Raw genomic sequence first — 57,671 nt, 5'->3', positions numbered from 1 at the left:
CCAACCAGCGTTATTGAGTCCCGAACATCGCGGTCCAATAGATCCCCGCATCACTTTTCGGGTCCAGCGCATACCCAGCCCCCAATTCGCGAAATTGCGGATTCATCAGGTTGGCGCAGTGCCCGGGACTGGCGAGCCAGCCGTCCACCACCTTCAACGCTGTGTCCTGCCCAGCGGCGATGTTCTCGCCGATGGCCAGGCCCAGGTAGCCGGCCAGCTCGGCGCGGTCGCCAGGCATGCGTCCATCACGGTCGCGGTGATCGAAGAAGTTGTTATTGGCCATGGCGCGGGTGTGATTCACGGCGGCCAGGGCCAGCGTTGCGTTCCAGGCCAGCGGCGTTGTGGCGGCGAAGGCTTCGGTGCCGCAACGGCGCGGTTGTGCGCGAGCGCTGTTGATGAGTTTGAGCAACTTCTGGCCTTCGGCCTGCCAGTCTCCCAAACGCGCCGACAACAACGGACGAGCCAGCACGATGCGCCATTCACGGTCCAGGCGGCTCACGCCGATGTCGATGAATTGTGGGTCGAGCACGACTTGGCAGAAGCTTTCCTGTACGGCTTTCATCGCGGCCTGCGCATCGCGGGGCCCGGACAGGCTGATGGCTTGGACATTGACCATTGGATAGGCCGCCCGGGCCAGCGCTTGTTGCAAATCGCCAATGCCATTGGCCGAGAGGATCAACCGTGAATCCATCGCCAGCGGCGGCAGCTCCAGGGATGCCTGGCCGGCGCAGCTCTGGGACTGGCTGCGGTAGAGGTTGATGGACTCGACCAGTTTCGTCTCTTCGGTGGCTACCGCACTGACGGAAAACGCCAGCCCCAGCGACAGTACGGCAAGACGCATGGCGGAAAAAATGGCACGCATGTAAATCTCCCTTGAGCGGACGGCGCCTATGATGCGCAATTTTTGCCCCGCTGGGGCAACGGTATTCACGCTCTCTTGATATCCCTTGGAACTGTACCGTTTGGTACCGTTCGGGACAGTCCTCAAGTAGTGGGATCAATTTTCACGCGAATAGGTCCATTTTCATCGTCTCAAGGGCGTAAAAGTCGCGGCGCGTCAGCTCATCCAGTTGCCGCCGTCGACGTTGTAGGTCTGTGCCACGATGTATTCGCTTTCCGCCGATGCCAGGAAAACAGCCATGCCGACGAGGTCCTGCGCGGTACCCATGCGGCCGTAAGGCACCTGCTGTCCGACCTGACGCTTCTTTTCCCCCAGGGGCAGGTCCTCATGGTGCGCGAACAGCGCGTCGACGCCGTCCCAATGTTCACCGTCCACCACGCCGGGGGCGATGGCGTTGACGTTGATCCGGTGCTTGATCAAGTCCAGCCCGGCGGACTGGGTCAGGCTGATCACCGCGGCCTTTGAGGCGCAATACACCGCCACCAGGGCCTCGCCACGCCGACCGGCCTGGCTCGCCATGTTGATGATCTTGCCGCCGTGACCCTGGCGGATCATCTGTCGGGCCGCGGCCTGCAGCGTGAACAGGGCGCCGGCGACATTGATGGAGAACAGGCGCTCGTAGCTCTGGCGGGTGATCTCCACGATGGGCGCCAGGTCGAACAGCGCCGCATTATTGATCAGGATATCCAGCTTGCCCGCCCGGGCCACGACGGCGTCGATGGCCTGGTCGATCGAGCGCTGGTCAGTGACGTCCATCCTCACCGCGTAAGCATTGGCGCCCAGTTCGATGGCGGTGCGTTGAGCCCGTTCCAGATCGATGTCGGCAATGGCGACGGTAGCGCCTTCGTCGATATAGGCCTGGGCAAACGTCCGGCCGATGCCACGGGCGGCACCGGTTATCAATGCGCTTTTTCCTTGCAGTCGTTTCATGGGGTGTCCTGTCCTGAAGAATAAGAAAAGAATGTCGATGAACTCTCGCCACGGATATTGGTTAAACCGTCATTGCGTGGGCCACTGGACTGATCCGCGGGCGTCGATTGCAAGGCAATTACACCCGTGCAACGGGAAGTCGACAAACGCCCGGAGGATCGCTGCGTGATACTTTTTTAACCGTCCAACATAGCGGTTAAAAAAGTATCAATAGACCGTCAGTACGAAACTGGCGGACCGCCGGGCAGTCGGCGTAAGGTGCGGTCCATAACGATAAAAGAGGCGCGACATGCCTGATCACCTAACGCTCCTTTATGACCAGCGACCCGCCGAGCTTGAAGTCATCCTGCCCGAACCCGAGCACAGCTTTCGCTGGTACGAACACGACTACCCTTATCCGATGGCGCGCTGGAATCATCATCCTGAATTTGAAATACACCTGATCCGCCAGGGCAGCGGCAGGTTACTGGCGGGCGACTATATCGGCCCGTTCGGGCCTGGCCATGTAGCGATGATCGGCCCTGACCTGCCCCATGACTGGATGGGTGACCTGGCGCCGGGCGAATATCTGGCCGGACGCGATGTGGTGCTGCAATTCGACGGTGCCACGCTGATGACCCTGCGCCAGACACTGCCGGAACTGGGGGACTTGCAGCGACTGTTCGAACAGGCCCGACGCGGCCTGGCCTTCAGCGGCGACACCGCGCGGCAGGCCGCGCACCTGCTCGAAGCAATCGGGCCAGCCCGGGGGTTGGCGCGACTGGCGCTGTTTTTCGAGCTGCTCGATACCCTTGGCCGCGCTGGCGAGAGCGAGGTCTTGTGCCTGGCCAGCCCTTGTTATGCGCCACCCCTTGATGCCCGCAGCTCGGAGCGCATCCAGAAAGCCTTCGAATACCTGCAAGCCGAACTCACCGGTGACGTGCGCTTGTCCGTGATCGCCCGCCGACTCGGCATGAGCGAGCCCGGTTTCTCGCGCTTCTTCAAACGCATCACCGGCCACGGATTCATCGACCTGATGCGCAAGCTTCGGGTGCAGCGCGCCTGCCGGCTGCTGTCACAGAGTGAGATGGCGGTGACCGATATCTGTTTTGAAGTGGGCTACAACAACCTGTCCAACTTCAATCGGCATTTCCGCATCGAAATGAACCAGACGCCGAGCGAGTATCGTGGAGGCGTTATTTCAGGCTCGCCACATCCCGTCACGCAATCAGGTTCGACAGAACGCCCGTGAATCTGCGTTCATGCCCGGTGTCGAAACATTAAGCCGGCACCAAGCCGGCCCCCTACAGAACAGCCATCAGAACAGCCGTCATGCACGAGAAAACCTACGATCTGCTGGAAGTTGCCAATGGCAAGCCCATCAAGCTCTGGACCCAAGGCGTACCGGTGGAGCCCGAAGCCCGCCAGCAGTTGATGAACACCGCGAAAATGCCGTTTATCTTCAAGCATCTGGCAGTGATGCCCGATGTGCACCTGGGCAAGGGCTCGACCATCGGCAGTGTGATTCCGACCGTCGGGGCGATCATTCCTGCGGCGGTGGGGGTGGATATCGGTTGCGGCATGATTGCCGCCCGTACTTCATTGGACGCCGCTGACTTGCCAGACAATCTCCAGGCATTGCGCAGCGTCATCGAAAAGACCGTGCCCCATGGACGCACCCTCAGCCACGGCGGACGCGACAAGGGCGCCTGGAACAGCGTTCCACGGGAGGCTGACCAGGCTTGGGCGGCACTGGCAGCGAGGTTCAAGACGATCACCGACAAATACCCGAAGCTGGCCCGGACCAACAACCGCCAGCACCTCGGCACCCTAGGCAGCGGCAATCATTTCATTGAAGTCTGCCTGGATGAAGCGAACCGGGTCTGGTTCATGTTGCACAGCGGTTCGCGGGGAGTGGGCAATGCCATTGGCAACCTGTTCATCCAACTGGCCCAGGCCGACATGCGCCAGCACCTCGCCAATCTGCCGGACCGTGACCTGGCTTACTTCGAGGAGGGCAGCCGGCATTTCGATGACTATGTCGAAGCCGTGGGCTGGGCCCAGGATTTTGCCCGGCAGAACCGGGCATTGATGATGGACGCAGTGATACGCGCCACGCGCCAGGTCATCAGTAAACCGTTTGAAGTGGCGCTGGAAGCGGTGAACTGTCATCACAACTATGTGCAGAAAGAGCAACACTTCGGGCACGATGTGCTGGTGACGCGCAAAGGGGCGGTGTCCGCCAGGAAAGGCGAGTTGGGCATAATCCCCGGATCGATGGGGGCCAGGAGCTTCATCGTGCGTGGCTTGGGCAATGAACAGTCGTTTTGCTCGTGCAGCCACGGTGCCGGCCGGGTCATGAGCCGGACCGAGGCGAAGAAGCGCTTCACTGTCGAGGATCAAGTCCGCGCCACCGCCCATGTGGAATGCCGCAAGGACGCCGCTGTCATCGATGAAATTCCGATGGCATACAAAGACATAGACAAGGTAATGCATGCACAACGTGAACTCGTGGAAGTGCTGCATACCTTGCGTCAGGTGGTGTGCGTCAAGGGTTAACGGAGCCCGCCACAAAAGTGGCAGGAGCACAGGCCTTTTGTTCATTCGCCGACGCGTTGATGCTTCTTCAACCGATAGGCGAACTGCGCCCGACTCAGCCCCAGCGCCCTGGATGCGGCCGCCAGGTTGCCGCTGTTCAGTTGCAAGGCTTCGTTGATCAAGCGTGACTCCAGGCCGTCAATGGAAAAATCTGCGTCCAACTGACTAAGGGACTTCAGCAAGGGTGTCTTTGCCGCGCCTTCGCTCGTCGTGGCGCCCAATGGTGACAAGCCGCCGTGGTCGTCGACCGAGTACGCGTCCACCGGCAATCGCTCGTCGCGAAACAGATGCATCAGGTCGATGGCCTGGCCTTCTTCGCTGGCAATCAAGCCCCGTTCGATGAGGTTTTGCAGCTCCCGAACATTGCCCGGAAAGTCATAGCGCAGCAGGACCTTCAAGGCGCGCATGGTCAGGCCCACCGGCTTACGACCGTATTCCAGGCAAAACCGCTTAAGGAACGCGTTGATCAGCAAGGGGATGTCATCGCGACGATCGCGCAAGGGCGGCAGGGCGATGGGATAGACATTGAGTCGATAGAACAGGTCTTCCCGGAACTCGCCTTGCTCCACCGCTTTGCGCAGGTCGATATTGGTCGCGGTCACTACCCGTACGTCGACCTTGATGCCATGTCCGCCACCGACCCGTTCGATTTCCCGTTCCTGTAATGCACGCAACAGCTTGCCTTGGCCGGCCAGGCTCAAGCAGGTGATTTCGTCAAGGAACAGTGTGCCGCCGTGGGCGCGTTCGAAACGGCCGGGGCGTGAATGGGTTGCGCCGGTGTAGGCGCCGCGCTCCACACCGAACAGCTCGGCCTCGATCAGGTTGTCGGGGATGGCTGCACAGTTGAGCGCGATGAAGGGGCCTTGGCGGCGACGGCTGAGTTGATGCAACTGGCGGGCGAACATTTCCTTGCCCACGCCGGACTCGCCGGTAACCAGCACCGTGGCGGGTGTCAGGGCGACTCGCTGCAAGGCCAGCGTCGCCGCGTTGAACGCCGAACTGGCACCGATCAAGGGCTGTTCGCTGTCAGGCAGCGGTTCGCTGGCGGCCAAACGGTCGGTACGTGCATCGGGCGGCGGGGCCGACGCCGGTTGTGACGCATTGAGGTAGCTCAGGTCGCGCTCGACGTCTCCCCACTGCTCGGCGGTCTTGCCGACGACACGGCAGCGCTCGTGCCCCATGCCCCGGCATTCCACTTCGCGAAAGATCACCAATTGCCCGAACAACCCACTGACGAAACCGATGGCATAGCCCAGCTCGGTCCAGCACACCGGATCCTGCCCGGTGCCATAGGCGGCGATATGTTCGTCGGCTTCGCAGGAGTGATGCCAGAGAAATTCCCCCTCGTAGAATCCCGATTGCGCATCGAACTTGAAGTGCAGGGGTTCGACCTTGGTCATGCCTTCAAGGGTATGCAGGTGCGTGCCCGCGCGAAACACCGCCGCGGCATCCGCGTGAGGCCAGCGTTCACGAATCAGCCGGGCGTCCCGTGCGCCGGAGCAATAGCCGGTGCGGGTGAGCATGCCCCGGGCCTGTTCCAGCCCCTGGCGCTCGATGATCTCGCGGCGCAAGGCGCCGAAAGACGAGCTGTGCAGCAGCAACATGCGCTGGTCGTTGAGCCAGATACGTCCGTCGTCAGGGGAGAAAAACAGGCAGTTGGTCAGTTCCGCCGGTGTCGGCGAGCTGCTGTCGGACAGTTCTTTGCTGTCGCCCCGTGGGCGAAAAGGCTCAGTAGCAATCCGTTCCGGCAGCGGACAGTGGGGATTGTTCATTGTTATGCCCCTGATGGCGGTAGTCGAAATGAGCACCTGGCGAGATAGTTATTAAGCATAACTTTATCAAATGAACAAGTGGCGATCGGCCAGTGGTGGGTTCAGCGGATGCGGTGCGCTCGTCGGGTCAGTCGAAAAGCATTGATCCAGAGCCTTGCGCCATGTTTGTGCGGGTCCAGGAGCGAAACCGGCACACGGCTTGCTCAAGCACTTGCACGGCGTTTGCCCGAGCGCTGGCAAGGCGCGGCAAACGATGACAACAACAAGAGCCGGGAGCTTCAAATGTCTGCATCCGAAAACCACCTGCTAGCCCAGGTGATTGCGTCCGAATCTATCTTCAACGGGGACTGGGTGCGTGCCTCGGGCCCGCTGCTGTCAATCATCGAGCCGGCCACTGGCGAGGCGCTGATGCGCAGTGCCACCGCCGATGCCGCCGATATCGCCAAGGCCTGCCGCGACGCCGCCCTGGCGCAGCCGGCCTGGGCCGCGCTGGGACCACGGGAACGCGCGGCAATCTTCCGCAAGGCGGCCGATGTGGCCGAACAGTCCTTCGCGGAGCTGGCACTCTACGTCGCCCGGGAAACCGGCGCGGCGCTGTTCAAGGGCCAGCACGAAGTGCGTGAAGCGATCGTCCTGTTGCATCAGGCAGCGGGCATGTTGTCCCAGGCGCATGGTGTGGTGTTGCCCAGCGAAGCAGGACGCCTGTCCTATGCGCGACGCTTGCCCCACGGCGTGATTGGCGTGATCTCGCCGTTCAATTTCCCGCTGGTGTTGTCGATGCGCTCCGTGGCGCCTGCGCTCGCGGCGGGCAACGCGGTGGTGCTCAAGCCCGATCCGCAGACACCGGTCAGTGGCGGTTTTCTCATTGCCCGGCTGTTCGAGGCCGCGGGCTTGCCCAAGGGGTTGCTTCAAGTGTTGCCCGGCGCGGCGGATGCCGGAGAGGCGCTGTGCCGTGACCCGAATGTTCAAATGATCGCCTTCACCGGCTCGACCGGTGCGGGGCGAAAAGTGGCCGAAGTGGCCGGGCGCAACCTGAAGAAAGTTGCCTTGGAACTGGGCGGCAAGAACCCATTGATCGTCCTTGAAGACGCCGACCTGGACCTCGCCGCCCGGAACGCTGCCTGGGGCGCCTGGCTGCATCAGGGGCAGATCTGCATGGCGACCGGATTGATTCTCGCCCATCAATCCATTGCCCAGGCGCTGACCAGCAAGTTGGTGGAAAAGGCCCGGGCGTTGACCGTGGGTAACGCAGCCCGTGAAGAAGCGGCGTTGGGGCCATTGATCAATCAGCGGCAGTTGCAACGCGTGCATGACATCGTCCGCGACAGCGTAGACGCCGGCGCAACGTTGGAAACGGGCGGCGAGTACGACCAATTGTTCTATCAGCCTACTGTGCTCAGTGGCGTCAAGCCGGGCATGCGTGCCTTTGAGGAAGAACTTTTCGGACCTGTGGCGACGGTGGTCAGTTTCACCACCGACGAGGAAGCCATCGAGTTGGCCAACCGCACCGAGTACGGGCTCTCGGCGGCAGTTATTTCGCCGTCGGTGGGCCGGGCCATGGCCATCGGCGAGCGGTTGCAGTGCGGCATGTTGCACATCAATGACCAGACCGTCGCCGATGAATGCATCAACCCGTTTGGCGGGCGCGGTGCCTCGGGGAATGGCGGCAGCGTCGGCGGCCCGGCGGACTGGGACGAATACACCCAATGGCAGTGGGTGACCGTCAAGGACAAGGCGCCGCTTTACCCATTCTGACGGGCCGGTTCCCTGCAGGGGCCAATGAGCTGAGGCCCCTGCAAGCAGACAAAAACAATAAGAGGACTCAACATGAAACTCGACAACAAGATTGTGCTGGTGACCGGTGTCTCGTCGGGTATTGGAGCTGCCACGGCGAGCCTGCTGCGCGCCCATGGCGCCCAGGTGATTGGCGTCGACCTCAAGGCCCCGCACATGACCCTCGACGGTTTTGTGCAGGGCGATTTGAGCAGCGCCGAGAACATCGAACGGCTGCTGCCGCAGTTACCCACGCGGTTTGACAGTCTCTGCAACATAGCCGGAGTGCCGGGCACCGCCGATCCGCAATTGCTGGCGCGGGTCAATTACCTTGGGTTGCGTCACTTGAGCCACGCATTGCTGCCACGGATCAACACTGGCGGCAGCATCGTCAACGTCGCCTCAATCCTCGGCGCCGAATGGCCGTTACGTCTGGAGCAGCACAAGGCGCTGGCGCGCACTGACGGTTTCGCCGCCGGCCAATCCTGGTTGGCCGACCACCCGGTGCCGGACCAGACCTGCTACCAGTACTTCAAGGAAGCCTTGATCGTCTGGAACTACCTGCAGGCCCAGCCCTGGTTTCTTGAACATTCGGTGCGCATGAACAGTGTCGCGCCAGGTCCGGTGTTCACACCCATCCTCGACGACTTCGTGAGCATGCTCGGGGAGGCGCGGACCCAGGCCGATGCCCATCGCATGAAGCGTCCGGCGTATGCCGATGAGGTGGCGGCGGTGATCGCTTTCCTGTGTGCCGACGAGTCGCGCTGGATCAACGGCGTCAACTTGCCGGTCGATGGTGGGTTGGCCTCCACCTACATCTGAAATGAGCCCCAACGCGAGCTGCTACCTAAGCGTGTTGGCAGCAAAGCCATGCCAAAAAATAACAATAATGAGAGCGCCCCATGGATAACTTCAAAGATTGCTTTCGCTTCAAGCACTGCGCCCTGTTCCTGGCGTTATGCAGCACCGGTGTGATGGTCGAAAGGACCGAGGCCATGCAAATGGACCTGGGTGACTCCGACTGGAAACTGCGCTGGGACAACACCATCAAGTACAGCCAGGCCTGGCGCCTGCAAGGGCAGGACAGCCGCTTGGTCAACGCGCCAACCGCCAACGGCCTGTACCCGTCGATCCAGAGCCAGGGCGACAAGAATTTCAGCAGTGGCTTGGTCTCCAACCGCCTGGACCTGTTTTCCGAAATGGACCTCAGCCGGCAAAACTATGGGCTGCGGGTCAGCGGCGCGGCCTGGTACGACGATATCTACAACCAGGACACCGACAGCAGCGAACAACCGCATTTCCTCAGCAAAACCCGCGAACTCCACGGTCGCGACGCGGAGATTCTCGACGCCTTCGTGTTCGTGCGCGGGGATCTCGGTGAAGACTCCCAGGGCGTGGCGCGCCTGGGCCGGCACAGCCTGATCTACGGCGAAAGCCTGTTCTATGGTGGCAACGGCATCGCCAATGCCCAGGGGCCGACCGACGTCGTCAAGTTGCTCAGCGTGCCGGGCACTCAGTTCAAGGAAATCCTGCGCCCGGTCAATCAGATCTCCGGGCAATTGCAGATCAACCCGCAGCTGTCGGTGGGCGCTTACTATCAGTTCGAGTGGGAACGTTCCAACCTGCCCGGCGCCGGTAGCTACTTGAGCGATGCCGATGCCATCGGTTACGGCAGTGGTCCACTGCGCCAAGTGTTCGGCAACGACACGGTGAATGGCGGCGACCTGAAACCACGCAATTCGGGGCAGGGCGGCATGCAAATCCGCTACAAGCCGAGCGGCACCGAGCTGGAGCTGGGTTTCTACGCGGCTCAGTACCACGATAAAGCGCCAATCGGGCTGTACGCCTACCTGGACGGTCCGGCGGCAGCCGCCACAGGGTTGCCGATCCTGGGTTCCTATCGCCAGGTCTACGCCGAAGACATCAAGACCGCCGGCGTCAGTTTTTCCACCGCCTATGGCCCGTTCAACTTTGCCGGTGAAACCTCGTTGCGCTGGAACGCGCCGCTGGTGAGCAACCTGCAAGTGGTGACGCCTGGCATGCAGGCCGATGGCGGCGACGATGCGTTGTTTGCCCGGGGCAAGACCGCCCACGCCAACCTGTCGGCGATTTACCTGCTGTCGCCCACCGCGTTCTGGGACGGCGGCTCGGCCCTGGCCGAACTGGCCTGGAACCGCACCCTGAGCGTGACCAAGAACGCGACCGCCCTGGACTCCAACACCACTCGCGATGCCACGGCGCTTCGGGTGCTGCTGGAGCCGGCGTATTTCCAGATTATCGATGGGATCGACCTGACCGTGCCGATCGGCATGGGAATCGTGCTCGATGGGCGCTCATCGGCGGTCAACAAATCCGGCTTCGGCAACACCCACTCCGGTGACTGGAGTGTCGGGCTCAAAGCCACCTATCTGCAACGCTGGGACGTCGGGCTCAACTACGTGAACTTCTTCGGCGCCCCGAAAGCCGGGCTGCGCGAGGACGGCAATTTCAGTTACGGACAGTCGTTGGCCGACCGCGACTTCGTCTCGCTCTATGTGAAAACCTCATTCTAATAAGGTGGATTCGCCATGCAGAACACAGCTTTCCTGAACACCTGCGTCCTGACCCTGGCCCTCGCCGGCATGGGGCTGGCGCAGGCAGCGGTGTCGCCCGAACAGGCCGCCCGTTTGAAAACCGATCTGACCCCGCTGGGCGGTGAGCGTGCCGGCAATGCCGATGGCAGCATCCCGGCGTGGCAGGGCGGTTACACCCAGGTCGCGCCCGGCTACAAACCGGGGGACAAGCGCCCCGATCCATTCTCGGGCGAGAAACCGTTGTATTCGATCAAGGCCTCGAATATGGAGCAGTACGCCAGCCAGTTGGCCGAAGGCACCAAGCTGTTGTTGAAGAAGTACCCGGACTATCGCCTGGACGTCTATCCGACTCATCGTTCGGCTGCCGCCCCGCAATGGGTCTATGACAACACCAGCAAGAACGCCACCCGCGCCACGCTGGACGTGGACAGCGAAAAAGTCTCCAACGCCTATGGCGGCATTCCGTTCCCGATCCCGGAAAACGGTGCACAGGTGTTGTGGAATTATCGATTGTCCTGGCAGGGCGGCGACACCATCAGCTCGCCTTTCGATACCTGGCTGATGACCGCCGGTGGCAAGAAAGTCCAGGCGACTCGGGCTCAATACACCTACCAGTTTCCCTACTACGTCGAAGGCGGCAGCCTGGAAAACTATTCGGGCAAGTACTTGCTGGGCAAGCTGTTCACCGAATTGCCGTCGTCCAAGGCCGGCGAAGGCCTGATGACCCATTGGGACCTGGACCCGTCCAATCGAGCGGCCTGGCAGTACCTGGTCGGCCAGCGCCGGGTTCGCCGCGCCCCAAACATCGCCTATGACACGCCAGACTTCGTGACCTCCGGCGTCGGCCTGTTCGACGAAGCGTTCATGCTGTTCGGGCCTACCGACCGTTATGACCTGAAGCTGACCGGCAAAAAAGAGCTGATGGTCCCCTACAACAATAATCGCGCTGCGTTGGCCAAGAGCGACGACCTGATCAAGGTGAACTTCCTCAACCCCGACCTGGTGCGTTGGGAGAAGCACCGGGTCTGGGTGGTCGAGGCCACGCTCAAGGCCGGCAAGCGCCATGTCGTACCGCGTCGGACCTACTACGTCGACGAAGACTCCTGGCAGATCCTGATGGCCGACGGTTATGACGCCCAAGGCAAGCTCGGTCGGCAGATGTATTCGCTGACGCTGCTGGCACCGGACCTGCCGGCCCTTACCGCACAGGTCATGTGGGGCAGCTACAACCTCGACACCGGTGCTTATTTCCTCAACTCATCGAGCAACGACCTGGCGGTCCAGTACCAGAAAGTCGCGAAGCCTTCGGCGTCCTATTTCACCCCGGATGCCATGGCCAACGAAAACATGCGCTGAACCTGTGGCGACTGTGGCGAGGTGAGGCTCACTGCGGTCGCTTACGATTTTCCAGGCGGGATGAAGACATGAGAGCTGAAAGAATCTTTATGAGTCGCGGTCCGCTTTGGGGGGCTTGCGCCCTGGCGTTGTGCCTTTGGGCAAGCGTGTCCGTCGCCGCGCAGCCGACGACATTCGCAGTGCTCCAACAACCGGCACTGCCCACCGCCAAGGCCCAGCGTGCGGTATTGCTTGGGCTGGCCCGGGCCGGCGAGCGCTTGGTGGCGGTCGGTGAGCGCGGGATCGTGCTGCTCTCCGATGATGCTGGCGTGACTTGGCGCCAGGCCAAGGTGCCGGTCAGCGTCAGCCTGACGGCGGTGCAGTTCGTCGATGCCGAGCAGGGCTGGGCGGTCGGCCATCTTGGCGTGGTCCTGCATACCACGGACGGCGGCGAGACCTGGCAGAAGCAACTCGACGGTGAACGCGCCATCGCCCTGGCGGCGCAGGTCGCCGGGCGCGATGCCGGCAGGCCGGGCGGCGCCGCCAATGTCGCGCAGGCACGGCAGATGCTCGATGACGGACCGGATAAGCCGTTTCTCGACCTGTATTTCAGCGACCGCCTGAACGGCTACGTCGTGGGCGCCTACAACCAGATCTACCGGACCGACGACGGTGGCCGAAGCTGGCAGCCGTGGATGGGACACGTGGACAACCCGCAAGGCTTGAACCTGTATGGCATCCGCGCTGTAGGCAACGCTCTGCTGCTGGTGGGCGAGCGCGGCCTGCTGTTGCGTTCGACCGATGCCGGGCAGTCTTTCCAGGCGTTGAAGACACCTTACGAGGGCAGTTTTTTCGGCCTGCTCGGCACCCGCGATGGAGGCTTGGTTGCCTACGGTCTACGGGGCAATGCCTGGTGGTCCGACGACCGTGGCGACAGTTGGCGGCGCCTGGAAACCGCCATCGAATCGACGCTGTCGACGGCGCTTCAATTGCGCGACGGCAGCCTGCTGTTGGCCAGCCAGGGCGGAGAGCTTTTATTCAGTCACGACCAGGGTCGCAGCTTTGACAGGCGACAAAGCCGCAGCGGCGGGACGGTCGCCGCCGTGCAACAGGCGGTCGACGGCAGTCTGGCCAGTGTCGGTTTGAGCGGCGTGGCCGCCGACCAGGATCCGCGGGCCTCCGGTAAACCTTGAAACTTCACGGTGTAGCGCTATCGGGCTACGGCTTGTGCAACAGGAGTCAAACTTGAAAGACGACAGAATCCAAACCGTGATCGGCCGCCAGGAAGACTTCGACCGGGCCTCGGGCAACTTCGCCGAGCGGGCGATCTTCAACCATCGACCGCTGGTGGTCCTGCTGTGCCTGTTGGTGACGCTGGTGCTTGGCTGGCAAGCCACGCGCATCGGCATCAATGCCAGCTACGAGAAGACCATTCCCACCGGGCATCCCTACGTCGCCAATTTCCTTGAGAACCGCAGTGAGTTGAGCGGCCTGGGCAACTCGCTGCGCGTCGCGGTGGAGGTCAACCAGGGGAGCATTTTCACCAAGGATTACCTCGACACCCTGGCCAAGCTCAACGATGAGCTTTACCTGCTGCCGGGTGTCGATCGACCCTACATGAAGTCGTTATGGACGCCGACTACGCGCTGGACCGCCGTGACTGAGGAAGGGCTCGATGGCGGCACCGTCATTCCTGATGACTACGATGGCTCGGCGACCAGCATCGAACAGGTGCGGACCAATGTGGCCCGTTCCGGTGAAGTCGGTCAGTTGGTGGCCGGCAACTTCAAGTCCAGCGTGATCTTCGTTCCTTTGTTGGAAATCAATCCGCAGACGGGCAAGGCGCTGGACTATGGCGATTTCTCGCGGCAGTTGGAGGCGTTGCGCGACAAGTACCAGACTGACGACCTGCGGATTCACATCACCGGCTTTACCAAGATCGTCGGCGACCTGATCGAGGGGATGACCCAAGTCCTGCTGTTCTTCGTGGTGGCGGTGCTGGTCACGGTCCTGGTGCTGTTTGGCTACACCCGTTGCGTGCGCAGCACCCTGGTGGTGGTGACGTGCTCACTGGCTGCGGTGCTCTGGCAACTGGGGCTGCTCGCCGTCCTCGGTTACGAGCTCGACCCGTACTCGGCCTTGGTGCCGTTCCTGGTGTTCGCCATCGGCATGAGCCACGGCGCGCAGAAGATGAACGGCATCATGCAGGACATCGGTCGCGGCACTCACCGGGTGGTCGCCGCGCGCTATACCTTCCGCCGGCTGTTCGCCGCTGGCATCACCGCGTTGCTTTGCGATGCGGTGGGCTTCGCCGTGTTGCTGCTGATCGATATCCGGGTGATCCAGGACCTGGCAATCACCGCGAGCCTGGGTGTCGCGGTGCTGATCTTCACCAACCTGATCCTGCTGCCGATTCTGCTCAGCTACATCGGTGTCAGCCCGGCGGCGGCGCAACGCAGCCTGAGTGCGGAAACCAGCGAGCAGCAGGCGCAGATCAAGCATCCACTATGGCGTGCACTCGATTTGTTCACCCAACGGCGCTGGGCTATTGGCGCCATGTTGGTGGGCTTGTTGTTGGCCGCATTTGGCTTCGCCGTGAGCCTGCACCTGAAGATCGGCGACCTGGACCCCGGTGCTCCGGAGCTGCGGGCCGACTCGCGCTACAACCGCGATGCGTTGTTCATGACCCAAAATTATGCGGCCAGCTCGGATATTTTCGTGGTCATGATCAAGACCCCGGAGGATCAATGCACCCGTTACGCCAGCCTGTCGGCGGTGGATGCGCTGGCCTGGCAATTGGAGCAATTGCCAGGCGTGGAATCGACCACGTCGATGGCCGCGCTGAGCAAAATCGCCACGGCCGGTTACAACGAAGGCAATTTCAAATGGTACGAACTGATCCCCAATGACGGCGCGTTGGGCGCGGTGCAAACCCGTGCACCGCGAGAACTGTTCAACCAGGGTTGCTCGATGCTCTCGCTGTACGTCTACCTGTCCGATCACAAGGCTGACACCTTGAACCGCGTGGTGGAAACCAGTGAGCAATTCATCGCTGGGCACTCGTTGCCAGAGGTCAAGTTCATGCTGGCAGCGGGCAGTGCGGGGATCGAAGCGGCGACGAACATCGTGGTGAAGAAGTCCATGCGCGAGATGCTGTTCTGGGTCTACGGTGCGGTCAGCCTGCTGTGTCTGCTGACGTTCCGTAGCTGGCGCGCCACCCTGTGCGCGATGCTGCCGCTGATGCTCACTTCGATCCTGTGTGAAGCGCTGATGGTGGGGTTGGGCATGGGCGTGAAAGTCGCGACATTGCCGGTCATTGCATTGGGCGTGGGGATCGGCGTGGATTATGCGCTGTACGTGTTGAGCGTGATCCTGGCTCGGATGCGTGCCGGCGACACCTTGGCCCAGGCGTATTACCAGGCGCTCTTGTTCACTGGGAAAGTGGTGTTGCTCACGGGGATGACGTTGGCTGTGGCGGTGTCGACCTGGGCGTTTTCGCCGATCAAGTTTCAGGCTGATATGGGGATTTTGCTGGCCTTCATGTTTTTGGTGAACATGCTGGGGGCTCTGATTCTGCTGCCGGCCTTGGCTTGGTGGTTGCTGCCTCGGAAGGTGTTTTTAAAAAAGCCTGCGTTGAGTCCACAGGAGCGGTGGGTTAGGGGGTGATAGGGGACAGGGCATTTGATCGTTCCCACGCTCTGCGTGGGAATGCATCCCGTGACGCTCTGCGTCACCTTCCAGAAGCGGAACGCGGAGCGTCCCGGGCGACATTCCCACGCAGGAGCGTGGGGAACGATCGGTATGTATTTTCAGCCTTGAAAATCAGAATCAGGAGCTCCCAGCAACAGCCCCAGAACCCGCCAACCGCGACCCAGCCGAACGCCGAATCACGCCAAGAATAGCCAACGTCGCAACCACCAACCCAGGTGAAGTCGCGAGCAACACGGCGGTAGTACCACCCCCGGCCGCAAGGATCTGCCCTGCCGCCAAAGGCCCGGCTACCGAGCCCAGGCGTCCGATGGCCACTGCGGCACCGACACCTGTCGCGCGGACGACTGTCGGGTAGGAGGGCGGTGCCAAGGCGTAAAGGACCAGCTGCGCCGCCATGACGAACAACCCGGCGGCAAACCCGGCAATAACCATCGGCACGATGCCGACTGACACCCCGACCCCGGCCAGGGCGCTCAGCAGCCCGGCGTAGACGAACAGCACCACCTTGCTGCCATTGCAACGGTCCAGCAACACGCCACCCAGTAACGAGCCGAGGGCTCCGCCGATGTTGAACAGCATCTGCACCAGGCCGGCCTGGGGTTTGCTGAAGCCCTGTTCCAACAGCAGGGACGGCAGCCAGTTGAGCAACATGTACATGACCGTCAGGGTGAAGAAATAGCTCAGCCAGAGGCCCAGGGTAGTGAGGCCTCGCCCTTCGCCGAACAGCGCCTGGCCAACAGAACCGCGAACTTCGCCGCCAGCGTCGCGGACCTGCTTGAATGCGCTGGACTCCGGTAGCCACAGCACCATCAACGGCACCACCAGCAAGGGCGCCAGGCCGCCGATGAAGAAGGTCATCTGCCAATGCTCGCCGAACGTCATCGCGACCACTGCCGCCAATGCGCCGCCAAGCGGAACGCCGGCGTACATCACGCTGATGGCCGTGCCGCGTCGTTGTTCGCCCACCGCCTCGGCGCACAAGGCGATGAGGTTAGGCAGGGCGGCTCCGAGGCCGAGGCCGGTCATGAAGCGCACCAACAGCAGAGTCGAATACTGTTCGACATAAGCGGTGCCGAGGGAGAACACACCGAACAGCAGGACCGCGGCGACGAGGATTTTCTTGCGTCCGATGCGATCGGCGATCCAGCCGCCGAAGAACGCACCCGGTAGCAGGCCGATGATGCCGGCGCTAAAGACCCAGCCCATCATTTTCGGGTCCAGGGTAAACGTCTGGCGCAAGCCGGCAGCGGCGGTGCCGGCAGACTGAAGATCAAACCCTTCGATCAACGCGACGATGAAACACAAAGCGATGGTCAACGTCGCACGACGCGGCGGACGATTCATGGCAAATCCTCTTATTGTTGTTGTCGGGACTGCGGCTTGACAGGAAACCGGCAGCGCAGGATTAGATTAACAAAGCTAACTAAAAAATGAATCGCACGACACCGACAGGTAAAAACGCCGGTTTTCTATTTCAAATCAATAAATTGACGTAGGTGGGACGGCCAGCGGGGATTTTAGTTAACTATATTAATGTTCGATTATCGGTCACTTCGGATTGACGAAGCACCCGTGCCGTTTCCATTCTCTGTCCGCGCCGCCCCATCATCCGGGGCTGCCTCGATCGAAAACAACAACAAGAAGCGGACATCGAACATGCCAGATCTCATTCGGGACGCCCATGGGGCGGGCTCAGTTTCACCCCTCATTCAGTGGTTGGCCGGCGCCGGGCTGGGCCTGTTCTGCAGCGTAGCGCTGGCCGAAGGCTTCATCGACGATAGCCACGGCACGCTGACGCTGCGCAATTACTACATGGATCGCGACTACAAGGACGACGGCGCGAAGACTGCTGCGCGGGAATGGGCCCAGGGTGTCTTCATGAACGTGGAGTCGGGGTTCACTCCGGGGACGGTCGGGTTTGGCCTGGACGTGAGAGGGTTGCTGGGGGTCAAGCTCGACTCGTCACCGGATCGCAGCGGCACCGAACTGTTGCCCGTGTCCAGCAGCGACAAGCGCGCGGCGGATGAATATTCCCGCTTGGGCCTGACCGGAAAGCTACGTTTCGGCCAAACCACGGTGAAGACCGGCGACGTGTCGATTTTCCTGCCGTTTGCCTTCGCCAGCCCGTCGCGGCTGCTGCCCCAGACGTTTCGTGGGACGACACTCAGCTCCAAGGACATTGACGGTTTGACGCTGAATACCGGCTACATCGATCGCATCGCCCGGCGCGATTCCACCGATTACCAGCCGATGACCATCGCCTCGCCCAATCGCCGTTTCAACGGCTCGGCGACGTCGTCTCACATGGCTTATGTCGGTGGCGATTACCAGGTCAACAAAGACCTCAGCCTGCGCGCCTACCACGCCGAAGTGGCGGACTTGTACCAACAGCACACCCTCGCGTTGCTGCATAACCTGCCCCTCGGCGATGGCGTGTTGACCACTGATTTGCGCAGTTTCTTCAGCGACGAAGACGGCGCCGCCAAGGCCGGCAAGGTGGATAACCGCAACGTTTCGGCACTGGTCGGCTATCGCCTCGGCGGGCATCGTGTCAGCCTGGGTTATATGCACTCCAGCGGCGACACGGCAACGCCTTACGTGTCTGGCACCGAGTTGATGGGCTTGAGCGAAATGACCATGAGTTCGGACTTTCTCAACGCCAAGGAGCGTACCTGGCAGGCGATTCACGACTACGATTTCGCCGCCGTCGGCGTGCCTGGCCTGCGAACCCGGTTGCGCTACGTGCGCGGCGATCATATCGAGCTGGCGGCCCTCAATGCCGAGGATCGCAAGGAGCGCGAATTCCAGATGGAACTGGGCTATGTGATCCAAAGTGGTCCGCTGAAAAATGTCGGATTGCTGGCGCGCAAGTCGATCTATCGCAACGACTTTCCGGGCACGGCGGCGTTTCGCGACGAGAACCAGACCCGTTTCCTGGTAACGTACAGCGTGCCGATCTGGTGACTTGGGGAAGACTTCGGTGAACGAGCTTTTGTGGCGAGGGAGCTTGCTCCCGCTGGACTGCGGAGCAGTCCCAAGCTATTGAACGCAGGGCTGCAGGCTGACCGAGTGGACTGCATTGGGGTCGCTGCGCAACCCAGCGGGAGCAAGCTCCCTCGCCACAGGGGGAGCGGTGTTCTTTTACTGGTAAACCTTCTTCAACAACCGCAGCAGCTCTTCCCGCTCGCTACCGTTGAGCGCAGCGGTGGAATCGAGGTCGCTCTGGGCGGCGATCTGCTTGAGCTCCTTGAGCAGCGTTTCGCCGGTCTTGCTCAGGAAAATCCCGTAGGAGCGCTTGTCCGGCTTGCAGCGCACCCGCACGGCCAAGGCGCGGCTTTCGAGTTTATTCAACAGCGGCACCACTTGCGGCGGCTCGATGGCCAATGCCTTGGCCAGGTCCGCCTGCATCAAGCCCGGGTTCTGGTCGATGATCGCCAGGGCCGAGAACTGCGCGGGCCGCAGGTCGTGGACGGCGAGTCGGCCGATCAGGTTCTGGAACAGTTTCAACTGGGCGCGGCGCAGGGCATAACCAATCAGGTCATCCAGCGCGGAGTCCATCGGCGCCTGCGTGTCGGCACTGTCGGCCAGGGGCTCGGCAGCGGGTTCGGCAAGCTTGGAAGACTTGGCCATCGAAAGGTGCATCCTCAAGGTCAGTGATTAACAAGGCTATCCAGTTTGCCGAGGTTGCCGTGCGGTGGCTACGGGCGTCTGGATTTTTTCTGATTCGCGGGTTCATTCAATCGGACCAAAATTACAGGTAAATCGATTAATAGTTAATTGACATAACTAATATTCAAGGTTAGTTTTTGTTCATCTTCAGCCAAGAACAAGAGAGCACGCGCCATGAGCAATTACGAAGGACGCTGGACAACCGTCAAGGTCGAGATCGAGGAAGGCATCGCCTGGGTCATCCTCAACCGCCCGGAAAAACGCAATGCCATGAGCCCGACCCTCAACCGCGAGATGATCGATGTGCTGGAGACCCTGGAACAGGACCCGGCCGCTGGCGTGCTGGTGTTGACTGGCGCTGGTGAAGCGTGGACCGCCGGCATGGACCTCAAGGAATATTTCCGCGAAGTGGACGCCGGGCCGGAAATCCTTCAGGAGAAGATCCGTCGCGAAGCCTCGCAATGGCAGTGGAAACTCCTGCGCATGTACGCCAAGCCCACCATCGCGATGGTCAACGGTTGGTGCTTCGGCGGCGGTTTCAGTCCACTGGTGGCGTGCGACCTGGCGATCTGCGCCGACGAGGCGACGTTCGGCCTGTCGGAAATCAACTGGGGCATTCCGCCCGGCAACCTGGTCAGCAAGGCGATGGCCGACACCGTGGGGCATCGCCAGTCGCTGTACTACATCATGACCGGCAAGACTTTTGGCGGGCAGAAAGCCGCCGAAATGGGCCTGGTCAACGAAAGCGTGCCGTTGGCGCAGTTGCGTGAAGTCACCATTGAGCTGGCGCGCAACCTCTTGGAGAAAAACCCCGTGGTGCTGCGTGCGGCCAAGCATGGCTTCAAGCGCTGCCGCGAACTGACCTGGGAGCAAAACGAGGATTACCTCTACGCCAAGCTGGACCAGTCGCGCTTGCTCGACACCGAAGGTGGTCGTGAGCAGGGCATGAAACAGTTCCTCGACGACAAAAGCATCAAGCCTGGCCTGCAAGCCTATAAGCGATAGCGGCAGCTACAAGCTTCAAGCTTCAAGCTTCAAGCAGAAGCAGTTCGAGTTGTGCTTGCAGCTTGCAGCTTGCAGCTTAAAACTCCGCTCTCATAACAATCATAACGAGGAGTCATCTACATGCTGGACGTGCCCCTGTTGATTGGCGGCCAGTCGTGTCCCGCCCGTGACGGCCGGACCTTCGAGCGCTGCAACCCGGTGACCGGTGAAGTGGTGTCTCGCGTGGCCGCCGCCACGTTGGAAGACGCCGATGCCGCCGTGGCGGCTGCGCAAGCGGCGTTTCCCGCTTGGGCGGCGCTGGCGCCCAACGAACGTCGCACCCGCTTGCTCCGCGCGGCCGAGCAGTTGCAGGCCCGCAGCGGCGAATTCGTTGCCGCCGCCGGCGAGACCGGTGCCATGGCCAATTGGTACGGTTTCAACGTGCACCTGGCGGCAAACATGCTGCGCGAAGCAGCTTCCATGACCACCCAGATCAATGGCGAAATCATTCCTTCGGACGTGCCCGGCAGTTTCGCCATGGCCTTGCGTCAGCCCTGCGGCGTGGTGCTGGGCATTGCGCCATGGAACGCCCCGGTGATTCTCGCCACCCGCGCCATCGCCATGCCCTTGGCTTGCGGCAACACCGTGGTGCTCAAGGCCTCGGAAATCAGCCCGGCGGTGCATCGGCTGATCGGCCAGGTGCTGCAAGACGCAGGTTTGGGTGACGGTGTGGTCAATGTCATCTGCAACGCGCCGGAGGATGCGCCAGTCATCGTCGAGCGCCTGATCGCCAACCCGGCGGTGCGCCGGGTCAACTTCACCGGCTCGACCCATGTCGGGCGCATCGTTGGCGAGCTGTCGGCGCGCCACCTCAAGCCGGCACTGCTGGAACTGGGCGGCAAGGCGCCGTTGCTGGTGCTGGACGACGCCGATCTGGACGCAGCGGTGGAAGCGGCCGCCTTCGGCGCCTACTTCAACCAGGGCCAGATTTGCATGTCCACCGAGCGGCTGATCGTCGATGCCCGCGTGGCCGATGCCTTTATCAGCCGACTGACCGCAAAGATCGCCACCTTGCGCGCCGGCGACCCTGCGGCGAGCGACTCGGTGCTGGGTTCGCTGGTGGACGCCAGCGCGGGGCAGCGCATCAAGGGACTGATCGACGATGCCCTGGCGAAAGGCGCGAAGCTGCTGGCGGGCGGTCAGTTGGAAGGCAGCATTTTGCAACCGACCTTGCTCGATGGCGTCACCGCCGAAATGCGCCTGTACCGCGAAGAGTCCTTCGGACCGGTGGCGGTGTTGCTGCGCGGCGAGGGTGATGAAGAGCTGCTGCGCCTGGCCAACGACTCCGAGTTCGGTTTGTCGGCGGCGATCTTTAGCCGCGACACCAGTCGCGCCTTGGCCTTGGCCCAGCGGATCGAGTCAGGTATCTGCCACATCAACGGCCCGACCGTGCACGACGAGGCGCAAATGCCTTTCGGCGGGGTCAAGTCCAGCGGTTACGGCAGCTTCGGCGGCAAGGCGTCTATCGAGCATTTCACTCAGTTGCGCTGGGTGACGATGCAGAACGGCCCTCGCCATTATCCGATCTGAAAACCACGGCATTACGCGCGGCTGAGCCCTGAAAGCCGCCGCCCGCCGCAGGCCAGACCTAACAAAAATTCCAAGGCCGCAGCCACACGCTGCCACGTTCCGCTCGTTTTGCGCGACCCGAGCGTGCCTTGATGGAGGAGATGCACCGTGAGTTCCGAGTTCAAATCATCCTCCCGGCCCGAGCCTGTGCGTTATCGCCAGGTATCGATTGGCCATCCAGCCGTTGAAGTGCGCGAAGAGCAGGGGATTGTGCACATGCGTTCCCTGGAACCGCTGGCTCCGTTGCCTGCACGTTTGCTTGATCGCCTGGTGCACTGGGCGCAGGTACGGCCACACCAGACGTTCATTGCCGCCCGCGAAGACAAGGGTGAGTGGCGTCACGTCAGCTATGCACAAATGCTCGACAGCGTGCGAGCCATCGCCCAAGGCCTGCTGGCGTATGGGTTGTCGGCGGAAAAACCCTTGGCGTTGCTGTCGGGCAACGACATCGAGCACCTGCAGATGGCGTTTGGAGCCATGTACGCCGGCATTCCTTACTGCCCGGTGTCGCCAGCCTACTCGCTGTTGTCCCAGGATTTCGCCAAGCTGCGGCATGTCTGCAACGTGCTGCAACCGGGGCTGGTGTTCGTCAGCGACGCGGCGCCGTTTGAGCGAGCGGTCAACGCCGTGTTGCCGGCGGAGATCCCATTGATCACCGTACGCGGCGAGATGGCGGGGCGCGGGCGGACAAGCTTCGCCAGCCTGCTGGCAGAGCCGGGCGGCATCGAAGCCGAGCGTGCCTTCGTCGCCACCGGCCCGGACAGTATCGCCAAGTTCCTGTTCACGTCGGGTTCCACCAAACTGCCCAAAGCGGTAATCACCACTCAGCGCATGCTTTGCGCCAACCAGCAGATGCTCTTGCAGACCTTCCCGGTGTTCGGCGAAGAACCACCGGTGCTGGTGGACTGGCTACCGTGGAATCACACGTTCGGCGGCAGCCATAACGTCGGGATCGTGTTGTACAACGGTGGCACGTTCTATCTCGACGATGGCAAGCCCACCGTCCAGGGCTTCGCTGAAACCTTGCGCAACCTCAAGGAAGTTTCCCCGACCGCCTACCTGACCGTGCCCAAGGGCTGGGAAGAGTTGGTCAGCGCCTTGGAACAGGATGCCGAGTTGCGCGAGCGCTTCTTCAAACGCATCAGCCTGTTTTTCTTCGCTGCGGCGGGCCTTTCGCAAAGCACCTGGGATCGACTCGACAAAGTGGCCGAACAGCATTGCGGCGAACGAATCCGCATGATGGCCGGCCTGGGGATGACCGAAGCATCGCCGTCCTGCACCTTCACCACCGGACCACTGTCGATGGCCGGCTACATCGGCTTGCCGGCGCCGGGCTGCGAAGTGCGGTTGGTGCCGGTGGACGGCAAGTTCGAAGGACGCTTTCGCGGGCCGCACATCATGCCCGGCTACTGGCGATCGCCCGAGCAGACCGCCGAGGTGTTCGATCAGGACGGCTTCTATTGCTCGGGTGACGCCATCAAGCTCGCCGACCCCACCAATCCACAGCTGGGGCTGATGTTCGATGGGCGGATTGCCGAGGACTTCAAACTCTCCTCCGGGGTGTTCGTCAGTGTCGGGCCGCTGCGCAACAGGGCGGTGCTGGAAGGCACGCCTTATGTGCAAGACCTGGTGGTGACGGCACCGGATCGTCCGTGCCTGGGCGCATTGGTACTGCCACGCCTGCACGAATGCCGGCGCCTGTCGGGCCTGGGGCCGAAGGCCAGTGATGCCGAGGTCCTCGCCAGCGCGCCGGTGCGCCAATGGTTCGCCGATTGGCTGCGCCGCCTGAATCGCGAAGCCAACGGCAACGCCAGTCGCGTCGAATGGATCGCGCTGCTGGATGAACCCGCGTCCATCGACCGAGGGGAAATCACCGACAAGGGCTCGATCAATCAGCGGGCGGTGCTGCAATGGCGCGCGGCGAAGGTCGAGGCGCTGTACCGTGGCGAGGATCCGACGATCCTGCGCGCCGGACCGGTCGGCTGACACTGCCGCCTTGTGGGCGCGAGTGCGCTCGCTCCCACAATTGATTGCAATTACTATGGCGGCTTTCTCTTCTCTGGAATCACCTGGATGAGCAAGCCCGGCCAAACGGTCCTGGTCGCATTGCGTCGCATGATCGCCTCCGGCGAGCTGGCGGCGGGCGAGCGGCTGATGGAAATTCCCACCGCGCAATTGTTCGGCGTCTCACGGATGCCGGTGCGCATGGCGTTTCGCACCCTGGAGCAGGAAGGGCTGCTGGTGCGTTTTGGCGGGCGCGGTTTCCAGGTCCGTTCGGTCAGTGCCGAGGAAATCGCCGGGGCGGTGGAAGTGCGTGGCGTGCTCGAAGGGCTCGCCGCCCGACAAGCGGCCGAGCGCGGACTGTCCGACGAGGCCCGTCGCACGCTTGAGCGGTGCCTGGTACAGGGCGACGAACTGTTCGCAAAAGGCTACGTGACCGAAGAAGACCTGGAGGTCTACCACGATCTCAACATGCGTTTTCATCAAGTAATCGTCGCAGGCAGCCACAACCCGGCCATCGCCGATGCCCTGGCGCGCAACGACCACCTGCCATTCGCCTCAGTGACCGCCCTGGCGGTGGATCGCCAGAACATGGCCGGCGAGTTTCGCCGCTTCAATTACGCCCACATGCAGCATCACTCGGTGTTCGACGCGCTCGTCAGCCGCCAGGGTGCCCGCGCCGAAGCGATCATGCGCGAGCATGCCAACGCGACTTTGCGTTACGCCGAGGTATTCGGCTCGGCGTTGGCGGATGAGCGGATGAAGGTGATTCTTCGATCTGAATGATCTGTCCATTGTGGTGCCTAGAGATCCAGCACCAACAACGGCGTCCGCGACCTCGAACAGCACGGCGTGAATTGATCATTGAGCGCTTGCTCGGCCTCGGTCAGGAACATGTCACGGTGTTCCGGCACGCCTTCCAGCACGCGGGTCAGGCAGGTGCCGCAGACGCCTTGCTCGCATGAGATCGGCACCTCGACGCCATGGCTTTCCAATACCTGCACCACGCTGCGGTCCGCCGGCACCTCGAACACGAGGCCGCTGCGAGCCAGTTTCACCGAGAAGCTGCCATCGGCCGTGGTGTCCGTCGGCGCGGCGGCGAAGTATTCCCGGTGCAGGTTGGGCTCTTGCCAGCCTTGGGCCTTGGCGGTGTCGAGGACGTGCTGCATGAAACCACCGGGGCCACATACGTAGAGGTGCAGATCGTCGCAGGGGGAAGCCAATACTCGCGCGGCATCCAATGCCGTGGCGGGCTGTTCGTCGAAGTGCAGGAACACCCGGTCGGCATAAGGCGACTGCTGCAAGCGCTCGACAAAAGCCGCGCGCTCCCTGGACCGCGCGCAGTAATGCAACGCGAACGCAGCGCCGCTTTGGGCCAGGTGCTCGGCCATGCACAGGATCGGCGTGATGCCGATGCCTCCAGCAAACAGCAGGCTGCGTCGGGCCTGCGGGGCCAGGGCGAACAGGTTGCGCGGTTCGCTGATCAGCAATCGGGTGCCCGGCTGGATCTGTTCATGCAAACTGCGTGAGCCTCCACGTGACGAGGGATCCTTGAGCACGCCGATGAGGTAGCGATGCCGTTCCTCCGGGTGGTTGCACAGCGAATATTGGCGAATCAGCCCGTCGGGCAAATGCACATCGATATGGGCGCCGGCAGCGAAAGGCGGAAGTGGCTGACCATCGATACTCGTCAGCTCGTAGCTGCAAATGTCGAGGGCTTCATCGCGCCGTGCGGCGACTTGGACTTCGATCATGGCCGCTGCTCCGCGTGTTGCGGCTGCTGGGTGGTGGCGATCAACGCCGCCTGCTGCTCACGCTCCCTGGCGATCCAGCGTTCCAGGACCCGACGCGATTGCACGCCGCCGGCGTCGATGTTGAGCTTGAGCAAGTTGCGTTGCGGATGGTCCAGCAGGTTGCGTTGCTGGCGCTCGAGCATCTCCAGGTCTTCGCTGAAAATCTTGCCCTGGCCTTCGCGAATGCTCGCGGTCAATGCTTCGTCCTGGGGCTGGAAGTGCCGGGCCATGCCCCAGAAATACCAGATGGAGGTCTCGGTTTCCGGCGTGATGAAGTCCACCACAATGCTCGATGCCTTGAACTGTGGCGCGGCGTGATAACCGCCATGGCCCGCGTGGGCCACGCCGACTTCGATCAGTACATGGCTGGGCGGGGTGAAGCGACAGATCTGCCAGCGGTCCACCGGCACATCGTCGGCCAGGTTGTTGCCACGCAGCGCCATGCGCCAGAACGGCGGGGCCATGATGTTTTCCATGTGGCGGGCGGTGACCACTTCATCACCTTCGACGGTGGTCACGGGCGGTGCCTCGTCGATTTCCTTCTGGCCGATGCTCGAGGCGTGGACGTAGGTCTCGTGAGTCAGGTCCATCAGGTTGTCGATCATCAGGCGATAATCGCAGTGGATATGGAACAGGCCGCCGCCGTACGCCCACTCAGCGCTCTGCGCCCATTCCAGATAAGGAATCAGCGACGGGTCCGCCAGCGCCTGTTCACCGGGCCAGACCCAGATAAACCCATGGCGTTGCTCAACGGCAAAGGTCTTGTTGCAGGGAAATCCACGTACCCGCTGGCCAGGCATTTCGACGGTCTTGCCATCGCACCCCATGACCAGGCCATGGTAGCCGCAGACTAGATTGCCGTTTTCGACATAACCCAGCGAGAGCGGGGCGCCACGGTGAGGGCAAAAATCCTCGACGGCGGCGACTTTCCCTTCATGTCCGCGGTAGAAGACGATTTTCTCGCCACAGATCTGCCGACCCAGCGGCTTTTCGGCGATTTCATCGGGGGTGCAGGCAACGTACCAGGTGTTTTTTGGGTACATGAGTGGGATCTCCAGGCTGGTTTTATTTTTATCTGTGGATCCATTAACTCTCTTAACTAATTTGATTGTCAACGTATTGAAGGGAAAAGTAGACGGGCAGCACACATCAATGGATCCATTGGCGTCCTAGAACCGGTACTGCTTCGGTACCTGCGCCTCGATGAATCGCTGGGTGTGCTCAAGAAAGCTCGCTTGCAGTTTCGACAGCGGTCCGTGGATCGGCAGCAGCATGCTGAAGTCCATCTCAATCGCCGGTTCGAAGGCGCGGAAGACGATGCCGTTGCCTTGGTATTCAACGGCGCTGATGGCGTCCACCAGGGCCACGCCCAAGCCCTGTTCAACGAACATGCACATCGGCAGGGACAGCTGGGTTTCCAGGCGCAGCTCACGCTCCACGCCATGGGCGGCGAAGATTGCGTCGATGTGCTGGCGCGAGCCGATGGATTGCGGGTAGGAAATGAACCGCTCGCCTTGCAGGTCTTCCGGTCTGATCGTCTGGCGGTCCTGCAAGCGATGGCCGGCGGGCAAGGCACAGAGCATGCGTGTCGCCAGCAGCTTTTCGGCGCGGGGGCTTGGGTAGGTGTTCGGCAAGACGATCAGGCCCAGGTCGCAGCGCTGGCCCACCACCAGATCCACGACTTCTCGCGAGGACTGCACGACCAGTGAAATTTGCACCTGGTCATGCTCGGCCATGAACGCGGCGATCGCCCTCGGCAGGAACGACAAGCCCATGGCCGGCGCGCAAGCGATGTGCAGCGAACCCCGCTTGAGGTTGCGAATGTCCTGGGCGGTGCGCGCGATACGTTCCACGCCCAGCAGCGAACGTTGCACCTCCTGATACAGCGTCATGGCCTCGGCGGTGGGCTGCAATCGGCCCTTGATGCGGTCGAACAAGCGAAAGCCGATGTCTTCCTCCAGGCTGGCGATCAGCCGGGTCGCGGCGGGCTGGGAGATGTGCAGCATTTCAGCGGCACGGGTCACCGTCTGGCCAAGGATCACGGCGCGGAAGGCTTCCAGTTGACGAAGGTTCATAGCGCTTTCAATCCCATAACAAAAAGACATGAGCCTACCAAAATAAAGCATTTCTCAAGCGCAAGTCATCGTCCTAGGATCGACGGCATTACCTAAAACGTGCTGCATTGCAGCCGCTTGGCGAACAATCCTGCTGGCGAAACGATAAAAGAGTGCTCATGCAAAAAGCTGATGTGATCATTGTCGGCGGTGGCCTGGTGGGCATGTCCATCGCTTATGGCCTGGCCTTGCTAGGACGCCAAGTGAGCGTGCTCGACGAGGGCGACGACGCAATTCGCGCCGCCCGGGGCAACTTCGGCTTGCTCTGGGTCCAAGGCAAGGGCTACCGCATGAGTCCGTATGCAACATGGACGCGCGAGTCGGTGACGCTCTGGCCGCGGTTCGCCACAGCGTTGCAGGCCGATACGGGCATCGATATTCATCTGCGCCAGCCGGGCGGTTTCCAGCTGTGCCTGAGCGAGGCGGAGATGGCCGAGGAAGCTGCGCGCCTAGCCTGGCTGCGCGAAGCCCTGGACGGTGATTACCCCTACGATCTGCTGGACGCGGCGCAACTGCGCAGTCGTCTGCCGGGCGTCGGTCCAGAAGTGGTGGGTGGATGTTTTTCGCCCATGGACGGTCACGTCAATCCGCTCAAGTTGTTGCGGTCTCTCTACGCGGCGTGTCGGGCGCGTGGTGTCAGTTTGATCAACGGTTATCACGTCGACGCGATCGAACCTCGCGCCGAGGGTTTCCAGGTGCGCGCCGCGGACCAGCGCTGGCTTGGCCGGCAGGTCATTCTTGCCGCCGGCCTCGGCAACCGCGCGCTCGGTGCCATGGTCGGCCTGGACGTGCCCGTGCAGCCGAACCGTGGGCAAATCCTGGTGACCGAGCGGCTCAAGCCCTTTTTGCATTACCCCACCACTTACGTGCGCCAGACCGACGAAGGCACGGTGCAGTTGGGCGACTCCCATGAATCCGCCGGTTTCGACGACGGCACCGGCAGCCAGGTCATGGCCGCTATCGCCCGCCGCGCCGTGCAGTGTTTTCCCCGGTTGGGCGATGTTCGGCTGGTGCGGGCCTGGGGCGCCTTGCGGGTGATGAGCGCCGATGGGTTTCCAATCTACGAAACGTCCTTGAGCTGCCCAGGCCTGTCGGTCGTCAGTTGCCACAGCGGCGTGACCTTGGCGGCGGCCCATGCCTTGCGCCTGGCCCCGTGGATTGCCGGTGAATTCGATGATCCGGCCGTACAGCCGTTTGGCCTGCACCGCTTCAGTTCGCCAATGGAGGTGCGTCATGTCGGCTGACAGCCTGTTCCGGCCTTTGGCAGCCGCGCAACACAGCGTGCTGATCGAGTTTGAAGGCCAGTCAATGAATGTGCCAGGCGATGTATCCCTGGCGGCGGCGCTGCTTGCCGGTGGCATCCGGCACACCCGTGAAAGCGCCGTCAGCGGCAGGCCGGCGGCGCCGTATTGCCTGATGGGCGTGTGCTTCGAATGCCTGGTGCAAGTGGATGGCCAGGCCAACGTCCAGTCTTGCCTGGTGCCGGTGCGCGCCGGCATGCGTGTGTGCCGTCAACGGGGTGCCGTCAACTTGGCGCAGGAGGAGGGGGCCGATGAATAAGCTCGAGATCGATCTGGTCATCATCGGTGCCGGACCAGCCGGCATGAGCGCAGCCATCGAAGCCAGGGCCCAGGGATTGTCGGTAGTGGTGCTGGATGAACAGGCCAGTCCTGGCGGGCAGATTTATCGCCAGGTGCTTCAGGCCGACGCCCGCAGCCGCGCTGTGCTGGGCAATGACTACAGTGCTGGCGCGACGCTGGCGGCAGATTTCCTGCAATGCGGCGCCCGTTACCTGCCCAACGCTGCGATCTGGCAAGTCACGCCGCAACGTGAGGTGCATTACCTGATCGAAGGCCGTGCGCGGCTCATACAAGGGCGATATTTGCTGATCGCTACCGGCGCCTTTGAACGTCCGATGCCGATTCCCGGCTGGACCCTGCCCGGTGTCATGACCGCCGGCGCCGGGCAGATCCTGCTCAAAAGCGCGGCGATGGTGCCGGCGGGTCCGGTGGTCCTGGCAGGTTGTGGTCCGCTGTTGTATCTGCTGGCGGTGCAGTACCTGCGCGCCGGCATCGCAATCGATGCGCTGGTCGATACCAGCAGTCATCGTGACTTCCTGCGGGCCTGGCGTTTGATTCCCGGAGCGTTGCGCGGCTGGCGCGATTTGCTCAAGGGCGCCGCATTGCTGGCTGAACTGCAGCGTGCCGGTATCTGTCATTTTCGCCGAGCCAGCAACCTGCGGGTCGAGGGCGAAGACCGCGCCAGCGCCTTGGCTTTCGACGCGGGCGGGCACTCTCACCGGGTGCCTGCCGAGTTGATCCTGTTGCATCAAGGCGTGGTGCCTCATACGCAAATCAGCTGGTCGCTGCGCCTTGAACATGACTGGAGCGACTCGCAACTGTGCTGGATTGCGCGCCGCGATGAGGTCGGCGAAACCAGTACGCCGGGCATTTTCATCGCCGGGGACAGCGGTGCCATTGGCGGTGCTCAGGTGGCTCGATTGGAAGGCCGGCTGGCGGCCATGGCGATTGCCGGCCAGGCCAGCCGGATGAATGCTCTTCACAAAGCCTTGCGCCGCGCCCGCGCCGCGCGCCCGCTGATCGATGCACTGTATCGCCCCCCGACGCAGGGCTGCATTCCCGATGACGTCATGGTCTGTCGCTGCGAAGAAGTCAAAGCCGGCGATATCCGCCGCTATGTCGACCTCGGCTGTTTGGGCCCCAACCAGACCAAGGCTTTCGGCCGTTGCGGCATGGGCCCGTGCCAGGGCCGTCAATGCGGCTTGGCCGTCACCCAGATCATCGCTGCCCATCGCCGCGTGCCGCCCGCCGAGGTGGGCTATTACCGCATTCGCCCTCCGCTTAAACCTATCACGCTGGCCCAACTGGCCGGTGAACATCACTCAGTCGAGGAACCCTCATGACCATCCAACGTATCGAAAGCAATCCGCGCCTGAGCCGCAGCGTCGTGCACAACGGCGTGGCGTGGCTCAGCGGTATCGTCGCGGCCGATTGCAGCCAGGACATCCAGGGCCAGACCCGCCAAGTGCTGCAACGGGTCGATGAATTGCTCGCCGCGTCGGGCAGCGACAAAAGTCGCCTGCTCAGCGTGCAGATCTGGATGAAAGACATGGGCCGGGATTTCGCGGCGATGAATGCGTTGTGGAGCGACTGGATCGACGCCGAACACACCCCGGCGCGTGCCACCGCGCAGGTGGCCTTCGACGACCCGCAAATCCTGCTGGAACTGATTGTGACCGCGGCGGTTTAGAGCCGCCGGACCGCTGCTGTGCCGTTACCGGGCAAGACGATCGCCAGAGTTGTCGCCCGCGCTTTGTTCACGTTTGCTGCTGCCATAACGGACGACTTCACCTGGAGCGTCCGACATCAATAACATCGCATCCGGAGCTGATGAATGAACGTTAAACGCATTGCAATCAAGTTGGGCTTCGTCTCGTTGCTGGCCTTTGGCGCCAACCTGCACGCCGCCGAAACCTCGTTGCGCATCGGCATCGAAGCGGCCTATCCGCCATTTGCCTCGAAAACCCCGGACAACGCCATCGTCGGTTTTGACTACGATATTGGCCAAGCGCTCTGCGCCGAGATGAAGGTTCGGTGCGACTGGAAAGAGCAGGAGTTCGACGGCTTGATCCCGGCGCTCAAGGTGAAGAAAGTCGACGCGGTGATCTCATCCATGTCGATCACGCCCGAACGGATGCAATCGGTGGACTTTACCAATCGTTACTACCGTATCCCGGCGCGCCTGGTGTTTCGCAAGGGCAGTGGCATCTCTGACATTGCGGCGCAGCTCAAGGGCAAGCGGATTGGGGTGCAGCGGGCGACCAATTTCGATCGCTACGTCACCGAGAAATTTGCCCCCGTCGGCGCCGAGGTGATCCGCTATGGTTCGCAGAACGAAGTCTTTCTCGATCTGCTGGGCGGGCGCCTGGACGCGACCATGGCCAGTTCGGTGGCCATCGACGAAAGCTTGCTCAAGCGTCCTGAAGGCAAGGATTTCGAATTTGTTGGCCCAAACTTCGTCGAAGAACAATACTTCGGAACCGGCATCGGTATTGCGGTGCGCAAGAACGATCCGTTGGCGAGCCGTTTCAACCAGGCGTTGGCGACTATCCGCGCCAATGGCACCTACGAGCGGATTCGCCAGAAGTACTTTGATTTCGATATCTATGGCGAATGACCCTCGCCATGTTCATGGCCCGCGGCGTTGGCTGGCGGGCCTCACGATGCACAGCATGGAGTGATTCATGAAAACCAAAGCGGTACTCACGGAACAGGACGTTGCCCAATTGCTGGTGGCGGCCAAGGAACTGGGACACCAGCGCCAATGGGCCGTTTCGGTCTGCGTGGTGGACGACGGCGGGCATCCCCTGGGGCTGTTGCGCCTGGACGGCGCCTCGCCATTGTCGGCCTACATCGCCACCGAAAAAGCCCGCACCGCCGCTATGGGCCGGCGTGACAGCAAGGCCTTCGAGGACATGATCAACGGTGGTCGTATCGCGTTCCTCAGTGCCCCGCATCTGCATGGCATGCTCGAAGGCGGCGTCGCCATCCGCCACGACGGCCAGTGCATCGGCGCCATCGGGGTGTCCGGCGTCAAGGCCGAGGAGGATGCGGAACTGGCGCGGCTGGCGGTGGAGGCGGTGTTGCCGCTGATTACCCCAGACGCGTAAGGCTGGATTTCCCGCTGGGAGCGAACAGGATCGCTCCCGCACAACTGCACAAATCTTCCAGACTGACCCGGCGACAGTGTTTAATCTGTCCAAGCGGAGACATAAGCGAGGCAGCCGATGACAGCGCGTAACTGGATCGATCTCAAGCAGGACGCCACGTCCGGCATCGAGACCGTGCGCGCGCATTTCGAGGGCCATGCCTACGATCCGCACTGGCACGATGCGTACCTGGTGGGCGTGACGGAGCAGGGCGTGCAGCAGTTCCATTGCCGTCAACAGCAACACAACAGCACGCCGGGCAAGGTGTTCCTGCTGGAACCGGGGGAGCTGCATGATGGCAATGCACCCCACGAAAACGGCTTCACCTATCGCACCCTGTATCTGCAACCTCAATGGCTGGAGCGGGAGCTGCGTTCACTGTTCGAAGAAGCCCCGGACCATGCGCAGCTGGGCTTTGCCGCCACCCTCAACGATGACGCACGATTGGCGCGGGCCACGGCCACAGCGTTCCAGAGCCTGCATGAGCAGGAAATGCTCATCGTCCGCCAGACCGCCCTCGACACGCTGCTGTCGAACCTGACCCAACACCTGCACTGGCGCGCTCGCATCAATCCCGATCCACGCCTGCCGCTGGTTGCGCAGCAAGCCCGCGATTATTTGCACAGTCACTTGAGCGATGACATCGGCCTGGACGATTTGGCGCGGGTCGCTGGCGTGGATCGGTTTCGCTTGAGCCGTGCGTTCAAGGCCGCCTTCGGCCTGGCGCCCCATGCGTACCTGATCCAGCTGCGCCTGGCCCGGGCGCGACGCTTGCTCGCCGGCGGTGAAAGCGCCGCGACCGTGGCGGCCATGCTCGGCTTTGCCGATCAGAGTCACCTGGGCCGCTGGTTCCAGCGCGCCTATCGCTTGAGCCCGGCGGATTATCGAAAACGCTGCTCAATTGTTCCAGACTGAGCCCGGCCGCGTCGGGATGATCAGCTTCACGATCATCTACCGAGAAATTGCTTCATGGACCAGTTGCTGCCGTTTGCCTTGTTTGCCTTTGTCGCTTCCATCACTCCGGGCCCGACCAATATCCTGGTGCTGAGCCACAGCTCGCGCTACGGCCTGGCGACCACATGGCCGATCATCCTTGGCGCCTGCGCGGCGGCGGCGCTGCTGGTGTTGTTGGTGGGCACCGGACTCGGTGATGTGCTGGCACGGCACGCGACGATTCAAACGGTCCTGTCCTGGGCCGGCATCGCCTGGCTGAGCTGGATGGCCTGGCAGATTTTCAACGCACCGGCCGAGGCCATCGACCCGGACCGACCGGTGGAAGGTCCACGGCTTGGGCTGGCGGGAGCGGCCGGTTTGCAACTGGTAAACCCGAAGACCTGGATGATGGCGCTGGCGGTGGTCAGCGTATTCGCCGGTGCCGAGGCGGACCGTACCGTGCGGGTGCTCTGGCTGTCCCTGGCGTTCTTCGCGATTTCCATTCCGTGCATGACCGCCTGGGCTTACTTGGGGCGAGGCGCCGCAAGGTTCTGCCGTTCCGCCGTGGCGATGGGGCGCTTCAACCGGATCATGGCGGTGTTGCTGCTGGTGTCGGCGTGGTTGACGTTGGTGGTGTAACCCCTTGCAACGGTTCGACGGTTTCAAAAAGTGATCGTTTTCGAGAGCATCCCACGCACCTGAGCTGAGCGTGCTCAAAATTTCGAACGCTAAATCGACCCCAAGGAAGGAGGTCTGTCATGTCCATACAAACTACCCATATTGAGTTTATCCAGGCCAGGCTGCCAGCCTGGTTGAAGCGAGCCTCCCGTGCGGACCAGAAGCGCTTCAAGGTTCTTGTCCAGCAATTGCAGCGCGACAGTGATGCGCTCAATGCGCTCCTGGTCGACTTGCCTGCACCGGAAACCTTCGCCAGCGAACTGCTGCAGGCTGAGCCGCAAATACAGGCTTGGCGTCCAGTAAACGGCGTCGGCGACCACGCGGATGCGATACGCCGTGGGAGGGTCAGGCGCGGACCCTACGTTATTGATCCCACGTTGTCGGTGATCAAGGCGGCCATGGCCAATTATCCGCCCGGCGATACGGTCATCGGCGGTGAGTTCGATACCAAGGGCGAGCTTTTCATTCAGGGACGGCCACAGGAGTTTACCCGAAGGGGCGCGCCGTCGGACACCGCGCCTTTACCCATGAGCCCTGCAGAATTCGCGCGACTGTGTCGCCGAGTGGACGTAGGCGGGGCTTACCGCCAGTTGTTGGAAGGGAAGCTGCCGCGCATCGGCAGCGAAATTCCCGCCATCGCCAACCTCTACATGGCGTATGCACGCAGCCAGCTGACTCATGATGCCTACGAGGCGAAACTGGACGGACGCCTCGATGAAACCGGCGTGCGATTGCTGGCTCACGTTGGCATCCAACTCGAAGAGCGGCCCGTCGTCCCCCTGGCCTGCGAGGTCAAGTCCCTGGAGCTGTTGTCGGTGCCGCTGTTTGGCGCGCGGGTGTATTGGGGCGTGCAAGGGGACGCCAGCGGCGTACGGCCGATTGTCCTGCACATTCCCAACGATGAAGTGGCGCCCCTCAAGCAGTTTGCCAGCCTGCAAGCCATGTCCGCAGAACTCACTGAGCGGGTACGCAGGCGCCGCTATCGCGAGCGCCTGATGGAGTATTTTCCGTTGCGTCTGCAGGCTTTGCTCGGGACGGCTCTCCATGATCAGGTGGAATGGCGGGTGGACAACAACCCCAACGTGATCCAGGAGCTCTACGCCAGGATCACCGGCTGGCGCGACGGGGAGCGGGGCGAGGATGGCAGCCGTCAACGTATCCGGATTCCCATGCCCAAGGTTGCCTGGGGCATGGGTGATCTACGTGTAGAACCCTGGACCGCTTGCTACAACGAATGGCGCGGCCAAGTCCTCGACAACGCCGCTGCGCTGATGGTCCCGACCCGGTATCTGGACTGGCAGGCGCAGTTGGCTCGCCTTGCCTACTGGGAGAGCCTGGTGGAGCGTGCGTTGATGCTCGCCGCGACCTTCTTCCCGTTCTGTGCGCCCATCGGCATGACGGCAGCGGCGGTAGGCGGCGTGCGCCTCGTGTACGAGATTTTCGAGGGCATCCAGGCATTCAATCAAGGGCATGCCCAGGAAGGCATCGAGCATATCTTCAACGTATTGTTCGGAATCGCTCAAGGTGCCTACCTGGGTTTTATCGGCGGCGCCATCGAGCCCATGCAAGTTCACGACGGCAGCACGCGCTTGTGGAATGGCGATGTCACGCCTTTCCAGGCGCGACGATTGCCACCCGTGGAGGCCGAGCAGGATGCCTGGGGTGTCTGGCGAACACCCGACAAGGCCTGGGTGCGAATCGACGATCGATACTTCGAAGTCCAAGGCACCGGCGATGCCTTGAACCTGCGATTGCCCGTCGGGCACCGTGGCATCAGGCCACCGTTGGCGTGGAGCCGTGCCCGCGGTTGGCAATGGGCGCATCGTGACCCGATGCAGTGGGGCAACCTGGAACTGTTGCGGTCATTCGCCGAGACCCCCGCCGAACTGGACGACGTGGCGATCCTCGCGCTGCAGCGGCAGGTCGGCGTCAGCGAAGCACATCTGCGTTATCTGCAAGTCGAGGGACAGCCGTTGCCGGCCATATTCGCCGAGGCGCTGGATGAGGCACGAAACTGGCAAGGGCTGCGGCAGACCATCGAGCGTCTGCGTCGTGATGAGGCTCCGGGTGGTAAACATTTTCGGATCGTCCAGACACTGGTTGAACTGCCAGGCTGGCCGAAGAAATTGACGCTGCGTTATTACGACGAAGCGACGCTTTATCCCGTGGGGAATAAGACCAACACACGTTCTATTCGCCTGAGCAAGGCTGATCTGGAGCACGATGCCTGGGCATCCTACGTCCTGGCCAACCTGGGCACAGACGAGCAGACCGCGATCCTCGGGCAAAGCAGCTTCGGCTTGCGTCCGGCGGAGCGCAGTCGCCTGCTGGCTGAACGCTGGGCCGAGCTCCTGGAGCGCAACGCCGCTCGGGTGACCAGGGGCATGCGCCGACCCACCGCGCTCGATCCTTTGGCCGCGCCAGTGCGCCGAGCCTTTCCCGGCTTGCCGGAGTCCATCGCCAATGAGCTTGCCCGGGAGACCACCGGCCAGGATCGCCTGCGCTTGCTCGATGGCCGAGTGAATGAAGGCCTGGGCAAACGGTGCGCGCAAGCCTTGCGCGAGCTGCGCCTGAGCCGTGCGTTGGGTGCGTTGGAACGCGGTGAAAGCAGCGGTGATCGTGATCGCATTGTCATGGGCCTGCTCGGCCGCTCGCCGCAGGCCCAAGGTCGGCTGCATTTGCGCCTATGGTCACGGGAGCTGAGAGGGCCGATCGAAGTGCAAGGAGAAGGCCCCATCAAGGTCATTCGCCAGGAAGACGATAAATACCGCCCCTTTGACGAATATGGTGAAGAGCTGGCTGGCCCCCTGGCGCTTGAGGATGCCTTGCTAAGAGCCATGCCGAACGACGCGCGCCAGGCGCTGGGCTTGAATATCTGGGAAGCGGACAAGCTGCGCGCTCAGCTACTCGCCCAGGCATTGGATGACCGGCAGGGACTGCGATCTCTTCTGTCGATGAAAGGCATCGGCGATGACGGAGCGCGTCCCCAGTGGCTGAATGGACGTTTCGGTTACCCGCTTAGCGGACGCGGACGGATTGCGCTACAGGAATGGCACGAGGGTCTGGACCATCGTCTCGAGCAACTGTACCCCGGCCACGCAGGCATCGCGTTGGGGCGCCTTCGGCTGACTTTGGCCGAGCAGGCGCGGCGCGAGGGGATCAGCCTGGAAGATTTGCTCGGCGGATTGGAGGCCCAATGGACTGCGCTTGACGAAGGACTGCATCATTGGGTGATTCATAATGAGGCCCATCATGCTGTGGAAAGCCTCTATGACACCGAGGCGCGAGTCCGCCAGCGCACCACCGTCGCAGAGGAAATCCGCCGTGCCTGGCGGCGTGCCCCCGACCCACATCGGCAGGGCGGCGAGATAAGCTTGCATTTGGAGGGGCATGGCATCGGGCGGCTTCCTCCCATCAACGCGAATTTCGATCACATCGAAGAGCTGACGCTGGCGGACTTGAGCCTGGACGAAGATCCTTCGGATTTTCTCCGGCTGTTTCCCAACCTCGATATGCTGAGCCTGGACGATAACCTCCTCAAGGCGATTCCCGTGGCAGTGGGCGAGTTGCGCGGGTTGATGGAGCTGTCATTGGGCCACAATCCCCTTGCCATCACCGCCGAGGTGTTTGCCCCTTTGCTTGGCGTCGATTCGGCGATTAATTTACGAGCCTTGGACCTGTCCGGCATCAGCAGTAACGCAGAATCGTCGACCAGCGCCGCGATGATCGCCGCCATCAATAGCCTGGCCGAGCTGCCTTCCCTGCACGAGGTGGTATGGAGCGAAAACCTGCATTTTACCCCCCAGCAATTGCAGGCAATCACCGCCTTGCCCGGACTGCACTCATTGGATCTCATGAGCTGTGGCCTGCGCCTGGATGAGGCAGGCAGTGCCTTTCTGCGCACGGCCACGTCGTTGAAAAGGTTGCGCTTGAACGGCAATAACTGCACCTATCTCCCCAACCTGCCCGAACTGACGCAACTTCGGGAATTGGAACTGGCCAACGCCGGGCTCGACAAAGTGCCGGCCCTGGCCCTGGCCGTGCTAGCCAATCCTTCCGAGCATGCTTTTCTTGACCTCAAGGGTAACCGCATCAACAACATTCAGGACGCGCTGCTTCCCGCGCTTGGCGCCCGGCCAAAACCTGACGGCCTGGTACTGCTGCTTCATGATAACCCGCTGCCCAGTGCGCAGATCCAAGCGCTTCGCGTATTCAAGCCAGAAGCTTTTCGCTACACGGTCGATGCCTGGCTGGACAGCTTTCCTTCCTTCCAACGTTCCTTGGAGGCGGCTCGGGATGATGCCGGCAACCGGCGTTTCATCGATTGGTTCTCCACCGCGATGACCGAAGCCAATCGCCGCGTCGAAATTGGGCTTCCCTACAACGACCGGGTAAGGGCCGGCGCGGTCCTCCAGCATTACACGGGTTATGGCACCGTCTACGCCGAGCTCGCGCCCCGGCTTGCGGACTTCGACGAGCAATTGGAGGCCCTGCGCAGCCGCTTGCAAGCTCGCATCCTGGACCGGGAGCAGCCGGATATCGCGGAGTTGGAAGTGCACTTTACGGTGTTCACTGCGGTCCAGCGTGCCCGGCTTTCACCTCAAAGCGTGCCTTTTGCAAGTTTCCTGAACGAGCATTACGACTATTGGAATTTCATGCTGACAGCCCTGTATCCCGATGCCGTCCAGCGCAATGGGCTGATGACGCAAGAGCGCTTCATCGAGTGGCTTTGCGACGCCCAGGACAGCTTCAACAACAACGATCAAGCGTCTCGCGTCGGGGAAATGACCTGGCGCCCCTACCTTGGGCTGATGTCCCGGGACTGGGCCGATGGGCTGGCGATCTGGGACACGGTGGAAAACGATTTGGTGGACGCCTTCAGCGAACCGGTGGACCCGTCCGGTTGGCCCCAGGTGCTGCTGGACAACCTGGCGCAACCGGACGCCGGTTTACCCAGCGCTTGGGAGCATGTTTCGGTGAATGGGCAGATGGTCTGGCGTCGGTCCAGCCTTGAGGCCGTGGCCGATGTGGATTGGGCCGCAGGCCAGCCGCTCAACCTCAACGACGACCAGTTCCGACGGACCATGGCCCTCTACCGCTCGGTCAAGAGCCGTGAAGTGGATGCTTTGGTTCGTCGCATCACGACCGATCTGGTCGTTCCCTGGTGGCCGGTGCGGGCGCCTGCTTCAACTGTCTGAAAAAACCGTTCTGAAAAAAACTGTGCCGGCTGCGTTCCTCCTGTCAGGGCGTCGTCAGTCGGCATGATCGCCAGGTCATGGCCTGGCGGTAACCACTCAACAGCCCCCAAGGAAGGAGGTGAATCATGTCCACCCTCAAGACCCATGTAGAGCTCATCCAGGCTCGACTGCCTGGTTGGTTAACCCAAGCCACGCGAGCGAGCCAGGAGCGTTTGAAAGCGCTCGCCCAACAATTGCAACGCGACAGTGATGCGCTCAATGCGCTGGTCAAGGACTGGCCCGATCCTTACGACTACACGCTCGATCAGCTCCAGGCCCAACCCGAGATGCAGGCCTGGGGCGCGGTGATAGGTGCGAACACTAAGGATGCGGTTCGCCGGGCACGGGTCAAGCGCGGCCCCTATGTAATCGACCCTTCATTGACCGTGGTGGAAGCCGCCATGGGCAATTTTCCGCCCGCCGATGCGGTCGTCAATAGCGACTTCGATAGGAAAGGACAGCTGTACGTCCAAGGCAAGCCAGACGAATATTTTCGATGGGGGCAACGGTCGGATACCGCTGGCATGCCCTTGTCGTGCGCCCAATTCGCCCAGGTGTGCCGGCGCGTGGATGTCGGGGGAACCTACCGTAAATTGCTTGAAAGCAAATTGCCGCGTATCGCCGGCCAGGACTCTGCTGTTGCCACCGTTTATAAGGCTTATGCCCGCAGCCAGCTTGCCTATGATGCCTACGAGGCGAAGCTGGACGGGCGCCTCGATAAAACTGGCGAGCGGCTGCTGGCATCGGCCGGGGTCCAACTGGAGAATGAGCCGACGGTCCCCTTGGCGTGCGAGTTCAAGACGTTGGAACTGCTGTCGGTGCCGCTGTTTGGCGTGCGCGTCTACTGGGGCGTCAAGGGGGATGCCAAGGGCGTACGCCCGGTGGTCCTGCACATGCCCAATGACGTCGTTGCACCGATCATGCAGTTTTCGAGCTTGCAGGCGATGTCGGCCGAGTTGACCGAGCGGGTGCGCAAACGCAGCTATCGCACAAGCCTGGTGGATTACTTCCCGCTGCGCTTGCAGGCCGAGCTGGGGACGGCGTTGCATGATCAGGTGGAGTGGGAAATAAAGGACAACCTGAATCTATTCCAGGAAATCAATGCCCGCATTAGCCATTGGCGCGAAGGCGAGCGGGGTGAAGACGATGGACGTATTCGTGTGCCTGCGCCGCGCGTCGCCTGGGGCCTGGGCTATCTTCGCGAAGAGCACTGGAACGGTCGTTACCACGAATGGCGCGGACACACGTTGGCCAATACCTCGACGCTGATGGTTTCTACCGAGAACAAGGACTGGCAGGCGCTCATGGCTCGGCTCGAATATTGGGAGCGCATCGCTGAGCAGACGCTGATGCTCGCTGCCAGCTTCGTCCCGTTTTGCGCCCCCATTGGAATGGCGGCAGCGGCGGTGGGGGGCGTGCGGCTGGTGTATGAAATCTTCGAAGGCATCCAGGCGTTCAACGAAGGGCACGCGCAGGAGGGTATCGATCACATTTTCAATGTGTTGTTCGGCATCGCCCAGGGCGCCTACCTCGGATTCACCGGGGCGGCCATCGAACCCATGCCGGTGAAGGATGGCACCCTGCGCTTGTGGAATGGCGACGTCACACCGTTCCAAACGCGGCGCCTGCCTGGCATGGAGGCCGAACAGGACGCCTGGGGTGTATGGCGCACGCCAAACGAGGCGTGGGTCCGTATCGACGATAATTATTTTGAGGTCCAGGGACAAGGGAGCACCGTGGAGCTGCGGCTGCCTGCCGGGCACCGGGGAGTGACTCCGCCGCTGGAATGGAGCCGTACCCGCGGTTGGCGCTGGGCCCATCAAAATCCCCTGCACCGAAACAACCTGCAACTGCTGCACAACTTTGCCGAGACGCCGGCCGAGCTGGACGACAACACCCTGTTGGCGGTGCAGCGGCAGGTCGGCGTCAGCGAGGCGCATCTGCGGTATCTGCAAGTCGAGGGACGTCCGATGCCCGCTGTGCTCGCCGACGCACTGGTTGAAACGCGCAATTGGAGCTGGATACACCGGACCATTCAGCGTCTGAAGCAGAATCAAGCGCCCGGCGAGGTGCATTTCCGTGGCGTCCAGATGCTCGCGGAACTTGCAGGATGGCCGCGGGACGTTGCGCTGCGCTATCACGACGGCGTGCAGCATTACTCGATGGGCAATCCCGCCAGCTCGCGGGTGCTTTCACTGAGCAAATGGGACCTGGAAAATGACGCCTGGGCGGCCCGCATTCTGGACCGCCTCAGGATGAATGAGCAGACCGCCTTGGTGGGACAAAACAGCTTCGGCCTGAGCCCGCTGGAGCGCAGCCGGCTGTTGGCGGGACGCTGGGCCCGGCAGTTGGAAAACAATACGCAACGGATAATCAGCGACATGGCTCCCCGCCCTGAGCTTGATCCGTTGGCTGCGCCCTTGGCGCGGGATTTCCCCGGCTTGCCCGCATCGATGGCCAATGAGCTCGCCGGCCAAACGGTGGGTCGGGACCGGGTTCGGTTGCTGGCAGGGCGCGTGAGCGAGGGCCTGGGTAGCCAGTGCGCCGAGGCCCTGCGTGAGCTGCGCCTGAGCCGTGCCTTGCGCAACCTGGAACGCGGTGAAAGCAGCGTCGACCGGGATCGTCTCATCATTGGCCTGGTGGGCCGTGCACCCCAGGTGCGTGGCCGGGTGCGGCTGCGCCTGTTTTTGCGCGAAGCGCCTGGCCCAATCGAGGTGGGTGAGGTCGGGCCCTGGAAAATCATCCGCCAGGAGGATGAGCAGTATCGCCCCTTTGACGAGGAGGGCAACGAACTCGCCGATGCGTTGGGCCTGGAGGATGCATTGCTCAGGGCAATGCCGGACGATGCTCGCCGAGCCCTTGGCTTGAATATCTGGGAAGGGGCGACATTTCGGGCCCGACTGCTTGCCCAAGCCTTGGAGGACCGGCAAGGACTGCGTCCCTTGCTGATGATGAAGCCGCTCGGCAAGGGCGGGGCTGGGCTGCAATGGATCAATGAACGTTGGGGGTATCCAGCCAGCGGGCGCGGACAGCTACCGCTGCTGGTTTGGAGCCGGCGCCTTGAACAACGTCTCGAGCGGTTATACCCCTGCTATGCGGGGGATCATCTCGTGATGCTGGAGGAGGTCCTGGCTCAACAGGCGATGCGCCGGCGCATCGATCTGGAAGGGTTTGTCGCTCAGCTGGAAAATGAATGGGCAACGCTTAACGACGATCTGCGCCAATGGGAAGCCTATGAAGGGGCGCATCACCCTGCCGAGGACAGTGTCGACGTTGAGGTTCGGCTCTCACAGCGCAGGGCTGTATCCGCGCAAATCCGTAGCGCTTGGCAACGCGTACCAGACCCCAGCAACGAAGGCAGCGACATGGTATTGCGGTTGGTGGGTTGCGACATCGGCCGCCTGCCGCCGATCAGTGCGCGCTTTGAGCACGTCGAGGAATTGATCTTGAAGGATATGGCCCTGTCCGAAGATCCTTCGGACTTCGTGCGGCTGTTTCCCAATATCGATACGTTGCACCTGCAGGGTAACCGGCTCAGCGCAATACCGCGGGCCGCCGGCGAATTACACGTGTTGCTGGACCTCTCACTGGGAGGAAACCCCCTCAACATGAATGCTGACGTGTTTGCCCCTTTGCTCGGCCCCGGTTTAGCGCCAAATCTGGAAACCCTGGACCTGTCCGGGATCAGTAGCGGCGGTGGGATCGCGACCGAGGCGGCAGTGGTGAGCGCCATCGGCCGGCTGGTCGAGCTTCCCTCGCTACGCGAGGTGATCTGGGCCGACAATTTACATTTCACTACGCCGCAATTGCAGGCCATTACTGCCTTACCTCAGTTGAGCGAGTTGGACCTGTCGCGCTGTGGCCTGCGCCTGGATGAGCAGGGAAGCCAATTCCTGCGAAGCGCCACCGCGTTGGAGGAACTGAGCCTCAACGGAAATAACTGCAGGGATTTGCCTGACCTGCCCGAGCTTGTGGCCTTACGAGATCTGGAACTGGCCGGTACGGGGCTCACCCGAGTACCGGCACTGGCGCTGAGGATGCTGTCAAGATCATCGACAGAAGAGATCGACGCTATCGATCTCAGCAACAATAACATTGCCAATATCCAGGATGACCTGCTGCCCGTGCTTGAGCAGGCCAGTGGTGACGTCGGCCTGTTGCTGGACGACAATCCGCTGCCCAGCGCACAGATAAACGCGCTTCGCAGCTGGAGCACGGGAACTTTCAGGTATTCCATTGACGACTGGTTGTCTATCAATCCCGAACTGTGGAGTGCGCTGGAGAGCGCCCGCGACGATGCCATAAGCCGGGAATTCATCGATTGGTTTTCTGGCGAAATGCGCGATCTCGGTGCACGTTCCGCAGTCGGGTTGAGCTTTCATGATCAGACAAGGGCTGTCTCGATCCTTAAACATTTCATCGGGTATCAAAACGCGAACGAACCCCTTGCTACGTCGATAGGAGATTTCGACCCGCTAATGGGTGAGCTGCGCGTGCGCCTGCGGGACCGTACCCTGGACAGGGTAAAGCCGAATCTCTGGGAAATTGAACTGCATATGATGATGTTCGAGTCGGTTCTACGGGCTCGCCTGGCACGGCAAGGTGTACCGTTCGCAAGTTTCCTGGTTGACCAACACGCTTATTGGACCGCCGTGCAGATCGAGCGCTTCCCCGATGCCCTGGAGCGACAGACCCACATGACCCGGGAAGACTTCATCAACTGGCTCAGCGATGCACAGGACACCTTTAATAACAACGATCAAAACCCTCGGGTCGGGGAAATGACCTGGCGGCCTTATCTCGGGATCATGTCCGATGCCTGGGCGCAAGGCCTGGAGGCCTGGGAGGGCGTAGACGAAACCATTATCGATGCCTACAGCGAGTCGGTGAATCCGTCCAGTTGGCCCCAAGTGCTGCTCGATAACCTCGCACGGCCGGATGCCGACCTGCCCAGCGCGTGGGAGCAAGTCACTCAGAACGGCCAGACCGCCTGGCGCCGTGCGCCGCTCGAACCCGTGGCAGATGTGGATTGGACGGCTGGCGAACCGGTGACCCTGACCGAAGACCAGTTGCGACGAACCATGGCGATCTATCGCTCGGTCAGGAGTCGGGAAATCGAGGCCCTGGTGCGACGAATAACCACGGACCTCGTCGTGCCCTGGTGGCCGCAGCGACCGCGCTAGCTCCTGACTCTGAATAATATGAAGAGCCCTGCCGAGACGGGGCTCTTCTCAAACCTCATTCAGCTCCAGGCGTGGCCTGCTTGAATACCAGCGCTTTCAGTCCGCAAGCCAGATCGGCGTCAGGAAACTCCGGCGGATTTTCCAGGCGCTCGTGGAAGACAAGTCCCGGCGCTTCGCGCGTGACGCCGTCGACGAGGAAATCCGGGCCGGTGGCCGGGTCGTTGCTGCAGGCCAGGACCGTGCCGCGAGCGGTCAGCAATTCCGGCAGGCGGCGCAATACCCGCTGGTAATCCTTGGTCAACAGGAAGCTGCCTTTCTGGAAGGTGGGCGGATCGATGATCACCAAGTCGTAAGGACCGTTGTTGATCACCTTGCCCCAGGACTTGAACAGGTCGTGGCCGAGGAAACTCACCTGGCTCAGGTCATGGCCATTGAGTCGATGGTTGTCGCGGCCTCGGCTCAGGGCTGCACGGGACATGTCCAGGTTAACGACATGCCGTGCGCCGCCGGCGATGGCTGCCACGGAAAAACCGCAGGTGTAGGCGAACAGATTGAGCACGCGCTTGCCCTGGGCGTTGGACCGCACCCAGTCGCGGCCGTAGCGCATATCGAGGAACAGCCCGTTGTTCTGCTTCTTGCCCAAGTCGATCCGGTAGCGCAGGCCACCTTCGGTGAGGGTCCATTCATCGATTGGCTCACCCACTAGCCATTGGGTGAGGCTATCGGGCAGGTAGCGGTGCTGCACCGCCAGCGTATGGGCGGCGCTGTGCTGCCAGACGGGCGAGGTGGGGAGGGTGCACAGCATTGACAGCAAATTCTCCAGCTGCGCCGCCTCGGGTTCCTTGAACAGCGAAACCAGCAGCACGCCTTGCAGCCAATCGACCGTGAGCTGCTCCAGCCCCGGCCAGCAGCGACCGCGGCCATGGAACAGGCGCCGGGTTTCTTCGGGCACCGATTCCAGTGCGGCCAGCAGATGGGTATGCAGGGTTTGCAGTGCTTCAGGGTTCATCGGACAACGCCAGCGATTCGAAAGGCCGGCATTTTAACCGTAGGCGGACCGGGCGCAATCCCTGTGGCGAGGGCGCTTGCTCCCGCTCATCAACCCTCGCTGGCCGCCAGAATGCTCGCCACCTGTTGCGGCTGGCAATTCAGATAAGCCGAACGCTTGAGCCACGCCGGGTCGGGGTACCAGGAAAACATGAATTGCCCGCCCTTGAGTTTATCGATCACCTGGCGCGCCACTTGCGGACGCACGGCGGGGCAGCCCAGGCTGCGACCGATACGGCCCTGGCGTGCGCTCCATAGCGGGCTCACGTAATCGGCGGCATGGATGACGATCGCGCGGTCGCGGGCCAAGTCGTTGAAACCCGGTTCAAGGCCATCCATGCGCAACGAATAGCCATGGGCGCCCTGGTAACTTTCCTGGGTACGGAACAGGCCCAGGCTCGATTGATAACTGCCCAGGCGGTTGGAAAACTGCGTGGCGAAGTTTTCCCCGGATTTCTGTCCATGGGCCACCAGGTCGCGCAAGACCAGCTTCTTCTGGCGCAGGTCGAAGATCCATAGGCGCCGCGCCGTCGAAGGTTGCGAATAATCGATCACGGCAAGATGGCGAGCCTGTCGGGCACCGTTCGCGACTGCGCACTGCATCGCACTCAAGGCACTTTTCAGCGCTTGGGGATTGAGTTCCGGCGCCGCGTGGGCGAGGCTGTTGTAAAGAGGTTGGGCGTTGAGCTTTGCGGCCAGCGCCGGGCTGCACATCAGGGCGAGGCCGGTGATGAGCAGGAAAAGTTGGCGCAGCAGGGCCGATACAGGCGAAAACAGCTGAGGGCGGCGTTCGTTTGCGGCATCCCATCCGATTTTGTTTGTTTGCATGATGATGGGTCGTACCTGTCGCAAAAATTCACCGTCAACGAGACGGCCATGGATTGGAGTAAAGCAGTTGTTCAAAAAGACCGCATGTTACCTGAGCCTTTTCTTGCTCGTTGCGCCATTGGTCGCTGCAGCCGAGGAGGGCGATCCAGCGCTGGCGCAGACCACATTGGCGCAGCTGTCGGTCAACTGCCCCGATTTGGCTGCCCGTGTCGACTTTCCGACAGTGATGAGCTTGCAGGCGTTGTACCAGCAAAACGCAGGCCAGGCACTCTGGTCGAACGACGGGCGGTTACAGACGCTGCAGGTCCAACTTCAACAATTGGCGGACGATGGACTGGATCCGGCGCGCTACAGCTTGCCGGACGAAGGTGCCTACCCGAATGCCGCCTGTACCGACATCGCCATCAGCCAGCGTTATCTGCAGGCCCTGCACGACCTGCGCTTCGGTTATCTGCCTCAAAAGCGCCTGGAACCTGTCTGGAAAACCAATCCGCAGTTGCCGGACCGTCAAGCCATGGTGTTGCAATTCGCCGTGACGGGCCTGCACAACCCTGCCGAGGCTTTTGAGCAGGCCCGGCCGAGCCTCGACCTTTACCGCAACCTGCGCGAACTCTACGCCCGCCAGCGGCAGCTACCTTTGGCTGACTGGCAATCGGTGCCCGGTGGCTCGCTGTTGCAGCCGGACAAACGCGATGCCCGAGTACCGGCGCTGGCCCGTCGACTCTTCAACGAGGGTTACCTGAGCGTGCCGCCACCCGAGACCGATGAGCATTACGGGCCGAGCCTTGTGGATGCGATGAAAAGTTTCCAACTTCATCATTCGCTGCAGGCCGATGGCGTCGTGGGGCCGTGGACGGTCACCGAACTGAACATCAGCCCGGCGATGCGCCGCGAACAGCTGCGCATCAACCTGGAGCGTATGCGCTGGCTGGCCCAGGACCTCGAGCCGGACAGCGTGCTGGTCAACGTCGCGGCGGCGCAACTGACGGTTTACCAGGGCGGCGCGCCGATCTGGCAAACCCGTACCCAGGTCGGCCGTGCCGAACGGCAGACGCCGCTGATCAAATCGCGGATCACGCGTTTGACGCTCAACCCCACGTGGACCATCCCACCAACGATCATGCGCGAAGACAAGCTGCCCGAGATTCGTCGCGATCCGGAGTTTCTCAGCCGACATAACCTCAGGGTGCTCGACCGGGACGGCCTGCCGGTGGCGGTGGAGAATGTCGACTGGGACCATCCCGGCACGCTCATGCTGCGCCAGGATCCCGGTGCGAAAAACCCGCTGGGCAAAATGGCGATCCGTTTCCCCAATCCGTTTTCCGTGTACCTGCATGACACGCCTAGCCAGGCGTTGTTCAGCAAAGGCCCGCGGGCGTTCAGCTCAGGCTGCGTGCGTATCGAGCAAGTCATGCACCTGCGGGACTTGTTGGTGACTGCGGCCGAACGCACGCGCACCGACACGTTGCTGGCCAGTGAACTGACTCATGAGTTCAGGCTGGCCAAGCCCGTGCCGATCCTGCTGGGCTACTGGACCGCGCAAGCGGACAGCCAGGGGCGGGCGGTGTACGTCCCGGATATCTACCAACGCGATGCAGTCCTCTCTGTGGCTGGCAGCCGTGCGCTCTGATGGCGATCATGTTCAGGCGCATTCGACCTCGGCGCCGACGCGTGCCGTCTCGTCGGTCGTCGAGAACAGCCGCTGCCCGATTGCCTGCGCAGTGTCCAGGTGAGTCTTTGGGTCAACCGTTTCCGACTCGAGCAAGCGTTCGGAGCTCACCACGCGGGCCCCGCAGTAATCGAAAATGCCATGTTCTATCTGGGTCACCATCGCCTGGTCATAGCCGTGACGTTGAAAGCTGTCCGCGTCCGCGCCACCCACGGCCACCAGATGGACCCGCAGATGTCGCAGCTGCTGGGAAAATGACTCGCCGAGCCGGAAATCGAACGCCCAGCCGTTGGAAAATACCCGGTCGATCCAGCCCTTGAGCAACGCCGGCATTGACCACCAGTAAATCGGATAGACCAGCACCAGCGCATCGGCACGCTCAATCCTGGCTTGCTCGGCCAGCACATCGGCAGGCGGCGAAGCCTCGCGGTGGTGAACCGCGTGGTCGGCGAAGCTGAAGCGTGGGTCGAACCCCTCGGCCGCCAGGTCGGCTATCTCGAACGTATCGGTTGGATTGGCTTGGATGATTGCGTTGCCGACGGCTTGGGCCAGCGCATGGGTCAGGGAACGGGGGTCATGATGGGCAACAACGATCAAGGCATGCATGTCGAATCTCCTTCTGGCATCACACAACGTCAAGCGAGTATGCTTGGTTAAGTTACGAACAGTAAGTTACGGTTGGTAAAGTTAATATGTCAAGCACAGATGAAAATTCACAGCCTGCTGCCGTACCCCGTCGACGCCTGTCGCGTGCGGATCGCCAACGGCAGCTACTCGACGTCGCCTGGCGCCTGGTGCGGGAGGAGGGTAGCGAAGCGTTGACGTTGGCCCGCCTTGCGGAACAAGCAGGGGTTACCAAGCCTATCGTCTACGACCACTTCATTACCCGGTCAGGCCTGCTGGCGGCGCTTTACCAGGATTTCGATGGCCGCCAGACCGCATTGATGGATGCTGCACTCCAAGCCAGTGAACCGACGCTGAAAAGCCGGGCACAGGTCATAGCTGCGTCCTTCGTCGAATGCGTCCTGCTTCAGGGACGGGAGATTCCCGGGGTCAGCGCGGCCCTGAGCAGCACGCCAGAACTCGAACGCATCAAGAGGGAGTACGAAGGGATCTTCCTGGATAAATGCCGAGTGGTGCTGGAACCGTTCGCCGGAACCGGGCGTCTTTCCCAAGCGAGCTTGAGGGGGATGCTGGGGTCGGCGGAAGCGTTGTCCGATGCGGCGGCCAACGGGGAACTCAGTGCGGACGAGGCCAAGCATGAGTTATTTGAATGCATCGTTTCGATGGTCGAGAGGACCGTAATCACGCCAGGATGATTCACTTTTCATCAAGAAAAAACGAACCCCAAGCGCTTTTCCGGTTCTTAACTGATGTCCTTCTTTAAAAGGGACATCAGGCGGGGCTGCGGTCTTGCCCACCAAACACTGCGATCAAAGGAGGCGACATATGCCCAACTCCTTCCCTTCGCCCTGGTGGAAGAACGCCGTGATCTACCAGGTCTATCCTCGCTCTTTTGCCGATGCCAACGGCGATGGCATCGGCGACCTCCCCGGACTGACGGCACGCCTGGACCACCTGCAGCGCCTGGGTATCGATGCGTTGTGGCTGTCCCCGGTGTACCGTTCGCCGATGTGCGATGCCGGTTATGACATCTGCGACTACACCGACGTCGACCCGCTGTTCGGCAGCCTGGCCGACCTCGACGCGCTGATTGCCCAGGCCCACGAACGTGGTTTAAAGGTGCTGCTCGACTTCGTGCCGAATCACACTTCCGACCAACATCCGTGGTTCATCGAATCGCGCTCCAGCCGCGACAATCCCAAGCGCGACTGGTACATCTGGCGCGACCAGCCGAACAACTGGCGTGCCTCGATCGACGGCGGCAGCGCCTGGACCTGGGACGAAACCAGCCAGCAGTATTATCTGCATTTCTTCCTGCCGCAGCAGCCCGATCTCAACTGGCACAACCCTGAAGTCGTTGCTGCCATGCAACAGGTACTGCATTTCTGGCTGCAGCGCGGCGTGGATGGCTTTCGCGTCGATGTGGTGCATTGCGTCGGCAAGGACCAGAGTTTTGCCGACGATCCGCGCTGCATGGCGGGCGAAACCATGGTCAAGATCAACGACCAGCCTTACAGCCACGAGGTGCTGCGCGGACTGCGCCGGCTGGTGGACAGCTATCCCGGCGAGCGCGTGCTGATCGGCGAAGTGAATATTCGCTCCACGGCCCAGGTCGCGGCCTATTACGGCGCCAGTGACGAGCTGCACATGTCGTTCAACTTCCCACCTTTGGACGCTCCTTGGGATCCGGTGGTGTTGCGAATGTGTGTGCGCGAAGTGGAAAACGACCTGGGGCCGCTGCAGGCGTGGCCGACCTGGGTGCTTTCCAACCACGACAACAGCCGCCACCGCAGCCGGTACGGCGGATCATTGCGGCGGACCCGGGCAGCGGCGGTGATGTTACTGACATTGCGCGGGACGCCGTTTATCTACCAGGGTGAAGAGCTGGGCCTGGAGGATACGCAGGTGACCGCCCAGACCCGCGTCGATCCTGGCGGGCGCGATGGCAGTCGGGCGCCGTTGCCGTGGGCTGCCCAGGCGCCTTACGGTTGGTCGGGACAGGCGCCGTGGCTGCCTTTTGCACCGGATGCCGGCCTGTTATCAGTGGAAGTGCAGGAGCGAACCAGCGATTCCGTTTTGGCGCTCTATCGGCGTTTGCTGACGTGTCGGCGCAACAGCCGGGCGCTGCGCCTGGGCGAGTGGGAGGAACTGCCTTCGCACCCGCAGGTGCTGGCTTATCGGCGTCATTGCGACGGCGACGAAAGACTGGTCTGTATCAACTTCGCCGACAGCGAGCACGCGTTTCCCCTGGCCGAACCCTGGCGCGTGGAGATCGCCAGCGACGGGGCAGGCGAAGGCCAGCCCTTCACCGGCCGCCTGGCCGCCGAGCAGGCCTTGATCCTGTGTCGATAAACTGTGTCGATAAGGAGTGACCGATGAAAGCCAACTGGCACCGAAATACCTTGATCTACCAGATCGACCCTTCCTTGTTCTACGACAGCAACGGCGACGGCCGTGGCGACCTGAAAGGCATCATTCGCCAGCTCGATTATCTCCAGGCGCTGGGCGTTGGCGCGCTGTGGTTGATGCCCTTGTACCGTTCGCCGTTCAAGGACGCCGGTTACGACGTCAGCGATTTCATGGCCTTGGACCCGCGCTTCGGCAGTGAAGAAGACCTGCGTCAGCTGATCGTCCAGGCACGGGAGCGGGGTATTCGGGTCATCCTCGAATTGGTGGTGCAACATACTTCCGACCAACATCCGTGGTTCCAGAGGGCACGTCGTGACAAGAACAGCGTCTACCGCGACTATTACCTGTGGTCCGACGAACCGGTGGACGACGGCAACCAACCGATCTTTCCGTCGGTGGAAGACAGCATCTGGCGTTGGGACGAACAGGCCGGGCAATACTATCGGCATCTGTTCTATCGTCATGAACCGGACCTCAACCTCGCGAACCCGAAAGTCGTCGAGGAAATCGAGCGGGTCATGGTCCATTGGCTTGAACTGGGGATCGCCGGTTTTCGCCTCGATGCCGCTTCGCACCTGGTCGAGCAGGCCGGTCGCGGGGATGAAGAGCAGGGTGTCTGGGTGCTGGACCGGTTATTCAAGTGTATGACCCGTATCAATCCGGAAGGCGTGCTGATGGGGGAAGTGGACGTCGAACCGGAGCGCTACAGCCATTATTTCGGCACTGGCGAGCGCCTGGGCCTGGTCCTGGACTTCTGGGTCAATAATCATCTGTTCCTGGCCTTGGCCCGAGGCGAAGCCGAACCCTTGCAGCGTGCAATCAGCCGGCGCCCCGCACCGCCGGACGGTGCCAATTACGCCGTGTGGCTGCGCAACCATGACGAACTGGACCTGGAACGCTTGAGCGAGGAGGAACGCGAAGAAGTCATGCAGGCGTTTGCCCCACAGGAAAACATGCGCTTGTATGGCCGGGGTATTCGCCGCCGCCTGGCGCCGATGCTGGATGGGAATGTGCATCGTCAGGCGCTGGCCCAGGCATTGCTGTTGTCGTTGCCGGGCACGCCAATCGTGCGCTATGGCGAAGAAATAGGCATGGGCGACGACCTTTCCCGCCCCGAGCGCCTGTCCGTGCGCACGCCGATGCAGTGGAGCGATCAGGCCAATGCGGGCTTTTCTTCGAGCCAATCCCTGGCTGCTCCGGTGATCGATGAGGGCCCGTTCGCCTACACGAACTTGAATGTCGCGCACCAGCAGGACGATCCCGATTCCTTGCTGACTCGGACTCGCACACTGCTAACGGCGCGGTCGCGATTGACCGAAGTCGGCGACGGCAAGGCGCAACTGTTGTCGGTCAGCCATCCGGCGGTGTTCGCCATCGCCCACGTGTGCGACGACACTTCAGTCATGTTGGCGAACCTGAGTGACGAAACGGTCGACGTGCAACTCGAGAAGATGGATGTGCAAGGCTTTGAAGAAGTGCTGGCGGACGGTTCGTACCCGCACTCGCCAAAGTCGAGGCTGACGCTGCGTGGCTACGGGTATCGCTGGTTTCGCCGCACCGGTTCAAAACAGCAGCAACACCACGGCGAGTAATCCTGCGACGGCGAACAACAGGGCCGACACCTGGGTCGAGCTGAGGGCCAATGCAGAGTCCCGCGAGCGGCCAGCGAACCGCCCGCGGGTACGGTGCAAGGATTGCTGCGACTCGAACAGATTGTCCGCTCGTTGGTTGTCATCATCCTCGTTGGTCATTTGCCCGGCGTAGGCGTTGCGGGCCAACAAGCGATCAAGCAGGCCCGGCATCAGGCACGTACCCACGATCGCCTTGAGGGAGGCGGTGCCCAGCCACAATTCCCTGGGCGTGCGCTTCACCACGCTGAAAATGGCCCGTGCCGCTACGTCCGGATCATGAATCGGCGGCACCGGTTGTGGGCGCTTGCCCAATTTGTTGCGCGCCCAATCGAACTGCGGTGTATTGATTGCCGGCAACTGCACCATGCAGACCCGGATGTCGCTGTGCTCGTGAAGCAATTCGCAGCGCAACGAATCGGTGAAGCCACGCACCGCAAACTTGGCGCCGCAATAGGCCGCTTGCAGCGGAATGGCGCGATAGGCCAGCGCTGAGCCGACCTGGATGATCACCCCACGATTGCGTCGCCCCATCAGGTCCAAGGCCGCGAGCGTGCCGTGGACGGTGCCCAGGTAAGTCACCGCCGTGACTCTCTGGACCTCTTCGGCATCCAGTTGGCGGATAGGTGAAAACACGGTGACCATCGCGCAATTGATCCATACGCCGACCGGCCCCAGCTCGCGCTCAATACGCTGTGCCGCTTCGAATACCGCCCCGGCATCGGCAACATCGACGCTGATTCCCAAGCTCATCGCACCCAACTGTTTCAATTCCTCTTGCGTGTCCGCCAGGCCTTGCTCGCCTCGGGCCAGCAACCCGACTCGATAGCCGGCGACGGCAAAACGGTGCGCGGTGGCACGGCCAACGCCGGCGGTGGCGCCACAGATCACGACGACAGGTGGGGTTCGCTCATCCATTGCATTCACCTCTGATCAATAGCCATTTACCTGTGAAAATGGGTGCTGGCGATGGTTCAGGATTTTTGCAGGCAGGTCGCAAAGGCTGCACTTTTATGAAGCCACGGGCGGGAGGTCGCACCATCGCAAGGCAATCGACGTGGGGCGCAACAGTCTTGGTAGCACCGTTGGCGAAGTACCTGTGACAGCGGCCAAGTCCACGCCCACAAGGGCTTTTCCTTGGGGACGGGCCCGTGGGAACGGTGGCGGCCCAAGCTTGGCACGCTCGCTGCAAGAACCTCTACAGGCCCACCGCGAACACAATCGAGTGGGCACCCCCGTCGGTCAACGATGATCGAGAGCCAGCAGGCCGGGGAATAACGGTAGGGTCCAGGCGCAGCCGCCGGGCCGATACCGCACAGAACAGGCAAAGACGCCTGGAACCGCAAGGTTTCAGGCGTCTTTTTTTTGCTTCCAGAACCGTGATTGGCTTTTGTCGGGTGCTTTTATGAATTCCAACGTTGCTTCTCTGAACAAGCTGCAAACGCTGATCGTGATCGGCAATGGCATGGTCGGCCATCACTGCGTCGAGCAACTGGTCGAGCGCGGCGCGCTCAACCATTATCACCTGCATGTCTTCAGTGAAGAGCCGATGCGTGCCTATGACCGCGTGCACCTGTCCGAGTATTTCTCGGGCCGCGACGCCGAGTCCCTGGCCCTCGGCGAAGCGTCGTTGTACCAGACTCCGGGTGTCACGCTGCACCTGGGCGTTCCGGTACTGGAAATCGACCGCCAGGCGCGCCAGGTAGTCACTGCCGGGGAACGCATCAGCTACGACAAACTGGTGCTCGCCACCGGCTCCTACCCATTCGTGCCGCCGATCCAGGGCGCCGAAGGCGATTCCTGCCTGGTCTACCGCACCCTGCAAGACCTCGACGCGATCCGCGCCGCCGCGAGCAATGCCCGTCGTGGCGTGGTGGTTGGTGGCGGCCTGCTCGGCCTGGAAGCCGCCAACGCCCTGAAGACTCTTGGCCTGGAAGCCCACGTAGTGGAATTCGCGCCGCGCTTGATGCCGGTGCAACTGGACGAGCAGGGCGGCCTGGCCCTCAAGGCGCGTATCGAGAAGCTGGGTGTCGGCGTGCATTTGTCCAAAGGCACTCAATCGATCAGCGCCGGTGAGCAGTACCGTTATCGGATGAACTTCGGTGACGACGACTTCCTGGAAACCGACCTGATCGTGTTCTCCGCCGGTATCCGCGCCCAGGATGCCTTGGCCCGCCAATGTGAATTGCAAATCGGCCCGCGCGGTGGCGTGGTGATTGACGACCTTTGCCAAAGCAGCGACCCGGACATCTACGCCATCGGTGAATGCGCCGCCTGGAATGGCAGCATCTTCGGCCTGGTCGCGCCGGGCTATCAAATGGCCCGTAACGTTGCGGCGCGTCTGTGTGGCGAGGCCGGAGAAGCGTTCACTGGCGCCGACATGTCCACCAAGCTCAAGCTGCTCGGCGTTGATGTGGGCTCCATTGGCGACGCCCATGGCAGCACCCCGGGTTCGCGCAGCTTCCAGTTCATCGACCAGACCAGCGCCAGCTACCGGCGTTTGGTGGTGGATGCCGACGGCAAACGGGTGATCGGCGCGGTGCTGGTCGGTGACAACAGTTACTACGACACCTTGTTGCAGTACATGCAGAACGCAATCGCCTTGCCCAAGGACGCCGCCGCACTGATTCTGCCATCGTCCGAAGGCGCTCCGACACTGGGCCCGGCGGCGTTGCCCGAAGCGGCGACGATCTGCTCGTGCCACAACGTCACCAAGGGTTCGATCTGCTCGGCCATCGACGGTGGTTGCTCCGACCTCGGCCAATTGAAGTGCGACACCAAGGCCGGTACCGGTTGCGGCGGCTGCGCGGCGCTGGTCAAGCAGGTATTCGAACACGAGCTGATTGCCCGTGGCGTCAGCGTCGACAAAAGCCTGTGCGAACATTTCGCCTACACCCGCCAGGAGCTTTACGCCCTGGTGCGAGTGGAAGGGATCATCAGTTTTGAGGAGTTGCTGGCCAAGCACGGCCGCGGCCACACCGGTTGCGATCTGTGCAAGCCGGCTGTGGGCTCGATCCTCGCGTCGTGCTGGAACCAGCCGATCATGGACCCGCACCTGGTGCCGTTGCAGGACACCAACGACACCTTCATGGCGAACATGCAGAAAAACGGCACCTATTCGGTGGTGCCGCGCATCGCCGGGGGTGAAATCACCGCTGACAAACTGATCGCCATCGGCGTGGTGGCGAAGAAATACGACCTCTACACCAAAATCACCGGCGGCCAGCGCATCGACCTGTTCGGTGCCCAGTTGCACCAGTTGCCGGACATCTGGGCCGAGCTGATCGAAGCCGGTTTCGAAACCGGTCACGCCTATGGCAAATCGACGCGCACGGTGAAATCCTGCGTGGGCAGCACCTGGTGCCGCTACGGCGTGCAGGACAGCGTGCAAATGGCCCTGACCATCGAGGATCGCTACAAAGGCTTGCGCTCGCCACACAAACTCAAGTTCGCGGTGTCCGGTTGCACCCGCGAGTGCGCCGAAGCCCAGAGCAAGGACGTTGGTGTGATTGCCACCGAGAAGGGCTGGAACCTCTACATCGCCGGCAACGGCGGCATGCGCCCGCGTCACGCCGAGCTGTTCGCCACCGACCTGGATGACGCCACGCTGATCCGCTATATCGATCGTTTCCTGATGTTCTACATCCGCACCGCCGAAAAGCTGCAACGCACCTCGGTGTGGCGCGAAAGCCTGGAAGGCGGCCTGGATTACCTCAAGGACGTGATTATCCACGACAGCCTGGGCCTGGGCGCCGAGCTTGAAGCGCAGATGCAACTGGTGGTCGACCGCTACGAATGCGAATGGGCCAACGCCCTGAAAGACCCCGAGAAGCTCAAGCGTTTCCGCACGTTCGTCAACGACAAGCGTGGCGATCCGGACGTCCATTTCGTCCGCGAGCGCGGCCAGCGTCGGCCGGTGCATGCCGGCGAACTTCACCTGATTCCCGTCACCGAGGAGGTGCTCTGATGAGCCAGTCAAACGTCGTTCGTATTCCCGCTCGCGATCTCGCCCAGGAACCATTGCAATGGCGCGCCCTGTGCAGCCGCGAGGATCTGGTGCCCAATTCCGGTGTGGTCGCCTGGCATGACGGTAGCCAAGTGGCGCTGCTCTACCTGCCAGATGAGGAGAAGCCGCTGTACGCCATCGACAACCGCGATCCCAAGTCCGGCGCGAATGTGATCGGCCGTGGCTTGTTGGGTAGCATCAAGGGTGAACTGGTGATCGCTTCGCCGATGTACAAACAGCATTTCCGCCTCGAAGACGGGCATTGCCTGGAATATCCGGAACAGCGCCTGCGGGTCTGGCCGGTGCGTTTGAACGGCGATGTGGTTGAGATTGGCGAAGACTGATTGGCACTTTTTTGAAGCTGGGGATGAACAATGAAAACCGCTGCCCAACTGGTAAGGCTCAAGAGTGTGCAAAACCAGCAGGTCCACAGCATCGCCCCTGAGCAGACGGTGCTCGAGGCGCTGCAGATCATGGCCGAAAAAAACGTTGGCGCGTTGCCGGTGATCGAGAACGGCCAGGTCATCGGCGTGTTCAGCGAGCGCGACTATGCACGCAAGATGGTTCTCAAGGGCCGCTCGTCAGTGGGCACGCCGGTACGCACCATCATGAGCGCACCGGTCATCACCGCCGACAGCCAGCAGAGCATCGACCGCTGCATGGAAGTCATGACCGACAGCCATTTGCGACATCTGCCAGTGTTGGACAACGGGCAGCTGATCGGCCTGCTGTCGATCGGCGACCTGGTCAAGGAGGCGATTGTCGAACAGGCGGATCTGATCCGGCAGTTGGAGCATTACATTCGCGGGCATTGAGCCCGTTATTCTCCCAGGAGCGGCTCTTGTGGCGAGGGAGCTTGCTCCCGCTGGGCTGCGCAGCGGCCCCACGATCTTACAGTCGCTGCGCAACTGAGCGGGAGCAAGCTCCCTCGCCACAAC

At 61.9% G+C, this 57,671-nt stretch carries 42 protein-coding genes; 30 read left to right on the top strand and 12 right to left on the bottom strand.

The genetic code is table 11. From position 1 onward, the window contains the following. Positions 1-10 precede the first annotated feature (10 nt). Positions 11-862: a CAP domain-containing protein gene (locus HU806_RS14095; RefSeq protein WP_186611962.1), complete on the bottom strand. Its 852-nt coding sequence runs from the start codon at positions 860-862 to the stop codon at positions 11-13. A 195-nt stretch (positions 863-1,057) separates the two neighbouring features. Beyond that, positions 1,058-1,831: an L-iditol 2-dehydrogenase gene (locus tag HU806_RS14090; RefSeq protein WP_186611961.1), complete on the bottom strand. Its 774-nt coding sequence runs from the start codon at positions 1,829-1,831 to the stop codon at positions 1,058-1,060. Between the two features lie 289 nt (positions 1,832-2,120). On the opposite strand from HU806_RS14090, the gene HU806_RS14085 reads away from it, so the two are divergent. Further along, a complete protein-coding gene (locus HU806_RS14085) occupies positions 2,121-3,062 on the top strand; it encodes an AraC family transcriptional regulator (protein WP_238350176.1) in 942 nt (313 codons plus the stop codon). Positions 3,063-3,142: 80 nt separating this feature from the next. After that, positions 3,143-4,369: an RtcB family protein gene (locus tag HU806_RS14080; RefSeq protein ID WP_186611960.1), complete on the top strand. Its 1,227-nt coding sequence runs from the start codon at positions 3,143-3,145 to the stop codon at positions 4,367-4,369. 41 nt (positions 4,370-4,410) lie between these two features. Here HU806_RS14080 and HU806_RS14075 read toward each other — a convergent pair whose 3' ends face one another. Then, the gene (locus tag HU806_RS14075) at positions 4,411-6,180 is read right to left on the bottom strand and encodes a sigma-54-dependent Fis family transcriptional regulator (RefSeq protein ID WP_186611959.1); all 1,770 of its coding nucleotides are present in this window, start codon (positions 6,178-6,180) and stop codon (positions 4,411-4,413) included. Positions 6,181-6,462: 282 nt separating this feature from the next. On the opposite strand from HU806_RS14075, the gene HU806_RS14070 reads away from it, so the two are divergent. From HU806_RS14070 to HU806_RS14045, 6 genes are all read left to right on the top strand, one after another. After that, on the top strand, positions 6,463-7,935 hold the full coding sequence (locus tag HU806_RS14070) for a vanillin dehydrogenase (protein WP_186611958.1): 1,473 nt from the start codon (positions 6,463-6,465) through the stop codon (positions 7,933-7,935). A gap of 72 nt (positions 7,936-8,007) precedes the next feature. Beyond that, a complete protein-coding gene (locus tag HU806_RS14065) occupies positions 8,008-8,775 on the top strand; it encodes a coniferyl-alcohol dehydrogenase (protein ID WP_186611957.1) in 768 nt (255 codons plus the stop codon). An 80-nt stretch (positions 8,776-8,855) separates the two neighbouring features. Then, on the top strand, positions 8,856-10,505 hold the full coding sequence (locus HU806_RS14060; RefSeq protein ID WP_186611956.1) for a DUF1302 domain-containing protein: 1,650 nt from the start codon (positions 8,856-8,858) through the stop codon (positions 10,503-10,505). 15 nt (positions 10,506-10,520) lie between these two features. Further along, a complete protein-coding gene (locus HU806_RS14055) occupies positions 10,521-11,882 on the top strand; it encodes a DUF1329 domain-containing protein (protein WP_186611955.1) in 1,362 nt (453 codons plus the stop codon). A 68-nt stretch (positions 11,883-11,950) separates the two neighbouring features. Then, complete coding sequence (locus HU806_RS14050; RefSeq protein WP_186611954.1) at positions 11,951-13,054, top strand: YCF48-related protein; 1,104 nt, start codon at positions 11,951-11,953, stop codon at positions 13,052-13,054. Positions 13,055-13,106: 52 nt separating this feature from the next. Then, positions 13,107-15,527, top strand: a complete 2,421-nt coding sequence (locus HU806_RS14045; RefSeq protein WP_186611953.1) for an efflux RND transporter permease subunit — start codon at positions 13,107-13,109, stop codon at positions 15,525-15,527. Positions 15,528-15,689: 162 nt separating this feature from the next. On the opposite strand, the gene mhpT is transcribed toward HU806_RS14045, so the two are convergent. After that, positions 15,690-16,916, bottom strand: a complete 1,227-nt coding sequence (gene mhpT, locus HU806_RS14040) for a 3-(3-hydroxy-phenyl)propionate transporter MhpT (RefSeq protein ID WP_186611952.1) — start codon at positions 16,914-16,916, stop codon at positions 15,690-15,692. Positions 16,917-17,228: 312 nt separating this feature from the next. On the opposite strand from mhpT, the gene HU806_RS14035 reads away from it, so the two are divergent. After that, positions 17,229-18,536: an OprD family porin gene (locus tag HU806_RS14035; RefSeq protein ID WP_186611951.1), complete on the top strand. Its 1,308-nt coding sequence runs from the start codon at positions 17,229-17,231 to the stop codon at positions 18,534-18,536. Positions 18,537-18,713: 177 nt separating this feature from the next. Here the strand turns inward: HU806_RS14035 and HU806_RS14030 are convergent, their stop codons facing one another. Further along, positions 18,714-19,202, bottom strand: coding sequence for a MarR family winged helix-turn-helix transcriptional regulator (locus tag HU806_RS14030; RefSeq protein WP_186611950.1), 489 nt, complete (start codon positions 19,200-19,202; stop codon positions 18,714-18,716). Positions 19,203-19,415: 213 nt separating this feature from the next. Between HU806_RS14030 and HU806_RS14025 the strand changes: the two genes are divergently transcribed. The 4 genes from HU806_RS14025 to HU806_RS14010 all read left to right on the top strand — a co-directional run bounded on the left by HU806_RS14025 (position 19,416) and on the right by HU806_RS14010 (position 24,641). Continuing rightward, a complete protein-coding gene (locus HU806_RS14025; RefSeq protein WP_010567568.1) occupies positions 19,416-20,246 on the top strand; it encodes a p-hydroxycinnamoyl CoA hydratase/lyase in 831 nt (276 codons plus the stop codon). A gap of 120 nt (positions 20,247-20,366) precedes the next feature. Beyond that, positions 20,367-21,815, top strand: coding sequence for an aldehyde dehydrogenase (locus HU806_RS14020; protein ID WP_186611949.1), 1,449 nt, complete (start codon positions 20,367-20,369; stop codon positions 21,813-21,815). Positions 21,816-21,962: 147 nt separating this feature from the next. After that, positions 21,963-23,840, top strand: coding sequence for an AMP-binding protein (locus HU806_RS14015; protein ID WP_186611948.1), 1,878 nt, complete (start codon positions 21,963-21,965; stop codon positions 23,838-23,840). A gap of 87 nt (positions 23,841-23,927) precedes the next feature. Continuing rightward, positions 23,928-24,641: a GntR family transcriptional regulator gene (locus tag HU806_RS14010; protein ID WP_186611947.1), complete on the top strand. Its 714-nt coding sequence runs from the start codon at positions 23,928-23,930 to the stop codon at positions 24,639-24,641. Positions 24,642-24,658: 17 nt separating this feature from the next. Here HU806_RS14010 and HU806_RS14005 read toward each other — a convergent pair whose 3' ends face one another. The 3 genes from HU806_RS14005 to HU806_RS13995 form a co-directional block, all read right to left on the bottom strand. Then, the gene (locus HU806_RS14005) at positions 24,659-25,609 is read right to left on the bottom strand and encodes a PDR/VanB family oxidoreductase (protein ID WP_186611946.1); all 951 of its coding nucleotides are present in this window, start codon (positions 25,607-25,609) and stop codon (positions 24,659-24,661) included. After that, positions 25,606-26,691, bottom strand: coding sequence for a Rieske 2Fe-2S domain-containing protein (locus tag HU806_RS14000; protein WP_186611945.1), 1,086 nt, complete (start codon positions 26,689-26,691; stop codon positions 25,606-25,608). Before HU806_RS14000 ends, HU806_RS14005 begins: the two co-directional genes overlap by 4 nt. Positions 26,692-26,817: 126 nt before the next feature. Beyond that, positions 26,818-27,723, bottom strand: a complete 906-nt coding sequence (locus HU806_RS13995) for a LysR substrate-binding domain-containing protein (protein ID WP_186611944.1) — start codon at positions 27,721-27,723, stop codon at positions 26,818-26,820. 158 nt (positions 27,724-27,881) lie between these two features. Between HU806_RS13995 and HU806_RS13990 the strand changes: the two genes are divergently transcribed. The 10 genes from HU806_RS13990 to HU806_RS13945 all read left to right on the top strand — a co-directional run bounded on the left by HU806_RS13990 (position 27,882) and on the right by HU806_RS13945 (position 44,522). Further along, positions 27,882-29,006 carry an NAD(P)/FAD-dependent oxidoreductase gene (locus tag HU806_RS13990; protein ID WP_186611943.1) on the top strand — a complete coding sequence of 375 codons (1,125 nt, stop codon included), beginning with the start codon at positions 27,882-27,884 and terminating at the stop codon, positions 29,004-29,006. Further along, the gene (locus HU806_RS13985; RefSeq protein WP_186611942.1) at positions 28,996-29,322 is read left to right on the top strand and encodes a (2Fe-2S)-binding protein; all 327 of its coding nucleotides are present in this window, start codon (positions 28,996-28,998) and stop codon (positions 29,320-29,322) included. The genes HU806_RS13990 and HU806_RS13985 overlap by 11 nt, the downstream gene beginning before the upstream one ends. Beyond that, positions 29,315-30,685 (top strand): FAD/NAD(P)-dependent oxidoreductase, encoded by a 1,371-nt coding sequence (locus HU806_RS13980; RefSeq protein WP_186611941.1) that lies wholly within the window; start codon positions 29,315-29,317, stop codon positions 30,683-30,685. The genes HU806_RS13985 and HU806_RS13980 overlap by 8 nt, the downstream gene beginning before the upstream one ends. Further along, the gene (locus tag HU806_RS13975) at positions 30,682-31,032 is read left to right on the top strand and encodes a RidA family protein (protein WP_186611940.1); all 351 of its coding nucleotides are present in this window, start codon (positions 30,682-30,684) and stop codon (positions 31,030-31,032) included. The genes HU806_RS13980 and HU806_RS13975 overlap by 4 nt, the downstream gene beginning before the upstream one ends. Before the next feature lie 144 nt (positions 31,033-31,176). After that, positions 31,177-31,959 carry an L-arginine-binding protein AotJ gene (gene aotJ / locus HU806_RS13970; protein WP_186611939.1) on the top strand — a complete coding sequence of 261 codons (783 nt, stop codon included), beginning with the start codon at positions 31,177-31,179 and terminating at the stop codon, positions 31,957-31,959. Between the two features lie 67 nt (positions 31,960-32,026). Beyond that, positions 32,027-32,452, top strand: a complete 426-nt coding sequence (locus HU806_RS13965; protein WP_186611938.1) for a GlcG/HbpS family heme-binding protein — start codon at positions 32,027-32,029, stop codon at positions 32,450-32,452. A 117-nt stretch (positions 32,453-32,569) separates the two neighbouring features. Beyond that, the gene (locus tag HU806_RS13960) at positions 32,570-33,406 is read left to right on the top strand and encodes an AraC family transcriptional regulator (protein ID WP_186611937.1); all 837 of its coding nucleotides are present in this window, start codon (positions 32,570-32,572) and stop codon (positions 33,404-33,406) included. 54 nt (positions 33,407-33,460) lie between these two features. Continuing rightward, complete coding sequence (locus HU806_RS13955; protein WP_186611936.1) at positions 33,461-34,063, top strand: LysE family translocator; 603 nt, start codon at positions 33,461-33,463, stop codon at positions 34,061-34,063. Between the two features lie 119 nt (positions 34,064-34,182). Continuing rightward, positions 34,183-39,300: a dermonecrotic toxin domain-containing protein gene (locus tag HU806_RS13950; protein ID WP_186611935.1), complete on the top strand. Its 5,118-nt coding sequence runs from the start codon at positions 34,183-34,185 to the stop codon at positions 39,298-39,300. Positions 39,301-39,425: 125 nt separating this feature from the next. Then, positions 39,426-44,522 carry a leucine-rich repeat domain-containing protein gene (locus HU806_RS13945; protein WP_186611934.1) on the top strand — a complete coding sequence of 1,699 codons (5,097 nt, stop codon included), beginning with the start codon at positions 39,426-39,428 and terminating at the stop codon, positions 44,520-44,522. 55 nt (positions 44,523-44,577) lie between these two features. Here the strand turns inward: HU806_RS13945 and HU806_RS13940 are convergent, their stop codons facing one another. Continuing rightward, positions 44,578-45,531 carry a class I SAM-dependent methyltransferase gene (locus HU806_RS13940; protein ID WP_186611933.1) on the bottom strand — a complete coding sequence of 318 codons (954 nt, stop codon included), beginning with the start codon at positions 45,529-45,531 and terminating at the stop codon, positions 44,578-44,580. Positions 45,532-45,620: 89 nt separating this feature from the next. After that, positions 45,621-46,283 carry a murein L,D-transpeptidase catalytic domain family protein gene (locus HU806_RS13935; RefSeq protein WP_186612008.1) on the bottom strand — a complete coding sequence of 221 codons (663 nt, stop codon included), beginning with the start codon at positions 46,281-46,283 and terminating at the stop codon, positions 45,621-45,623. A 181-nt stretch (positions 46,284-46,464) separates the two neighbouring features. On the opposite strand from HU806_RS13935, the gene HU806_RS13930 reads away from it, so the two are divergent. Further along, the gene (locus HU806_RS13930; RefSeq protein ID WP_186611932.1) at positions 46,465-48,027 is read left to right on the top strand and encodes a L,D-transpeptidase family protein; all 1,563 of its coding nucleotides are present in this window, start codon (positions 46,465-46,467) and stop codon (positions 48,025-48,027) included. Between the two features lie 12 nt (positions 48,028-48,039). Here HU806_RS13930 and HU806_RS13925 read toward each other — a convergent pair whose 3' ends face one another. Next, the gene (locus HU806_RS13925; protein ID WP_186611931.1) at positions 48,040-48,672 is read right to left on the bottom strand and encodes an NAD(P)H-dependent oxidoreductase; all 633 of its coding nucleotides are present in this window, start codon (positions 48,670-48,672) and stop codon (positions 48,040-48,042) included. Between the two features lie 86 nt (positions 48,673-48,758). Between HU806_RS13925 and HU806_RS13920 the strand changes: the two genes are divergently transcribed. From HU806_RS13920 to HU806_RS13910, 3 genes are all read left to right on the top strand, one after another. Beyond that, positions 48,759-49,385: a TetR/AcrR family transcriptional regulator gene (locus tag HU806_RS13920; RefSeq protein WP_186611930.1), complete on the top strand. Its 627-nt coding sequence runs from the start codon at positions 48,759-48,761 to the stop codon at positions 49,383-49,385. 130 nt (positions 49,386-49,515) lie between these two features. Next, the gene (locus tag HU806_RS13915; protein ID WP_186611929.1) at positions 49,516-51,042 is read left to right on the top strand and encodes an alpha-amylase family glycosyl hydrolase; all 1,527 of its coding nucleotides are present in this window, start codon (positions 49,516-49,518) and stop codon (positions 51,040-51,042) included. A gap of 23 nt (positions 51,043-51,065) precedes the next feature. Beyond that, positions 51,066-52,691, top strand: coding sequence for an alpha-amylase family protein (locus HU806_RS13910; protein WP_186611928.1), 1,626 nt, complete (start codon positions 51,066-51,068; stop codon positions 52,689-52,691). On the opposite strand, the gene HU806_RS13905 is transcribed toward HU806_RS13910, so the two are convergent. Beyond that, positions 52,662-53,645 carry an SDR family oxidoreductase gene (locus tag HU806_RS13905; protein WP_186611927.1) on the bottom strand — a complete coding sequence of 328 codons (984 nt, stop codon included), beginning with the start codon at positions 53,643-53,645 and terminating at the stop codon, positions 52,662-52,664. The genes HU806_RS13910 and HU806_RS13905 overlap by 30 nt on opposite strands. A 487-nt stretch (positions 53,646-54,132) precedes the next feature. Here HU806_RS13905 and nirB point away from each other — a divergent pair, with 487 nt between their 5' ends. Genes nirB through HU806_RS13890 form a run of 3 tightly spaced genes read left to right on the top strand, consistent with a single transcriptional unit; the run spans position 54,133 to position 57,548 of the window. After that, complete coding sequence (gene nirB / locus HU806_RS13900; RefSeq protein WP_186611926.1) at positions 54,133-56,694, top strand: nitrite reductase large subunit NirB; 2,562 nt, start codon at positions 54,133-54,135, stop codon at positions 56,692-56,694. Further along, positions 56,694-57,077 carry a nitrite reductase small subunit NirD gene (nirD, locus tag HU806_RS13895; RefSeq protein ID WP_186611925.1) on the top strand — a complete coding sequence of 128 codons (384 nt, stop codon included), beginning with the start codon at positions 56,694-56,696 and terminating at the stop codon, positions 57,075-57,077. The genes nirB and nirD overlap by 1 nt, the downstream gene beginning before the upstream one ends. A 30-nt stretch (positions 57,078-57,107) precedes the next feature. Next, positions 57,108-57,548, top strand: a complete 441-nt coding sequence (locus tag HU806_RS13890) for a CBS domain-containing protein (RefSeq protein WP_186611924.1) — start codon at positions 57,108-57,110, stop codon at positions 57,546-57,548. Positions 57,549-57,671 lie beyond the last annotated feature (123 nt).

Source organism: Pseudomonas sp. SWRI154 (assembly GCF_014268645.1).
In the GTDB taxonomy this organism is placed as follows: Bacteria; Pseudomonadota; Gammaproteobacteria; order Pseudomonadales; family Pseudomonadaceae; genus Aquipseudomonas; species Aquipseudomonas marvdashtae.
Note: the sequence above shows the minus strand (reverse complement) of the source record. Positions and strands in the feature narration are given on the sequence as shown.

Excerpts from the sequence above, each read along its gene's own strand:
- HU806_RS14095 (WP_186611962.1), bottom strand. The coding sequence starts at position 862 with ATGCGTGCCATTTTTTCCGCCATGCGTCTTGCCGTACTGTCGCTGGGG.
- HU806_RS14090 (WP_186611961.1), bottom strand. The coding sequence starts at position 1,831 with ATGAAACGACTGCAAGGAAAAAGCGCATTGATAACCGGTGCCGCCCGT.
- HU806_RS14085 (WP_238350176.1), top strand. The coding sequence starts at position 2,121 with ATGCCTGATCACCTAACGCTCCTTTATGACCAGCGACCCGCCGAGCTT.
- HU806_RS14080 (WP_186611960.1), top strand. The coding sequence starts at position 3,143 with ATGCACGAGAAAACCTACGATCTGCTGGAAGTTGCCAATGGCAAGCCC.
- HU806_RS14075 (WP_186611959.1), bottom strand. The coding sequence starts at position 6,180 with ATGAACAATCCCCACTGTCCGCTGCCGGAACGGATTGCTACTGAGCCT.
- HU806_RS14070 (WP_186611958.1), top strand. The coding sequence starts at position 6,463 with ATGTCTGCATCCGAAAACCACCTGCTAGCCCAGGTGATTGCGTCCGAA.
- HU806_RS14065 (WP_186611957.1), top strand. The coding sequence starts at position 8,008 with ATGAAACTCGACAACAAGATTGTGCTGGTGACCGGTGTCTCGTCGGGT.
- HU806_RS14060 (WP_186611956.1), top strand. The coding sequence starts at position 8,856 with ATGGATAACTTCAAAGATTGCTTTCGCTTCAAGCACTGCGCCCTGTTC.
- HU806_RS14055 (WP_186611955.1), top strand. The coding sequence starts at position 10,521 with ATGCAGAACACAGCTTTCCTGAACACCTGCGTCCTGACCCTGGCCCTC.
- HU806_RS14050 (WP_186611954.1), top strand. The coding sequence starts at position 11,951 with ATGAGAGCTGAAAGAATCTTTATGAGTCGCGGTCCGCTTTGGGGGGCT.
- mhpT (WP_186611952.1), bottom strand. The coding sequence starts at position 16,916 with ATGAATCGTCCGCCGCGTCGTGCGACGTTGACCATCGCTTTGTGTTTC.
- HU806_RS14035 (WP_186611951.1), top strand. The coding sequence starts at position 17,229 with ATGCCAGATCTCATTCGGGACGCCCATGGGGCGGGCTCAGTTTCACCC.
- HU806_RS14030 (WP_186611950.1), bottom strand. The coding sequence starts at position 19,202 with ATGGCCAAGTCTTCCAAGCTTGCCGAACCCGCTGCCGAGCCCCTGGCC.
- HU806_RS14025 (WP_010567568.1), top strand. The coding sequence starts at position 19,416 with ATGAGCAATTACGAAGGACGCTGGACAACCGTCAAGGTCGAGATCGAG.
- HU806_RS14020 (WP_186611949.1), top strand. The coding sequence starts at position 20,367 with ATGCTGGACGTGCCCCTGTTGATTGGCGGCCAGTCGTGTCCCGCCCGT.
- HU806_RS14010 (WP_186611947.1), top strand. The coding sequence starts at position 23,928 with ATGAGCAAGCCCGGCCAAACGGTCCTGGTCGCATTGCGTCGCATGATC.
- HU806_RS14005 (WP_186611946.1), bottom strand. The coding sequence starts at position 25,609 with ATGATCGAAGTCCAAGTCGCCGCACGGCGCGATGAAGCCCTCGACATT.
- HU806_RS14000 (WP_186611945.1), bottom strand. The coding sequence starts at position 26,691 with ATGTACCCAAAAAACACCTGGTACGTTGCCTGCACCCCCGATGAAATC.
- HU806_RS13995 (WP_186611944.1), bottom strand. The coding sequence starts at position 27,723 with ATGAACCTTCGTCAACTGGAAGCCTTCCGCGCCGTGATCCTTGGCCAG.
- HU806_RS13990 (WP_186611943.1), top strand. The coding sequence starts at position 27,882 with ATGCAAAAAGCTGATGTGATCATTGTCGGCGGTGGCCTGGTGGGCATG.
- HU806_RS13985 (WP_186611942.1), top strand. The coding sequence starts at position 28,996 with ATGTCGGCTGACAGCCTGTTCCGGCCTTTGGCAGCCGCGCAACACAGC.
- HU806_RS13980 (WP_186611941.1), top strand. The coding sequence starts at position 29,315 with ATGAATAAGCTCGAGATCGATCTGGTCATCATCGGTGCCGGACCAGCC.
- HU806_RS13975 (WP_186611940.1), top strand. The coding sequence starts at position 30,682 with ATGACCATCCAACGTATCGAAAGCAATCCGCGCCTGAGCCGCAGCGTC.
- aotJ (WP_186611939.1), top strand. The coding sequence starts at position 31,177 with ATGAACGTTAAACGCATTGCAATCAAGTTGGGCTTCGTCTCGTTGCTG.
- HU806_RS13965 (WP_186611938.1), top strand. The coding sequence starts at position 32,027 with ATGAAAACCAAAGCGGTACTCACGGAACAGGACGTTGCCCAATTGCTG.
- HU806_RS13960 (WP_186611937.1), top strand. The coding sequence starts at position 32,570 with ATGACAGCGCGTAACTGGATCGATCTCAAGCAGGACGCCACGTCCGGC.
- HU806_RS13955 (WP_186611936.1), top strand. The coding sequence starts at position 33,461 with ATGGACCAGTTGCTGCCGTTTGCCTTGTTTGCCTTTGTCGCTTCCATC.
- HU806_RS13950 (WP_186611935.1), top strand. The coding sequence starts at position 34,183 with ATGTCCATACAAACTACCCATATTGAGTTTATCCAGGCCAGGCTGCCA.
- HU806_RS13945 (WP_186611934.1), top strand. The coding sequence starts at position 39,426 with ATGTCCACCCTCAAGACCCATGTAGAGCTCATCCAGGCTCGACTGCCT.
- HU806_RS13940 (WP_186611933.1), bottom strand. The coding sequence starts at position 45,531 with ATGAACCCTGAAGCACTGCAAACCCTGCATACCCATCTGCTGGCCGCA.
- HU806_RS13935 (WP_186612008.1), bottom strand. The coding sequence starts at position 46,283 with ATGTGCAGCCCGGCGCTGGCCGCAAAGCTCAACGCCCAACCTCTTTAC.
- HU806_RS13925 (WP_186611931.1), bottom strand. The coding sequence starts at position 48,672 with ATGCATGCCTTGATCGTTGTTGCCCATCATGACCCCCGTTCCCTGACC.
- HU806_RS13920 (WP_186611930.1), top strand. The coding sequence starts at position 48,759 with ATGTCAAGCACAGATGAAAATTCACAGCCTGCTGCCGTACCCCGTCGA.
- HU806_RS13915 (WP_186611929.1), top strand. The coding sequence starts at position 49,516 with ATGCCCAACTCCTTCCCTTCGCCCTGGTGGAAGAACGCCGTGATCTAC.
- HU806_RS13910 (WP_186611928.1), top strand. The coding sequence starts at position 51,066 with ATGAAAGCCAACTGGCACCGAAATACCTTGATCTACCAGATCGACCCT.
- HU806_RS13905 (WP_186611927.1), bottom strand. The coding sequence starts at position 53,645 with ATGGATGAGCGAACCCCACCTGTCGTCGTGATCTGTGGCGCCACCGCC.
- nirB (WP_186611926.1), top strand. The coding sequence starts at position 54,133 with ATGAATTCCAACGTTGCTTCTCTGAACAAGCTGCAAACGCTGATCGTG.
- nirD (WP_186611925.1), top strand. The coding sequence starts at position 56,694 with ATGAGCCAGTCAAACGTCGTTCGTATTCCCGCTCGCGATCTCGCCCAG.
- HU806_RS13890 (WP_186611924.1), top strand. The coding sequence starts at position 57,108 with ATGAAAACCGCTGCCCAACTGGTAAGGCTCAAGAGTGTGCAAAACCAG.